General features: G+C 65.7%; 47 protein-coding genes, 1 pseudogene and 1 riboswitch (1 of these 49 running past the window's edge). Of the genes and pseudogenes, 23 read left to right on the plus strand and 25 right to left on the minus strand.

The genetic code is table 11. The features are described 5' to 3' along the window. Positions 1-94: 94 nt before the first annotated feature. On the minus strand, positions 95-703 hold the full coding sequence (locus tag CV023_RS17470; protein ID WP_230748282.1) for a mycothiol transferase: 609 nt from the start codon (positions 701-703) through the stop codon (positions 95-97). Positions 704-889: 186 nt separating this feature from the next. Here CV023_RS17470 and CV023_RS17475 point away from each other — a divergent pair, with 186 nt between their 5' ends. Both CV023_RS17475 and CV023_RS17480 read left to right on the plus strand, forming a co-directional pair. Further along, positions 890-1,900, plus strand: a complete 1,011-nt coding sequence (locus tag CV023_RS17475) for a helix-turn-helix transcriptional regulator (protein ID WP_230748284.1) — start codon at positions 890-892, stop codon at positions 1,898-1,900. Positions 1,901-1,981: 81 nt separating this feature from the next. Then, positions 1,982-2,371: a universal stress protein gene (locus tag CV023_RS17480; RefSeq protein WP_230748286.1), complete on the plus strand. Its 390-nt coding sequence runs from the start codon at positions 1,982-1,984 to the stop codon at positions 2,369-2,371. 32 nt (positions 2,372-2,403) lie between these two features. On the opposite strand, the gene CV023_RS17485 is transcribed toward CV023_RS17480, so the two are convergent. Beyond that, positions 2,404-5,439: an FAD-binding and (Fe-S)-binding domain-containing protein gene (locus tag CV023_RS17485; RefSeq protein ID WP_230748288.1), complete on the minus strand. Its 3,036-nt coding sequence runs from the start codon at positions 5,437-5,439 to the stop codon at positions 2,404-2,406. 294 nt (positions 5,440-5,733) lie between these two features. Here CV023_RS17485 and CV023_RS17490 point away from each other — a divergent pair, with 294 nt between their 5' ends. Together CV023_RS17490 and CV023_RS17495 are read left to right on the plus strand one after the other, a co-directional pair. Continuing rightward, on the plus strand, positions 5,734-5,886 hold the full coding sequence (locus CV023_RS17490; RefSeq protein ID WP_230748290.1) for a hypothetical protein: 153 nt from the start codon (positions 5,734-5,736) through the stop codon (positions 5,884-5,886). A gap of 462 nt (positions 5,887-6,348) precedes the next feature. Then, entirely contained in the window at positions 6,349-7,338 is a 990-nt protein-coding gene (locus tag CV023_RS17495; protein ID WP_230748292.1) for an inositol monophosphatase family protein, read from the plus strand. A gap of 57 nt (positions 7,339-7,395) precedes the next feature. Here the strand turns inward: CV023_RS17495 and CV023_RS17500 are convergent. Further along, positions 7,396-7,626, minus strand: a pseudogene (locus CV023_RS17500) (hypothetical protein); the annotation flags it as partial. Between the two features lie 113 nt (positions 7,627-7,739). On the opposite strand from CV023_RS17500, the gene CV023_RS17505 reads away from it, so the two are divergent. Further along, on the plus strand, positions 7,740-9,743 hold the full coding sequence (locus CV023_RS17505; RefSeq protein WP_230748293.1) for an amidohydrolase: 2,004 nt from the start codon (positions 7,740-7,742) through the stop codon (positions 9,741-9,743). A gap of 97 nt (positions 9,744-9,840) precedes the next feature. Here the strand turns inward: CV023_RS17505 and fabG are convergent, their stop codons facing one another. From fabG to CV023_RS17520, 3 genes are all read right to left on the minus strand, one after another. After that, positions 9,841-10,635, minus strand: a complete 795-nt coding sequence (gene fabG / locus CV023_RS17510) for a 3-oxoacyl-ACP reductase FabG (RefSeq protein ID WP_230748295.1) — start codon at positions 10,633-10,635, stop codon at positions 9,841-9,843. Between the two features lie 86 nt (positions 10,636-10,721). Then, on the minus strand, positions 10,722-11,885 hold the full coding sequence (locus tag CV023_RS17515; protein ID WP_230748298.1) for an acyl-CoA dehydrogenase family protein: 1,164 nt from the start codon (positions 11,883-11,885) through the stop codon (positions 10,722-10,724). A gap of 95 nt (positions 11,886-11,980) precedes the next feature. Then, positions 11,981-13,183 (minus strand): CaiB/BaiF CoA transferase family protein, encoded by a 1,203-nt coding sequence (locus tag CV023_RS17520; protein WP_230748300.1) that lies wholly within the window; start codon positions 13,181-13,183, stop codon positions 11,981-11,983. Positions 13,184-13,316: 133 nt separating this feature from the next. Here CV023_RS17520 and CV023_RS17525 point away from each other — a divergent pair, with 133 nt between their 5' ends. After that, the gene (locus CV023_RS17525) at positions 13,317-14,213 is read left to right on the plus strand and encodes a LysR substrate-binding domain-containing protein (protein ID WP_230748302.1); all 897 of its coding nucleotides are present in this window, start codon (positions 13,317-13,319) and stop codon (positions 14,211-14,213) included. Between the two features lie 59 nt (positions 14,214-14,272). Here the strand turns inward: CV023_RS17525 and CV023_RS17530 are convergent, their stop codons facing one another. Both CV023_RS17530 and CV023_RS17535 read right to left on the minus strand, forming a co-directional pair. After that, positions 14,273-15,094, minus strand: coding sequence for a phosphotransferase family protein (locus tag CV023_RS17530; protein ID WP_230748304.1), 822 nt, complete (start codon positions 15,092-15,094; stop codon positions 14,273-14,275). Then, positions 15,087-15,647: a DUF1990 family protein gene (locus tag CV023_RS17535; RefSeq protein WP_269067521.1), complete on the minus strand. Its 561-nt coding sequence runs from the start codon at positions 15,645-15,647 to the stop codon at positions 15,087-15,089. Before CV023_RS17535 ends, CV023_RS17530 begins: the two co-directional genes overlap by 8 nt. A 94-nt stretch (positions 15,648-15,741) precedes the next feature. On the opposite strand from CV023_RS17535, the gene CV023_RS17540 reads away from it, so the two are divergent. From CV023_RS17540 to CV023_RS17580, 9 genes are all read left to right on the plus strand, one after another. After that, on the plus strand, positions 15,742-16,542 hold the full coding sequence (locus CV023_RS17540) for an SDR family oxidoreductase (RefSeq protein ID WP_230748308.1): 801 nt from the start codon (positions 15,742-15,744) through the stop codon (positions 16,540-16,542). 174 nt (positions 16,543-16,716) lie between these two features. After that, positions 16,717-16,838: riboswitch (glycine riboswitch) on the plus strand. Between the two features lie 144 nt (positions 16,839-16,982). Next, positions 16,983-19,937: an aminomethyl-transferring glycine dehydrogenase gene (gene gcvP, locus CV023_RS17545; RefSeq protein WP_230748311.1), complete on the plus strand. Its 2,955-nt coding sequence runs from the start codon at positions 16,983-16,985 to the stop codon at positions 19,935-19,937. Then, a complete protein-coding gene (locus CV023_RS17550) occupies positions 19,934-21,220 on the plus strand; it encodes a glycine cleavage system aminomethyltransferase GcvT (protein WP_230748313.1) in 1,287 nt (428 codons plus the stop codon). Before gcvP ends, CV023_RS17550 begins: the two co-directional genes overlap by 4 nt. 114 nt (positions 21,221-21,334) lie before the next feature. After that, entirely contained in the window at positions 21,335-21,733 is a 399-nt protein-coding gene (gene gcvH / locus CV023_RS17555) for a glycine cleavage system protein GcvH (RefSeq protein WP_230748314.1), read from the plus strand. Between the two features lie 158 nt (positions 21,734-21,891). Continuing rightward, complete coding sequence (locus CV023_RS17560; RefSeq protein ID WP_230748316.1) at positions 21,892-23,373, plus strand: L-serine ammonia-lyase; 1,482 nt, start codon at positions 21,892-21,894, stop codon at positions 23,371-23,373. 395 nt (positions 23,374-23,768) lie between these two features. Continuing rightward, the gene (gene ectA, locus CV023_RS17565) at positions 23,769-24,263 is read left to right on the plus strand and encodes a diaminobutyrate acetyltransferase (protein WP_330166667.1); all 495 of its coding nucleotides are present in this window, start codon (positions 23,769-23,771) and stop codon (positions 24,261-24,263) included. Positions 24,264-24,530: 267 nt separating this feature from the next. Further along, positions 24,531-25,823: a diaminobutyrate--2-oxoglutarate transaminase gene (ectB, locus tag CV023_RS17570; RefSeq protein ID WP_230748320.1), complete on the plus strand. Its 1,293-nt coding sequence runs from the start codon at positions 24,531-24,533 to the stop codon at positions 25,821-25,823. 54 nt (positions 25,824-25,877) lie between these two features. Continuing rightward, complete coding sequence (locus tag CV023_RS17575; protein WP_230748321.1) at positions 25,878-26,285, plus strand: ectoine synthase; 408 nt, start codon at positions 25,878-25,880, stop codon at positions 26,283-26,285. 247 nt (positions 26,286-26,532) lie between these two features. Continuing rightward, positions 26,533-27,231: a hypothetical protein gene (locus CV023_RS17580; RefSeq protein WP_230748323.1), complete on the plus strand. Its 699-nt coding sequence runs from the start codon at positions 26,533-26,535 to the stop codon at positions 27,229-27,231. A 51-nt stretch (positions 27,232-27,282) separates the two neighbouring features. On the opposite strand, the gene CV023_RS17585 is transcribed toward CV023_RS17580, so the two are convergent. From CV023_RS17585 to CV023_RS17615, 7 genes are all read right to left on the minus strand, one after another. After that, on the minus strand, positions 27,283-28,302 hold the full coding sequence (locus CV023_RS17585) for a ketopantoate reductase family protein (protein ID WP_230748325.1): 1,020 nt from the start codon (positions 28,300-28,302) through the stop codon (positions 27,283-27,285). A 10-nt stretch (positions 28,303-28,312) separates the two neighbouring features. Further along, positions 28,313-29,161: an SDR family NAD(P)-dependent oxidoreductase gene (locus CV023_RS17590; RefSeq protein ID WP_230748327.1), complete on the minus strand. Its 849-nt coding sequence runs from the start codon at positions 29,159-29,161 to the stop codon at positions 28,313-28,315. After that, a complete protein-coding gene (locus CV023_RS17595; protein ID WP_230748329.1) occupies positions 29,158-30,471 on the minus strand; it encodes an MFS transporter in 1,314 nt (437 codons plus the stop codon). Before CV023_RS17595 ends, CV023_RS17590 begins: the two co-directional genes overlap by 4 nt. A 146-nt stretch (positions 30,472-30,617) precedes the next feature. Continuing rightward, the gene (locus CV023_RS17600) at positions 30,618-31,484 is read right to left on the minus strand and encodes a polysaccharide deacetylase family protein (protein WP_230748331.1); all 867 of its coding nucleotides are present in this window, start codon (positions 31,482-31,484) and stop codon (positions 30,618-30,620) included. A 170-nt stretch (positions 31,485-31,654) separates the two neighbouring features. Further along, a complete protein-coding gene (locus CV023_RS17605; protein WP_230748339.1) occupies positions 31,655-32,686 on the minus strand; it encodes an Lrp/AsnC family transcriptional regulator in 1,032 nt (343 codons plus the stop codon). A 132-nt stretch (positions 32,687-32,818) separates the two neighbouring features. Beyond that, positions 32,819-32,983, minus strand: a complete 165-nt coding sequence (locus tag CV023_RS17610) for a hypothetical protein (RefSeq protein WP_230748341.1) — start codon at positions 32,981-32,983, stop codon at positions 32,819-32,821. Positions 32,984-33,134: 151 nt separating this feature from the next. Continuing rightward, positions 33,135-34,628: an alanine/glycine:cation symporter family protein gene (locus CV023_RS17615; protein ID WP_230748343.1), complete on the minus strand. Its 1,494-nt coding sequence runs from the start codon at positions 34,626-34,628 to the stop codon at positions 33,135-33,137. A gap of 281 nt (positions 34,629-34,909) precedes the next feature. On the opposite strand from CV023_RS17615, the gene CV023_RS17620 reads away from it, so the two are divergent. The 3 genes from CV023_RS17620 to CV023_RS17630 all read left to right on the plus strand — a co-directional run bounded on the left by CV023_RS17620 (position 34,910) and on the right by CV023_RS17630 (position 40,266). Further along, the gene (locus CV023_RS17620) at positions 34,910-35,725 is read left to right on the plus strand and encodes a glycerophosphodiester phosphodiesterase (RefSeq protein ID WP_230748345.1); all 816 of its coding nucleotides are present in this window, start codon (positions 34,910-34,912) and stop codon (positions 35,723-35,725) included. A 325-nt stretch (positions 35,726-36,050) separates the two neighbouring features. Then, positions 36,051-37,652, plus strand: a complete 1,602-nt coding sequence (locus tag CV023_RS17625; protein ID WP_230748347.1) for an MSCRAMM family adhesin SdrC — start codon at positions 36,051-36,053, stop codon at positions 37,650-37,652. A 289-nt stretch (positions 37,653-37,941) separates the two neighbouring features. Continuing rightward, positions 37,942-40,266 (plus strand): thioredoxin domain-containing protein, encoded by a 2,325-nt coding sequence (locus tag CV023_RS17630; RefSeq protein ID WP_230748349.1) that lies wholly within the window; start codon positions 37,942-37,944, stop codon positions 40,264-40,266. 34 nt (positions 40,267-40,300) lie between these two features. Here the strand turns inward: CV023_RS17630 and CV023_RS17635 are convergent, their stop codons facing one another. Continuing rightward, the gene (locus tag CV023_RS17635; RefSeq protein WP_230748350.1) at positions 40,301-41,326 is read right to left on the minus strand and encodes a TetR/AcrR family transcriptional regulator; all 1,026 of its coding nucleotides are present in this window, start codon (positions 41,324-41,326) and stop codon (positions 40,301-40,303) included. Positions 41,327-41,528: 202 nt separating this feature from the next. On the opposite strand from CV023_RS17635, the gene CV023_RS17640 reads away from it, so the two are divergent. Next, positions 41,529-42,983: an MFS transporter gene (locus tag CV023_RS17640; RefSeq protein WP_230748352.1), complete on the plus strand. Its 1,455-nt coding sequence runs from the start codon at positions 41,529-41,531 to the stop codon at positions 42,981-42,983. Positions 42,984-42,993: 10 nt separating this feature from the next. Here CV023_RS17640 and CV023_RS17645 read toward each other — a convergent pair whose 3' ends face one another. The 3 genes from CV023_RS17645 to CV023_RS17655 form a co-directional block, all read right to left on the minus strand. After that, a complete protein-coding gene (locus tag CV023_RS17645) occupies positions 42,994-44,730 on the minus strand; it encodes an ABC-ATPase domain-containing protein (protein WP_230748354.1) in 1,737 nt (578 codons plus the stop codon). Positions 44,731-44,858: 128 nt separating this feature from the next. Then, on the minus strand, positions 44,859-45,635 hold the full coding sequence (locus CV023_RS17650; RefSeq protein WP_230748356.1) for an amidohydrolase family protein: 777 nt from the start codon (positions 45,633-45,635) through the stop codon (positions 44,859-44,861). A 338-nt stretch (positions 45,636-45,973) separates the two neighbouring features. Continuing rightward, positions 45,974-47,338: a M18 family aminopeptidase gene (locus CV023_RS17655; RefSeq protein ID WP_230748358.1), complete on the minus strand. Its 1,365-nt coding sequence runs from the start codon at positions 47,336-47,338 to the stop codon at positions 45,974-45,976. Between the two features lie 166 nt (positions 47,339-47,504). Between CV023_RS17655 and CV023_RS17660 the strand changes: the two genes are divergently transcribed. Beyond that, entirely contained in the window at positions 47,505-48,953 is a 1,449-nt protein-coding gene (locus CV023_RS17660; RefSeq protein ID WP_230748359.1) for a DUF1684 domain-containing protein, read from the plus strand. Between the two features lie 100 nt (positions 48,954-49,053). On the opposite strand, the gene CV023_RS17665 is transcribed toward CV023_RS17660, so the two are convergent. Beyond that, positions 49,054-51,018, minus strand: a complete 1,965-nt coding sequence (locus tag CV023_RS17665; RefSeq protein WP_230748361.1) for a M13 family metallopeptidase — start codon at positions 51,016-51,018, stop codon at positions 49,054-49,056. 95 nt (positions 51,019-51,113) lie between these two features. Here CV023_RS17665 and CV023_RS17670 point away from each other — a divergent pair, with 95 nt between their 5' ends. Both CV023_RS17670 and CV023_RS17675 read left to right on the plus strand, forming a co-directional pair. Next, positions 51,114-51,659 (plus strand): low molecular weight protein-tyrosine-phosphatase, encoded by a 546-nt coding sequence (locus CV023_RS17670; protein WP_230748363.1) that lies wholly within the window; start codon positions 51,114-51,116, stop codon positions 51,657-51,659. 53 nt (positions 51,660-51,712) lie between these two features. After that, entirely contained in the window at positions 51,713-52,372 is a 660-nt protein-coding gene (locus CV023_RS17675; protein WP_230748365.1) for a copper resistance CopC family protein, read from the plus strand. A gap of 184 nt (positions 52,373-52,556) precedes the next feature. Here the strand turns inward: CV023_RS17675 and CV023_RS17680 are convergent, their stop codons facing one another. The 5 genes from CV023_RS17680 to CV023_RS17700 form a co-directional block, all read right to left on the minus strand. Next, positions 52,557-53,756 (minus strand): PQQ-dependent sugar dehydrogenase, encoded by a 1,200-nt coding sequence (locus CV023_RS17680; RefSeq protein ID WP_230748367.1) that lies wholly within the window; start codon positions 53,754-53,756, stop codon positions 52,557-52,559. A gap of 57 nt (positions 53,757-53,813) precedes the next feature. Continuing rightward, complete coding sequence (locus CV023_RS17685; RefSeq protein WP_230748369.1) at positions 53,814-54,455, minus strand: hypothetical protein; 642 nt, start codon at positions 54,453-54,455, stop codon at positions 53,814-53,816. After that, on the minus strand, positions 54,456-55,019 hold the full coding sequence (locus CV023_RS17690; protein ID WP_230748371.1) for a hypothetical protein: 564 nt from the start codon (positions 55,017-55,019) through the stop codon (positions 54,456-54,458). It abuts the gene before it with no gap. A gap of 96 nt (positions 55,020-55,115) precedes the next feature. Next, on the minus strand, positions 55,116-55,829 hold the full coding sequence (locus tag CV023_RS17695; protein ID WP_230748373.1) for a GOLPH3/VPS74 family protein: 714 nt from the start codon (positions 55,827-55,829) through the stop codon (positions 55,116-55,118). Between the two features lie 76 nt (positions 55,830-55,905). Beyond that, the gene (locus CV023_RS17700; RefSeq protein WP_230748375.1) at positions 55,906-56,844 is read right to left on the minus strand and encodes a LysR family transcriptional regulator; all 939 of its coding nucleotides are present in this window, start codon (positions 56,842-56,844) and stop codon (positions 55,906-55,908) included. Between the two features lie 77 nt (positions 56,845-56,921). On the opposite strand from CV023_RS17700, the gene CV023_RS17705 reads away from it, so the two are divergent. After that, on the plus strand, positions 56,922-57,671 hold the start of the coding sequence (locus tag CV023_RS17705; RefSeq protein ID WP_230748377.1) for an L-aspartate oxidase. Its footprint extends 1,008 nt past the window's final position; the window shows 750 of its 1,758 coding nt (coding positions 1-750); it begins with the start codon at positions 56,922-56,924; its stop codon lies beyond the right edge, outside the window.

Here is a 57,671-nt window from a genome sequence, read left to right on the forward strand (position 1 = left end):
CTGACGGCGGCCCAGCACCCTCGCGCGAGGGTGCTGGGCCGCCGTCAGGTAGCAGTGGGGTGTTGTGAGAGGGGGTGGGGTGCCTGCTGGGTGGTCAGCTGGCCTGTTCGTCCCAGCCTTCGGGCGGCCAGGGCTCACCGTCGGCCTGGGCATTGAGCTGGTAGGCGATCGCACCGTCGATGGATTCGCGGATGATGTCGGCGTGGCCGACATGACGGGCGATCTCCGTGTTCAGGTGAGCGAGGATCCACCGCACCGTCATCGCGAAGTCGGTGGGCATCCACGGGTTGTGCGGCATCGGCACCTGAGTGCCGAGGTCGATGTCTTTCTCGGCGACCGCCTGCCGTGCCGCTTCGATCTGGTCCATCGCACGATCGAAGATGACCACCACCTCGGCGATGTCGAAATCGGGGAGTGTGGAGCCGTCGAACATTCCCTCGAGACCGATCTCCCGGTTCATCGCCGGATGATCCGAGAACTCGATCAGCCGGGCGGGGTCCTTGACCTGCTGGATCCAGCCGTTGACGACCTGCGCGGAGTGGGTGATGAGCCCGGAGATGCTCAGGCCGCTGACCGTCGGCGTGCTGCGCGCCTGCTCATCGGTGAGTCCGAGGGCGGTGATCTTGAGCTGAGTGCACTGTTGGGTGAGGAAGCTGAAGGCGGCGTCGGCCTCGGTGGTGACCGAAGGGGCGAAGAAGGGCATGATCTCTCCTGTGTCTCTCGTGCGATGCGCTTGTCCCGCAGCACGGTGAGCTGCTGATCCGGTGTTCCGGTTGGCTGTTCCCAGCATCCACTCACTTGAGGACATATGATGTCCGCATTGGATGATCGAATGAAGACTCCCGAATATGGGATTGAAATAGGTGGAGAAGCCGGTCGAAGAGGAGGAATGACCATGCACTCGGAGACCCGGCTTCTGTCCCTCCTCGGCATGTTCGCCTCGGGCCGCATCTTTTCGGCCGCTGAGCTGGCCGAACGCTTCGATGTGACTCCGCGGACCATTCGCCGCGACATCGCCTCCCTGCGTGAAATCGGCTATGTCATCGGTTCGGTTCCCGGCACCGAGGGCGGCTACCGTGCCGAGTCCCGAACGGTGCTGCCGCCGCTGCAGCTCGAGTCCGGGGAGGCATTGTCGACCGCGGTCGGCCTCGCCCTCCTGCGCGGGGCTGGGCTGAGCACCGCGAACGCGGATTCGGCCACCGAGAAGCTGCGCGGGATGCTGCCTGCCGACATGCAGGCGACGGTGCGCGACATCGGCACCGCTGTCAGCGTCCTGCCTGGTCATGCCCCGGGAATCGACCTCGGGGCGGTCATCGAGCTCGCCTCGGCGATCGCGTCCCGTGCAGTCGTGACCTTCGACCATCGGAAGGGCAGAGTACCCCGCGCCGAGGCGGCCGGAGCCGTGGACGCCCCGACGGACAAGGCGGCGCCTGACCGGCAGGAGACAGAGGGCCGGCGCGTCGAACCGGTCCGCCTCGTCGTCCTCGGCGCCCATTGGTATCTCTACGCCTGGGATCTCGACCGGGCCGACTGGCGGTCGTTCCGACTCGATCGGATGAGCGCCGTCCACGCCACGACGTTCACCTTCGCCCACCGGCCCCATCCCGACGCCGAGGCGGCCGTGAGTTCCGCGGTGACCACCTCGGCGTATCGGCGCACCGTCGTCCTCCGGGCCCAGGTCACGGTCGAGGAGGCGAAAGACTGGTTCCCGACGAGATCGGCGACGATCACCGAGGCGGCCGATGGCGTGCGTATCGAGTTCGGCGTCGATGATCTGCGGTGGGCGGCCGTGATGGCCACGGCCACTCCCGGAGACGTGGAAGTCATCGAGCCGGCCGAACTGCGCGAAGAGCTGAGGACGCTCGGCGAACGGGCGCGGCGAGTCGCCGAGAAGGGTTGAGACCTGCCGGGAATCGACGCGATCACACTCGGAGTGAACCCCGAATGAATGTTTCGCCTGCTTGTCAATATACTGGGAGCCATGACGATTCTCATTGGCTACCTTCCTGCTCCCGAGGGCGAGGCGGCTCTGCGGGCTGGATTCGCGGAAGCCAAGCTGCGCTCAAGCAACGCCGTTGTGATCAACTCACAGCGACGAGGTGCCAGCGGATCCCCCACGGAGATCGGCGAGGATGAGATCGAGCGGATCGTCGCTCTGGGCAAGGAGTCCGACGTCGAGGTGGAGGTGCTCCAGCCCGATCACGAGGATGACCTACCCGGCACCCTCAACGACCTCGCCATCGAGTACTCGGCGCAGCTCATCGTCATCGGACTGCGCAAGCGCTCGGCCATCGGCAAGTTCATCCTCGGTTCGCAGGCGCAGCGAATCCTGCTCGAGGCCGAAGTCCCGGTCCTCACCGCCAAGGCCTGAGCCTCAGCTCCGGCGAGAGACTGCCCGGCGACTCATCTCACCGGCTCAAGTCCCCAGCCCCAGGCGAGCAGCTCGGCCAAAGACACTCCCTGAGAGTCACTGAGGTCGGCGATCTGCGTCCGACACGAATACCCGTCAGCAAGCACGACCTGGAGCGCAGAATCGCGGTCGCCTGCAGAATCGCGGCCGTCTGCACCACCGCCCCCGTCCGCAGAATCGCCTCTGTCAGCAGAGCCTCCGCCGCCCTCCGCAACACGGGCCCTGGTCACGCTCTCACGTTCGCGCAGCGCCGGCAGCAGGGCCACCTCGGCGACGGCGACCGAGGTCTCATAGTGCCCTGCTTCGACCCCGAAGTTCCCGGCCAGGCCGCAGCAGCCGCCGAGGAACCGGGAGTCCGCACCGGCCCTGGCCAGCAGTTCCTTGTCCGCTGCAACCCCGAAGATCGCCGACTGGTGACAGTGCGGCTGCACGAGCGCCTCGACCCCGTCCAGCGACGGCAGCTCGGCACCGATGCTCAGCAGATACTGCGCCAAGGTCTGCACCCGATCCGCCACCCGCGCCGAGGCGGCATCCGCGAGAAGCTTGCGCGAATCGTCCTTGAGCGTGGCCAGACACGAGGGTTCGACCCCGAGGATCGGCACATCCCCGGTGGCATCGAGGGCTGAGATCGTCGCCCCCAGATTCGCCCGAGCCGCGTCGAGCTGGCCGGTCGAGATCAACGGCAGACCACAGCAGACGGTCTGCTCGACGACGCGCACCCTCACCCCGGCACGCTCGAGCACGGCCACCGCGGCCGCGAGGATCCGCGGGGCGAAATGATTCGACCAGGAATCCGCGAACAGGATCACCTCACGAACCGGGCTCGGTCGACTTCCGCCGAGGCGGGCCTCGTCCGACCGCCCGACCGCAGCTCCACACCCGGTGCCCGAAGACCCCGCACCCGCCTCGGTGGCGGTGTTCCACCACTTCCGGAAGGTCGTCGACGCGAACTGCGGAATCGACCGGCGAACGTCGATGCCGGCGATCCGCTTCGCCACGGTCGTCAGCCCCGGCAGCCCCGAAAGTCGGTTGACCAGGGGCGCGACCGGGGTCGTCAGCCGTGCGAGCTGGGGCAGGAACCCGAGGGCATAGTGCTTGAGCGGACGCAGCCTGCCCTTGTACGACTGGTGGAGGACCTCGGCCTTGTAGGTGGCCATGTCCGTGCCCGTCGGACACTCGGTCCCGCAGGCCTTGCACGACAGGCAGAGGTCGAGCGCCTCGGCGACCTCGGGGGAGTCCCACCGCGGCTCGAGCAGATCGCCCGAGAGCATCTCCTGGAGCACCCGCGCCCTTCCCCGAGTCGAATGCCGCTCATCCCGAGTGGCCTGAAAGGACGGACACATGGTGCCGCCGCTGCCGGCCGAATCCGCGCGGCATTTGCCGACCCCGGTACAGCGATGCACCGCGGAGGCGAAGCCGTCGGCCTCACCCTGATAGGCCATGGCGAGCTCGCCCGGCAGCACCTCCCGCAGGGGCAGCTGAGTGAGGCGAAGCGATTCGTCGAAGCCGTCGGGGTCGACGATGACCCCTGGGTTGAGCAGATGCTGCGGATCGAAGAGGTCCTTGACCTGGGAAAACAGTTCGAGCACCGCGGGCGGGTACATCAGCCGCAGCAGCTCGGAACGCGCCCTCCCGTCCCCGTGCTCACCGGAGACCGACCCGCCGTAGTGGGCGACGAGCTTCGTGGCTGCGACCATGAAATCGCGCATCAGCTGCCGCCCGTTCGGGTCCTCGAGCGGAAAGTCGACGCGCATGTGCAGGCACCCATCCCCGAAGTGCCCGTAGGGAATCCCCCACAGCCCGTGCGCGTCCAGCAGCTCCATGAGGTCACGGAGATAGTCGCCGAGGCGTTCGACCGGAACCGCCGAATCCTCCCACCCGGCGTGGGCGTCGCGCCCGTCCGGGGTGCGTGAGACCAGGCCGGCCCCGTCGGCGCGGATCGCCCACACCTCCGCGGCCGCTGCCCGGTCGAGGACCGCGGAGTCGAGCGATTTCGACTCCGTGATCAGCCGGTTCGTCTCTGCGGTCAGGTGGACCTCGTCCTCCCCGGTGAGTTCGACGACGAGCCACCCGGCGCCCTCGGGCAGGCCCGGGGCCGCCTCGGCGCCCTTGGTCTCGATGACCCGATTGAGCATGCGGGCGTCGAGTCCCTCGCAGGCGGCGACGGGGAAGTCCCCCAGCAGCGGGGCATCGTGGGCGGCTGCCACCATGTCCTCATAGCCGAGCACCACCGCTGAGGTGAAGGCGGGGTTCTGGACCAGGCGCATCTTCGCGGCGAGGACGATTCCCCAGGTGCCCTCGGTCCCGGCGAAGGCGCGGCGGAGGTCGAAGCCGTTCTCCGGCAGGAGGGACTCGAGACCGTATCCGGAGACCTGACGGGAGAAGGTGCCGAAGTTCGTGCGGATCGTGCCGAGGTGCTCGGCGACGAGTTCGTGCAGACGCGGGAAGGTCTCGGTGCAGTCGCCCTCATCGAGAGTGACCACGGTGCCGTCGATGAGCATGACGGTGAGCGCCAGGATGTTGTCGCCGGTGCGTCCGTAGCCGAGCGCGCGAGGACCGCAGGCATTGTTGCCGATCATGCCGCCGATGGTGCACCGGGTGTGGGTCGAAGGATCCGGACCGAACCGCAGGCCATGGGGTGCGGCCTGCGCCTGCAGGTGCGCATGGACGCACCCGGGCTGGACCCAGGCGGAGCCTTCGACCGGGTCGAGGTCGAGGACGCGATTCATATGGCGGGAGAAGTCGAGGATGATGCCGGTGCCGATCGCATTGCCGGCGATCGAGGTCCCGGCACCGCGGCCGGTGACGGGAATGCCGTGGCGACGAGCGACGGCCAGAGTGCGGGCGACATCGGCCTCGTCATGGGGGAAGACGATGGCCTCGGGGACGAGCCGGAACAGCGATGCGTCTGAGGAGTAGGCGGCCCTGTCGGTATCGGCGAGGCTGAAGTCGCTGATCCCGACGGCCGAGAACTCCTCGTCGAGTCGAACCTCGGAACGTGCTGCTGTTGCAGGCTGCAGTGCGGTCATACTCGCATTCTGCCACCCGCGCACCCGCCGCGGTACGTTATCGTTTCGTTATAAATAGACGCTGAATCTCCCAGGATGAAGCCACTGGTTCCATGATCCGAGAATTCTTGGCGGATTGTCATATTCGTGGTATTTAATTGGACTACATCATTTTGTGGCGTCCGGCCACATGCGAATGCAGGGGAAGAAACCATGTCGCGTCGTGCTCGTGAATTGACAGTTGATCAGACGGCATTAGTCGGTGCCGTTCGAAAGGTTTCCCGACAGCGGGCCAAAATCAACACCGACTACGTGATGGCGATTCTGCGCGCCCGCGAGGAGGGGGCGACCTTCGGTGCGATCGCTGAGGCTGCCGGCACCTCTTCGCAGGCCGTGCAGGAGATCGTGCGCAGGCACGGTCCCGTCCGCCGACCGGAGAAGGCGCAGGCGGCCGCAGAGTCCGCATAATCCCGAGAGCTCAGGGGATCCCTCGGTCACGGGCGACCGGTCGGGGATCCTCCGAGAGGTGCGATTCGGGTCGGTGGTCCGCAGACGATGCGGACCGCCGATTCCTGCTTCCCCGCGCCTTCGGGCCGGCTACCGACCGGTAGCCGGGTTGCCGGGCTTCGTCACCGTTGCATAACAAGATCGCTTTATTGTGGAATCTGCCGCCGAGGCGTGCATACTCGGTCGGAATATTGACGCCGAATCTGTTTTATCCGCAGCTTGGACCACTGGTATAGCAATTCTGAGCTGCTTGTCCCATTCTCGCCGTACGGCAATTGCGGAAATGATGAAACGAACCTGTCGTGTTCGGGCTCCGATCGGCCACAGATCCGCGCCGGGAGGGGATTAGATGCAAGAAGTACATACTCGGCCCTGTATTGCAGTGTTGTTACACGGGCGACGGCGCCGTTTAGAGTGGTCGGTATGAGCGCACAGCCCGAACAACTTCCGCCTGAGATCGCCGACCACCCCCTGATCCTCATCGCCTCCGATCTCTCGGCCATTGCCTGGGAGCAGATGCTTGCGTGGCGGGGGCGGCTTGGGTCGAGACTGGACGCCTCGGTCGTCGACACCAAGACCTCGCCGAACGATCTCGTGACACTCGCGGATGCTGAGATCGAATCCCTCGTTCGCGGATATCTCGCCGCGGTCCGACCCGATGACCTCATGGTCGGCGAGGAGGGCGCCCCGGCCATCGACCCGGTGGAGTTCTTCCCGCTCGAGTTCCTACGGGGCCTCAACTGCTTCGACGCTGCTGCCGGGTGGCTGCGGGATCCGGCAGCAGGCTCGGCGGACCGCGGCGGTGCGTCCTCGCGTTTCGAGTGGCACGTCGACCCGATCGACGGGACCGTCAACTATGTCCGCAACATCGAGCACTACGCGTTCTCGGTCGGAGTCTGCGAGGCCGGAGCCGCATCCGTGGGGGAGGGGCCCTGGTGCATCGGCCTCGTCGCCTCTCCTGGGCTCAACGTCACATGGTCGGCAGTGGCCGGACTCGGCGCCTATCGGATTTCGGGACGAATGGCCGCCCGGACCGCAGACGACAGCCGTCCAACATCTGAGATTCCCGCAAGGCGGCTGCGTGGCACACCGTCAGGTCTGTCCGGTCGCCTGCTCGCCACCGGCTTCGCCTACACCGGCGACAACCGGGACCCGCAGCTGGCCAAACTCAACTCCCTGATGACCGGCTACGACGACATCCGTCGCTGCGGTTCGGCCGCCATTGATCTGTGCATGATCGCCGAAGGTAAGGTCAACAGCTACGCCGAACGCGGGCTCGGAATCTACGACTATGCAGGTGGGGCGCTCATTGCCGAGGAATCCGGTGCTCAAGTTCGCCGTGGCGGCGCAGGCGGGCCGACGGCGGCCGCGACCGATTCCGCTGAGGTCGAGCGCCTGATCGCCACCATCTGACCGCCCACCGCGGGATGCGCGAGGCCGCTTCCGCGTCGCCGCACCGACGCCGTCCTTGAGCACCGACCACAGCAGGATCACGGCGATGACGATCTCGACCCAGTTCATGGCGGTGAAGACGAGCCGACCGATGCCCAACCCCAAGGGGATCGTGATCCCCGGGGCCTGGAACTTCAAGGGTGCCTCGATGAGCGAGATGCCGATGATCAACCCGAGCCACACGGCAGGGAGGACAACTCGTGCACCGGCGACGAGCCGGGTGTCTTGGGTGCTGATGACATTGGCCATACCTCGGATTCCACTCCCGGTAGAAAGCGGGCAGACAGCGGGCAGATAGTGGGTGGTGAAACACCCCTGAGCCGGGCCCCGCGCTCGCGAATCCGCGCCCTAGACTGGTGATCATGCGTCTGTTCTCCAACGCCATCGTGCGCACGTTCGCCCCCGCGGCGCCGACTTCCACATCGCACCCCTCCGACCCGGAGTCGACCCTCCCAGAGCACGCCGATGATCCGGCGGCCTCTGACACCCCGCCCGAGGCCATCCTCGTCGACGGTGAGACGATCGTGGCCATCGGCACGCGCGCCGAACTGCTCGACATCGCGGCCGCGGAGTCTTCCACGACGGCGGCGCTCGCCTCGGCGGGTGGGGTCGGGGCCACCACCGTCATCCCCGGGCCCACGCTCGAGGAGATCGACTGCCAGGGGCAGGTCATCCTGCCGGGATTCGTCGATGCGCACATGCATTCGATCGCCTACGCGAACTCGCTCGAAGAGCTCGACCTTTCCGGAACCCGATCCCTCGCCGAGGCGGTCGAAGCGATCCGTGAACGTGCCCAGACGCTGCCGTTGGGGGAGTGGGTCGTCGGCTCCGGCTGGGACCTCAACAAATGGGACGACCCCCGCTACCCGGACCGGGAGCTGCTCGATGAGCTCGTACCCGACCACCCGGTGGCCATGTGGTCACTCGACCTGCACACCCTGTGGGCCAACGCCCACGCGCTCGAGATCGCCGGCATCGACGCGCTCACCGCGGACCCCTGGGGCGGAGAATTCGTCCGCGACCACGACGGAGAGCTGACCGGACTCGTCCGCGAGGACGCCACCGACCTCGTCGCCAGATTCATCCCCGAACCCTCCCGCGAGGAGCAGATCGAACGCCTCGACCGGACACAGCGGCTGTTCCTGTCCCAGGGCCTGACCGGCATCCACGACTTCGACGGAATCCCCTCGACGCTGGGGTGGAACGACCTGCGCGAAGCCGACCGGCAGCACATTCGGGTGACGAAGTACCTGCGCGGCAACGAGGTTCCGTGGGCGATCGAAACCGGTTGGCACACCGGTGACGGCGATGACTGGCTGCGCCGAGGTGGCCTCAAGCTGTTCTCGGACGGGGCCCTCGGTTCACACACCTCTCATATGTCCTCACCGTTCCCCGCCCCGGAGGTGGAAACGGAGGTGGAGGCGGAGCCGACACCCGAACCGGCGGCTAAGTCGGCCACGGACCCGGCGGACACCGGCGACACCACCGCTGCCGCCGTGTCCTACTCCTACCCGGGTTCTGTCCCCGAATCCGTGCTCAGCGATGAGGCGGCCGAAGCCAACTACGGCATCGCTCAGATGTCCGAAGACGACCTGTTCGAGAATGCGCGCTGGGCCACCGAAGCCGGCATCTCAGTGGCCATCCACGCCATCGGCGACCAGGCCAACCATCATGTGCTCAACGTCTTCGAACGCCTTCGGGAGACCACCAGGGCCGCCGAGGCCCGCTACGAGCGACCGCTGCGTCATCGGGTCGAACACGCCCAGTTCATCCAGCCCGAGGATGTCGCACGGTTCCGGGAGCTCGACGTCATCGCCTCGATGCAGCCGCGCCACTGCATCTCCGATCTGCATCTTCTCCACCTCATCGACGAATCCGCGCAGCTCGCCGCCTATGCCTGGCCGGACCTGCTGGCGGCGGGTGCCCATGTGGCCTTCGGCTCCGACGGCCCGGTCGAGCACGCGAACCCCTTTGCCGCGATCTATGCGGCGATGGCCAGGGCGAACATCTCTGGTGATGCGAGCACGAGCTTCCAACCGGAACGTCGCATGTCCGCCGCCGAGGCGATCCGTCAGCACACCCAAGGCGCGGCCTATGCGGCCGGTCTTGAACAGCGCTCCGGGTATCTGGCGCCCGGGATGGATGCCGACTTCATCGTCGTCAACACCGACCCGTGTGCGGCCGAAGGCCTCGATCCCGAGTGGACACGGTCGGGTGCCGACTCGGATCCCGCCGGCCCGGGCCACACGCGCGACGGTCTCCTCGGCTACGAGTCCGAACAGGCCCTCTTCGCCCATGCCGAGGCGATCCGGGACACCCGTGTCGCCCTGACTGTCGTCGGCGGCGAGGTGAAATACCGGGCGTGATGGTCCACACTCACCTCGACGGGTGGCAGAGGTGCGCCCCGGAGCGCCGATGACCCGACGTCCCCGCGGGGACGCCGGTCCGGCAACCTGAAACGGCTCAGATGTGGCGGCCGCCGGAGATCTCGGTGACCGTGCCCGTCAGGTAGCTCGAGAGCCCGGAGGCGAGGAACAGCACCACCGAGGCGACCTCCTCGGGTTCGCCTGGGCGGCCGAGCGGGATGTCGGCGAGCTTCGAATCGATCGCGTGCTGCGGCATCGCCTGCGTCATCGCGGTGTTGATGAAGCCGGGCTGGATCGCGTTGATGCGGATGTTCTTGAACGCGACTTCCTTGGCCACGGCCTTGGTCATGCCGACGATGCCGGCCTTGGCTGCGGAGTAGTTCGACTGGCCGGGGTTGCCGACCTTGCCGCTGATCGAGGACACATTGACGATCGAGCCGCCGCGGTCCTGCTCGCGCATGAGTGCCGTGGCGACCTTGAGGCCGTTCCAGGTGCCGCGCAGGTGCACGGAGATGACGTCGTCGAACTCCTGTTCGCTCATCTTCCGGATCGTCGCATCGCGGGTGATGCCGGCGTTGTTGACCCAGATGTCGACGCCGCCGAAGGCCCGCGTGGCCGCCTCGGCGAGCTCCTGCACATTCTCCAGCGAAGACACATTGCACACGACGCCGACGGCCGCATCCGCACCGCCGAGCGATTCGACGGCGGCAGCGAGGCTCTCCTCATTCATATCCCCGAGGACGACCTTCGCCCCGGAATCGACGAGGGATCGGGCCATCGCAAGGCCGAGGCCCTGCCCGCCGCCGGTGACGACGGCGACCTTGCCGGCCAGCAGGCCGGGGACGGCGGAGACACCATGGGCGTCGGGAGTGGGTGCTGGTGAGTCGGTCATGGGTTCCTTCTTTCCGTGGAAATGTCCGTGGATTGTTTGGTCGAGGCGATAACCGGGCGATCCGGTGATGGGGCTGGTGGAGCGATCTACAGGTTGAACTGCGGTTTGTGGGCGCCCCCCAGCAGCTGCCGGGCGACGACGACGCGCTGGACTTCGGAGGTGCCTTCGTAGATGCGGAACAGGCGGGCGTGACGGTAGAAGCGCTCGACGGCCGACTCGCGCATGTAGCCCGTACCGCCCTGGATCTGCACGCCTTTGTCGGCGATGCGGGCCAAGGCCTCGGAGGCGAAGAGCTTCGCCGAGGAGGGGCCGAGCTTGCGATCGGTCTCGGCGTCCCAGCGCTGCGCGGCGGCGAGGACGATCGCCTTGGCGGCGGCCACCTCGGTGTAGATGTCGGCAAGCATGCCCTGGACCAGCTGGAACCGGGCGATGGGCTCCCCGCCCTGTTTCGCCTCGGCGGCGAACTTCACGGATTCGTCGAGGATCCGGATGCCCTGGCCCACGCAGATCGCGGCGATGTGCAGCCGCCCCTTGTTCAGGGAGGCCATGGCCGCGTAGAAGCCCTTCTCCTCCTCACCGCCGATGAGGTTGGCGGCGGGGACGCGGACGTCGTCGAAGAAGATCTCCGAGGTCCAGGCCCCGGCCTGGCCCATCTTGTGATCGTGGGGGCCGACGGTCACACCCTCGGCGGTGGTCGGGACGAGGAATACCGAGATGCCCTTCGAACCCTTGGCGCTCGGATCGGTGCGGGCGAAGACCATGAGGACGTCGGAGGACTCGGCGTTCGTGATGAAGCGTTTGCTGCCGGTGATGACGTAGTCCTCGCCGTCGCGGACAGCAAGGGTGCGCATGCCCGAGGGATCAGATCCCGCCTCGGACTCGGTCAGCGCGAAGGAAGCGACGACCTCGCCGGAGCTCAGCTTCGGCAGCCATTCACTCTTCTGCTCATCGGTGCCGTAGTTGACGAGCACCTGCCCGGCGATGCCGTTGTTCGTACCGAACACGGACCGGAAGGCCGGCGTCGTGTAGCCGAGTTCCATGGCCAGCTGCGCATCCTGTTCGGCGTTCATGCCCAGCCCGCCGTACTCCTCCGGCAGGGCCCAACCGAAGAGTCCCATCTGCGCGGATTCGTCGATGATGGACTGCGGGATGGCGTCCTCGGCCTCGATGTCGGTCTCGAGGGGGACGACCTTCTCGCGGACGAATTCGCGGACGATCGAGAGGATGTCGTCGAGTTCCGAGTTGTCCATGCTGGCTTCTCCTTGTGATTGGTGGGACGTCGGTGTCGCCGAGGTGGTTGTGCGCCGGGGCGCTCAGGTGACGATTGTGCGCCCGCCGAGGTGGGTCAGAGGGTGTCGATCCAGGCGCGTACCCGCTCGTCGTCGGCACCGAGTTCGGGCGGCGCGAGATCGTAGGCGACCTCGGACTTCGACAAGCGGATCGGATTGCGGATGGTCGGGATGACGCGCTCACCCTGTCCGGTTTCGACGATCGGGTCGAGGCCGAGGTCCTTGGCGCGTTCGACGCCCTCGGCGATGGTGTTGATGGGGGCGCAGGGCAGGCCGGCGGCGGTGAGCTTCTCGAACCATTCCTGCGCGGTGTGCTGAGCCAAGGCCTCGAGGAGTTCGGGTTCGAGCTCCGCGCGATGGGCGTTGCGGGCCTTGGCCTCGGCGAAACGGTCGTCCGAGAGCCAATCGGGTCGGCCGAGGACCTTTGCCAGGGTGGCGAACTGGCCGTCGTTGGCCGCGGCGACGATGAGCTCCCCGGACTTCGTGGACATCGGCTGGTAGGGATAGAGGCTGGGGTGGGCGTTGCCCATCCGAGTCGGGGTCACCCCGGCGGCGGCATAGGCGCCGGACTGGTTGGCCAGGCCGGACATCGCCGAGGACATGAGGTTCGTTTCGACGAGCTGACCTTCTCCGGTGGTGTTTTTGTGCTGGAGGGCCGCGAGGACGCCGATCGCCGTGTGCAGGCCGGTGATGACGTCGAAGACTGCGATGCCGGCGCGATACGGGGAGCCCTCGGGGCTGCCGGTGATCGACATGAACCCGGACATCGCCTGGACCAGCAGGTCGTAGCCGGGCAGTGCGTTGTGTGCGCCGAAGCCCGTGACCGAGGCGTAGATGACCTTGGGGTTGGGCACTGGGCTGGTCTGTGTGACGGACTCGTAGTCGAGGCCGTACTTCGCCAGTCCGCCCGGCTTGAAGTTCTCGACGATGATGTCCGCGCGGGCCGCGAGCTTCCGGGCGACCTCGAGATCCTCGGGATCGTAGAAGTCGAGGACGATGTCGTACTTGTTGCGATTGATCGACAGGAAGTAGGTGGCGTCGTCCTCGCGCACCGGTGGGGTCCAGTGCCGGGTGTCATCGCCCCTGGGGCCTTCGACCTTGATGACCGTGGCGCCGAGGTCGGCGAGCATCATCGTCGAATACGGTCCGGCGAGAACCCGCGAAAAATCGACGACGACCTGGCCGGAAAGCGGGCCGGTGCCGGCGCGGGGGAGGAGGTCGTCAATCCTGTCGCCCGCAGTGGTGTCGCCATTCGTCAATGAAAGCTCCTGTCGTCGGCCCGAAGTCTGATCCGCGTGTTCCACCCCACAATATAGCATTGTGGATAATAATGATTAAAGACTAATATCGGATTCGATATGTAAATCGAGTCATGCGGCGGAGTGATCAGCGATGGAGATACAGCAGGCCCGAGCCTTCCTCGTGGTCGCCGAAGAGCTGCACTTCGGTCGCGCCGCCGAACGTCTGGGTGTGCTCCAGCCGCCGCTGAGCCGCACCATCAGATCGCTCGAGGACAGCCTCGGCGTCTCGCTGTTCCACCGCACCACCCGCAGCGTTCGGCTCACCCCGGCCGGTGAGGCGCTGGTCGAGCCGGCGCGGAAGATGCTCGAGATCCAACACCTCGCCGTCGATTCCGTGCAGCGCGCGGCGACGGGGGAGACCGGGAGGCTGAGCTTCGGTTTCGCCCGTTCGTCCTCGCGCGCCTTGGCCGCGACCCTGGTCGCCGCCTCCCGTGGGGCCCATCCCGGGATCACGTTCGGACTCGAGTCGAATGTCTTCGCCGAGGAGGGGCTGGAGCGCCTCGTCGACGGTTCACTCGATCTGGCGCTGGTCCGGTGGGCGCAGCAGCCGCCGGGTGTGACCGGAAGGGCCGTGATGATCGAGCGACTCTGCGCGGCTCTGCCCGAGGGGCACCGGCTGGCCGGGCGGTCCTCGATCCGCGTCGAGGAGCTGGCCGAGGAGGACTTCATCACCCTGCCCGCCCACCCCAGCTCGACGCTGCGTGAGAACACGATGCGGCTGTGCCGGGAGGCCGGATTCAGTCCGCGGGTGGCACAGATCGCTCCCGATTCGCAGACCATCGGCGCGCTCATCGCGGCCGGCTTGGGCATCTCGATCACCTTCGACTCGGTGTCGGCGAATGCGCGCGAGGCCGGCACGGTGGCCGTGCCTCTCGACATCGCGGACGATCCTTCAATCCTCTACCTCGCCCACTTAAGCGATCACGGCAAGGCCTCCTTGGACGCCGTACTCATCCTCGCCGAGGCGGTCCTGCCGACGGTGGGGTGAGGCGGATTCCAGTCGACGGGGTGGTCATCATTCTCGCCGAGGAGGTGCTGCCGTCGATCTCACAGCCGCGCATTCCACTCATCCAGTCGTTCGCGGAGGACGTCGGCGGTGATCTCGGTCCGCCCGATGCCCAGGTAGTTCGGCAACCAGGTTTCGACGCGGTCGTGTGCTCGGGCCGCGGCCTGCACGTCCCAAGCGGCGATGTCGTTGATCGGGCGGCCGAGAATCCGTTCGTACTCGCGTAGGAAGACGTCGGCGGCCTCGGGAGAACCGAGGAGCGCCAGATCCTGCCGGCACCAGGCGAGGTCGACTCCGCGCGGACCGCACCCGGCACCGGACCAGTCGACGACTCCGGTGAGGCGCTCGCCCTCCCAGAGGGCGTTCCCACACCAGAAGTCCGTGTGGAGGAGCACCGGATCGTCTCTGTCGAGATCGCCCCATTCTTGTTGGGCCCGTCGGGCGATCGCGGAGTCGCCGGTGGGCGGGGTAGCTGGAATCGGTCGCAGTCCGTCGCCGTCGAGTTCGTGAATGCGGGCGAGAGCGGCGGCCATCTCTGTGGCCATCATCGAGGGCGAGAGTTCGGTGCCGGGCACCCTGCCCGGCACGCGCGAGGTGATGATGACCGGCTCGACCGTCGTAGTGCCGGCGGCCACCAGGTGAGGAACCCAGGTGCCCAGCCGGGTCAGTCGCGCGAGGACTTCGGCTTCCCTGAGGGCAGCATCGTCGTGGGCGGGGAAGGCGCGGACGACGAGTTCGTCCTCACCATCAGTGGCCAGAAGCGTGGTCGCATGCTGTCCGGCGGTGAATTCGTCGAGCAGCGTCAGCTCTCGCCCGAGCAGTCTAGAGGCCGAGCTCAGCGCCTGCCGTCGGGTGTCAAGCACGAACGTCGTCCTGTCGGCGGTCGAGCATGCGGCGCAGCCCTTCGACATAACGACGAGCCATCATCCTCTGCGCCGCGACCGCGATCGGCGCGAAGGCCTTGAGCAGGGGATGTCCCGGCACCGAATCTGAGACGATCGAGACGATGAGGCGGTCATCGGATGCGGAGAGATCGCCGAGGCGGTCATCCGCGCCGATGGAGACGAGGAACGTCTGTTCCCCGGACTCGAGATGCCCGGGCAGGGTGCGATAGACGAGACCGGCCGCACGCGGTTCGTCGATGACCTCGACGACTTCGCACGAACCCACGGGAACGTTCAGATCCCGACCGTGCCACCGCCTCGGCGAGGTTGGCCACAGCGGATTGAGCCAAAGGTCCACGATCATCCCGGCTCGGACACGACGCCTGGGTCGGGCGATGACGCCGGCACCTTCCTGCAGGTGCCAGGTCAGGATCGCCTCGCGGGCCAGCGGAAACAGCGATGCCGGACCGACATCCAGGTGGTGTTCCAGGTGGTTCATCGGCGCTGGGCCTCCCTGCCGCTTCCTTGTCATCGGAGAGTCCTTGTCATCAGGGACTTCTCCTGCCTACGATACAAACACCCTACTGAGCGAACGCTCGGTTTCTAACTCGGACGATGGAGTTCCCATGAGCGAGCAGACCACCACGGACACGACGAACCACCTCGGGCAGCGCTTCACCGGGCAGGTCGCCCTCATCACCGGCGCCAGCCGCGGCATCGGGCTCGGCATCGCCCAGCGGCTGCAGGCCGAGGGGGCGACCGTGGTCCTCACCGCTCGCAAACCCGAAGCTCTCGCCGAGGCGGTCGCGCAGTTCCCGGAAGGCACCGCGCTCGGAATCGCCGGCAAATCCGACGATCCGACCCATCGTGCCGAGGTCTTTGACACGATCTCCGAGAAGTTCGGCCGCCTCGACGTGCTCGTCACCAACGTCGGCATCAACCCGGTCTACGGACCGCTCATCGACATCGACCTCGACGCAGCCCGGAAGATCCTCGACGTCAACGTCCTCGGCACCCTCGCCTGGGTGCAGGGTGCGGTCCACCACGAGAACCTGCAGTTCAAGGAGAACAAAGGCCGAGTCGTGTCCATCTCCTCGGTCGCCGGGGAACGGCCGAGCCCGGGAATCTCCTTCTACGGCATCTCGAAGGCCGCCGTGTCCCACCTGACCCGATCGCTGGCCGTCGAACTCGGCCCCGACATTCGCGTCAATGCGGTGGCTCCTGCTGTAGTCAAGACGAACTTCGCCACCGCCCTCTACGAAGGCCGCGAGGAGGAAGTCGCCGCGTCGTACCCGGTCGGGCGCCTCGGCACCCCCGAGGACGTCGCCGGAGCTGTGGCCTACCTCGCCTCGTCCGACGCCGACTGGATCACCGCCCAGGTGCTCACTGCCGACGGCGGCGTCATCACGGCCGGCGGCTCGGCCTGAGAGTCTTCCTCGTCGGACAAGTCTGCCCAGTCGGGAGACTCGCCCGCGACCCACTCGCGGCTCCGCCTCGACCCCGTCCGCACCCTGCGATCACGGCGTTTGGCCCGCCGTGATCCCAGCCACTAGACTTGGCCCCATAAACACATAGCCACACACAATTTCATACTGCCGTTAAGACATGACGTGGGAGAGCTGCGCGGTCGCCGCAACCCTTCGGGTTGCCGGACGCACCATGCAGCGCCGTAGGTGCAATTCCCTCCCCGGGAAACTCTCAGGCCCAGTACCACCGATTGCAGGCATATCTGAAGGAGCCGACTCCGGCTCGCCGCGCGCCACGAGCGCACGACGACCAAGGAGACGTGCGCCCGACAGATCGGGGAGGACCACCACTGCTCAGTGCGTCCTCCGTAGGCGGGCGCGACACCGACCCAAGGACGGCAATGACCAGTTCACTCGCCCACACCAGTTCGCTCGCGCACACCACAGCGCCCACCGGGGACACACCGCGCCCCTTCTCCGACCGCCACATCGGTCCCCGCGCCGATGACACCCAGGCCATGCTCGCCGAACTCGGCTACGACTCCCTCGAAGCGCTCTCCGCCGCCGCGGTCCCGTCCTCCATCCAGGTCGACGGACTCGACCTGCCCACCGGCCGCTCCGAGGCCGAAGTCCTCGACGAACTCCGCGCGATCGCAGGCCAGAACATCATGCGCAAGCAGATGATCGGCCAGGGCTACTTTGACACGATCACCCCCGCCGTGATCCGCCGCAACCTCGTCGAGAACCCCGCCTGGTACACCGCCTACACCCCATACCAGCCCGAGATCTCCCAGGGCCGCCTCGAAGCCCTGCTCAACTTCCAGCAGGTCGTCCAGGACCTCACCGGCCTCGACATCGCCAACGCCTCTCTCCTCGATGAGGCCACGGCCGTCGCCGAGGCGGTCCTGCTCATGCGTCGAGCCGTGAAGAAGGGGACAACCGTCGTCCTCGACTCCGAACTCCACCCGCAGACCATCGCCGTCGTCCGCGCCCGAGCCAAGGCCATGGACTTCTCCATCGTCGTCGCCGACCTCGCCGAAGGCCTCGTCGGCGAGGACATCTTCGGCATCGTCTGCGCCCAGCCCGGCACCACCGGCGTCATCCGCGACTTCTCCGACGCCGTCACCGGAGCCCACGACCGCGGCGCACTGGTCACCTTCGACGCCGACCTGCTCGCGCTGACCCTGCTCAAGGACCCCGCCGCCCAGGGTGCGGACATCGCCGTCGGCTCCGCCCAGCGCTTCGGCGTCCCGCTCTTCTTTGGCGGACCCCACGCCGGGTTCATGGCCGTGAAGTCCGGCCTCCAGCGCCAGCTGCCCGGCCGCCTCGTCGGTGTGTCCAAGGACGCCCAGGGCAAGCCCGGCTACCGCCTGGCCCTGCAGACCCGCGAACAGCACATCCGCCGCCAGAAGGCCACATCCAACATCTGCACCGCGCAGGCACTGCTGGCCAACGTGGCCTCGATGTACGCCGTCTACCACGGCCCCGTCGGCCTGACCCGCATCGCCTCCCGCATCCACCGTCTGGCCCAGGAGTTCGCCACAGCTGCGGACACCGCCCCCGGCGCCGAGGTGGTCAGCCGCGACTTCTTCGACACCGTGGCACTGCGCGTCGCCGACGCCGAAGCCGCCCGCGTCGTCGCCGAACGCGCCGGATACAACATCCGCGTCATCGACACCACCACCGTCGGGGTCTCCTTCGGCGAACCCCACACGGTCGCCGATGCCAACGGCCTGCTCGAAGCCCTGAGCATCATCGCCCGGATCGATGAGGCGAACTTCGAAGCCGCCTCGGCGGGGACCTTCGGAGCCAACCACGTGCCCGCCCCGGCCTTCGGTGAGGACTTCCACCGCGAAACCGAATTCCTCACCCACCCGATCTTCAGCGCCCACGGCTCCGAGACCTCGATGATGCGCTACCTGCGCACCCTGGCCGACCGCGACCTGGCACTGGACCGGACGATGATCCCGCTGGGCTCGTGCACGATGAAGCTCAACGCCGCCGCCGAGATGGAACCCATCACCTGGCCCGAATTCGCCTCCATCCACCCCTTCGCCCCGGTCGAACAGACCCACGGCTGGCGCAACCTCATCACCCGCCTGGAGAACTCGCTCGTCGAGGTCACCGGCTACGACCGCGTCTCCCTCCAGCCCAACGCCGGCTCCCAGGGTGAACTGGCCGGACTGCTGGCCATCCGCAAATTCCACCTGGCCAACGGCGACACCGATCGCCGCGTCGTCCTCATCCCGCAGTCGGCGCACGGCACGAACGCCGCCTCGGCGGTGCTCGCCGGACTCACCGTCCAGGTCGTCGCCACCGCCGACGACGGATCGGTCGACATGGCCGACCTCGAGGCGAAGATCGAGAAGAACGCGGAGAAGCTCGCCGCGATCATGATCACCTACCCCTCGACCCACGGCGTCTTCGAATCCGAGGTCCGCGAAGTCTGCGAGAAGGTCCACGCTGCCGGCGGCCAGGTCTACGTCGACGGGGCGAACCTCAACGCCCTCGTCGGACTCGCCAAGCCCGGCGAATTCGGCGGCGACGTCTCCCACCTCAACCTGCACAAGACCTTCTGCATCCCCCACGGCGGTGGCGGACCCGGCGTCGGACCGGTCGCCGTGCGCGAACACCTCGCCCCGTACCTGCCCGGCGATCCCACCGAACCCGACCTCGTCGCAGGAACCGGGGAGACACACGAACTGCCGATCTCGGGATCCCTGTTCGGTTCAGCCGGCGTGCTGCCGATCAGCTTCGCCTACCTCGAGCTGATGGGCGGCGACGGCCTGCGCGAGGCCTCCCGAGCTGCCCTGCTGGGTGCGAACTACCTCGCGGCCAAGCTCGGCGACGTGTTCCCGATCCTCTACTCGGGCGAGAACGGCCTGGTCGGCCACGAGACGATCCTCGACCTGCGGGAGGCCACCGCGAAGTCCGGCGTCACCGCCGAGGATGTGGCCAAGCGCCTCATCGACTTCGGCTTCCACGCCCCGACGCTGGCTTTCCCCGTGCCCGGCACCCTCATGGTCGAACCCACCGAATCCGAGGACAAGGACGAACTCGACCGGTTCATCGAGGCGATGCGCACCATCCGCGCGGAGATCGACGCGATCGGCGACGAATACTCCTACGAAGCCTCACCCCTGGCCGGTGCCCCGCACCCGGCGACCGTGGTGATGGACGACTGGAACGGCGAATACTCCCGCGAGACCGCGGTGTTCCCGGTGTCCGGACTGCGCCACACGAAGTACTTCCCGCCGGTCAGCCGCATCGACGGAGCTTACGGCGACCGCAACCTGGTGTGCTCCTGCCCGCCGCCAGAGGCCTTCGAGATCAATGAGGAAGAGGACGCGTCATGACACAGGTCAATCAGCCGCAGAGCAACGAGACCCCGCTGCACGACATCCATGCCGAGCTCGGTGCCTCATTCACCGACTTCGGCGGCTGGGACATGCCGCTGAAGTACGGGTCGGAACTCGCCGAGCACCGTGCGGTCCGCGAAGCCGCCGGCATCTTCGACCTCTCCCACATGGGCGAGGTTCGCATCACCGGTGCCCAGGCCGCGGCCTTCCTCGACTACGCGCTGGTCGCGAAGTACTCGGCGATGAAGATCGGTCGGGCCAAGTACGGCGTCATCGTCAACGACGCCGGGTACCTCCTCGACGACCTCATCACCTACCGGGTCGGCGACGAGGAGTTCCTCATCGTCCCCAACGCCTCGAACACCCCGACGGTGGTCGACGCACTCAAGCAGCGCCTCGCGGACTTCATCCACGGGGAGGGTGCCGGTGACGATGTGCGACTCTTCGACGAGTCCGCGGACACCGCGCTCATCGCCGTGCAGGGACCGAACTCGGAAGCCATCATCGTCCGCGCCCTCGACGAAGGCGCGCATGGGGAGTTCGGGCCGAGGACCACCTCGGCGGACGGATCCGCAGCCAGCGCCGCAGCTGTCGACGCGGGTGCGGGTTCGGGTGCGGCGGAATCCGAGAGGATCACCGTCGCCGAGGCGGTCCGTGAGCTCAAGTACTACGCGTGGATGCCGCTGACGATCGCCGGCATCGATCTCGTGCTCGCGCGCACCGGCTACACCGGCGAGGACGGATTCGAGCTCTACATGCCCAACCTCGCAGCAGCCCGACTGTGGGAGACGCTGACGAGCGCCGGTGCCGACTACGGACTCGTGCCCTGCGGTCTGGCCGCGCGCGATTCGCTGCGTCTTGAAGCCGGGATGCCGCTCTACGGCAATGAGCTCAGCCTCGAGACCACGCCTTTCGATGCCGGACTCGGCCGCATGATCGGGTTCAAGACGAAGGAGAAGTTCGTCGCCCGTGAGGCACTGGCCAAGCTGGGCGAGACCGAGCCGGCGCGCGTGCTCGTCGGGCTGACGTCCGAGGGACGTCGGGCGGCGCGCTCGGGCGCGGCGATCTTCGCCTCCGAATCCGAGGTCGGCACTCCCGGCGCCGAGGTCGGCACCGTCACTTCGGGCCAGCCTTCGCCGACGCTGGGACACCCCATCGCCCTGGCCTACCTCGACCGGACTCTTGCCGAGCCCGGCACGCCCGTTTCCGTGGACATCCGCGGCAAGGCCCACGATTTCACCGTCACCGCGCTGCCGTTCTACAGGCGCGGCGAGAACTGAGGAAGCTCCTCTGGGTGTTCCTGGTGACTCGTACACTGGGGGCATCGGTGACCCGATCCAAGCCGTCACGAGGCCCGTGGCCGGCGCAAACTGCAGCGAAAGAAGGAAGAGAACATGGCTGAACTGCCCCCGCTCCCGGAGAACTTCACCTACTCGGCCGAGCACGAGTGGATCAATGCCGGAGCCGATGACATCGTCGGCAGCACCGTCAAGATCGGCATCACGGCCGTGGCCTCCGACGCCCTCGGCGAGGTCGTCTACGTCGACCTGCCCGCCGTCGGCGACACCGTCACCGCCGGTGAGACCTGCGGCGAGGTCGAGTCGACGAAGTCCGTCTCCGACCTGTACTCGCCGGTGACCGGCGAAGTCGTGTCCACCAACGAACTCGCCACGGCGAACCCCGGACTGCTCAACTCCGACCCCTACGGCGACGGCTGGCTCATCGAGGTCGCCGTCACCGAACTGGGCGAGGTGCTCGACGCCGCCGGCTACGCCGAGGCGAACTCCCTCTAGAACACTCTCCAGATCTCCCTCCGATCGACCGGATCGGACCATCCCTGATCGGCCGGATCGGCCCAGGCTCCATGTGTGTCTGAGCCCGGGAACGGTCCGGTCGGTCGCATCAGTCGACCGCATCAGCCGGTCGCATCAACAGAATCGCGGAAACCGCTATGCCACTGAGCGTCTTCGATCTCTTCACCGTGGGCATCGGCCCCTCGAGTTCCCATACCGTCGGCCCGATGCGCGCGGCATCGAGCTTCCTCACACTCCTGGGCGAGAACCTCGGATCCGTTGCGAGCATCAGAGTTGATGTCTTCGGATCCCTCGCCGCCACCGGTGCCGGACACGGCACTTTCGACGCCATCCTGCTCGGCCTCGAGGGCTGCCGGCCGGAATTCGTCGAAGCCAATGAACTCACCGCCCGCCGCACCCGTATGTCCGAGACCGGAATGATTCGCCTCGGCGATGGGGTGGCCGGTGGTGCCGGTGCCGACGCCTTCGTCGAACTCGCCTTCACCGAGGACGATATGGTCAAGCGTCCCCTCACCGTCCTGCCCCGCCACACGAACGCCATGACCCTGGCCGCCTTCGACGCCTCCGGGCAGACGCTGGCCGAGGAGACCTACTACTCGGTGGGCGGCGGATTCGTCACCTCGGAGACCGAATTCCTCGAGAAGGAGCAGGCCGCCGAGGCTGAGACCATGGACAGCGAATTCGCCGTGGCCGATGAGGTCGTCGAGGCCGAACTCCAGTCCGCCAGTCAGGAGCTGCCCTACCCCTTCCACTCGGCCGTCGAACTCCTGCAGCAGTGCCACGACAACGGCATGTCGATCTCCGAGGTGATGCTGGCCAACGAGCTCTCGATGCGCGACGAGGACGAGATCCGACACGGACTCCTGCACATCTACTCCGTGATGGAGGAGTGCGCCTCGGCGTCCCTCGACCGCTCCGGCTTCCTGCCGGGCGGGCTCAAGGTCCGCAGACGGGCCCACGACTGGTACCTCAAACTCAAGGCCGAGGACCCGGACCGCGACCCCGGCTACTATCTCGAATGGGTCAACCTCATCGCCATGGCCGTCAACGAGGAGAACGCCTCGGGCGGTCGCGTCGTCACCGCCCCGACCAACGGGGCGGCCGGGATCATCCCCGCCGTGCTCCACTACGCACTCAACTACGTGAAGTCGGTGACCGAAGGGGGCGAGGCCGCCAAGCACGCGGCCATCGTGGACTTCCTGCTCACCTCGGCGGCGGTGGGGGTCCTCTACAAGGAGCGGGCCTCGATCTCCGGCGCCGAGGTGGGCTGTCAGGGTGAGGTCGGATCCGCCTCGTCGATGGCCGCCGGGGGACTGGCCGCCGTGATGGGCGGGAGTCCCGAGCAGGTGGAGAACGCCGCCGAGATCGCCATGGAGCACAACCTCGGCCTGACCTGCGACCCGATCGCGGGACTCGTTCAGGTGCCCTGCATCGAACGCAATGCGATCGCGGCAGGCAAGGCGATCAACGCCTCCCGGATGGCACTGTGGGGCGATGGGCAGCACCGGGTCAGCCTCGACGAGGTGATCGAGACGATGCGCCAGACTGGCGCGGACATGTCCTCGAAGTACAAGGAGACAGCGCAGGGCGGCCTCGCCGTCAACGTCGTCGAGTGTTGAGGGGTGGGGGCTGCGGGCTGAGCGTCCCTGCCCGGGCAGCCTTTCGGCTTCGGTCTGCGTGGTCGGGCCGCACGGCCTACCCGATCTGCACGGGTCGTCCCTTGCGTCTGCCCGGATCGGCCACTCCGCGAACAAGCCGACTTGAGTGCCGATCTGGACGCCAAAAGACGTGGACGGCGTGGAACCGAAGTTCCAATAGGCCCCTAATGTAACGAAACAATAACGAAGCCCTGGCCCGTCATGAGCGCGATCGGCCGCCCTGGCACATCCCAGAGATGCCATGGGGAAGCCCCGGTCGATGACCGTGCGGACACGCCCGGGAATCGCGGCCGAATGGCGCCCGAATCGATGAATCTGCGGTTGACGCTCATTCTCAGGTCGTTAGGTTTGAGGGCGTGACAAACACACTCGTTGAACCGAAGACGGAAACCGAACTCCGGACTCCCACGTTGGAGGACGGACAACATCTATGGCGGCTTGCGAAAGATACGGCCGTGCTCGATCTCAACTCCTCCTATTCGTACCTGCTGTGGTGCCGCGACTTCGCGGACACCTCGGTGATCGCCTGGGTCGAAGATGAACCCGCAGGGTTCGTCACCGGCTACACACGTCCGGAATCACCGGACACCCTGATGATCTGGCAGGTCGCCGTGAACTCGAAGTTCCGCGGCCGGAAGCTGGCCTCGGCCATGCTCCACGAACTCGCCGATCGGACCGACGCGCTCCGCATGGAGACGACGATCACCGATGACAACGAAGCCTCGAACCGACTGTTCCAGGCCTTCGCCGAGCAGCGCGATGCCGGTTTCGACCGCAGGCCGCTGTTCACTCCGGACCTCTACCCGGACGGCCACGACACCGAATACCTGTACGAGATCGCTCCACTCTGAACCCCTGCCTCGGTGCTGACAGATGCACCTGGAGGCATTGCAGGTGAGGTCGTCGGGCTCGGCCGCCAACGCTGAGCCCATCCGCGACACCACCACCGCGCCCGCCGCACGGCGTCCGCAGCGTACTGGCCGATCGGTCGGACCGACCACTGGCCGGACCGGCCACCGGCCAGTCCGGAACTATCGTCCGAAACAGCGCGAGACCCGGGAACGTGCGCACCGCGTCGGAAGCCGACGCACAATCGAGAAGTCGAAAGGACTCAAACGATGACCGACACGACTAAGACCGACAAGCCCGACATCTTCGAAACCCGCGAATCCGCCGTGCGCGGCTACTCGCGCTCCTGGCCGGCGACCTTCGCCCGCGCCGAGGGTGCGCATCAGTGGGACGAAGACGGCAAGGACTACCTCGACTTCTTCTCCGGCGCAGGAGCGCTCAACTACGGGCACAACAACCCTGTCGTGATGAAGCCCCTCGTCGACTACCTCCAGTCCGGTGCGGTCCTGCACTCGCTGGACATGAAGACCCCGGCCAAGCGTGAGTTCCTCGAGACCTTCCAGGACCTCATCCTCAAGCCGCGCGGACTCGACTACACCGTGATGTTCCCCGGACCGACAGGCACGAACACCGTCGAGGCGGCGCTCAAGCTCGCCCGCAAGGTGACCGGGCGCCAGCACATGCTCTCGTTCACCAACGCGTTCCACGGCATGACCCTGGGATCGCTGTCGGTGACCGGCAACTCGATGAAGCGCGAAGGCGCAGGAATCCCGCTGACCAACAGCTCGAAGATTCCCTATGACGACTACTTCGACGGCGAGATCCCTGACTTCCTGTGGCTCGAGAAGGTCCTCGAAGACTCGGGTTCGGGCGTCGACAAGCCTGCGGCCGTCATCGTCGAGACCGTGCAGGGTGAGGGTGGTCTGCGGGCCGCTCGCGCCGAATGGCTGCGCGCGCTGTCCGAGCTGTGCAAGAAGCACGAGATCCTGCTCATCGTCGACGACGTGCAGGCCGGCTGCGGTCGCACCGGCACGTTCTTCAGCTTCGAAGAGGCCGGCATCGAACCCGACATCGTCTGTGTGTCCAAGTCGATCTCCGGCTCGGGCCTGCCGATGGCGCTGACTCTGTTCCGTCCCGAGCTCGATGCCTGGGAGCCGGGCGAGCACAACGGCACCTTCCGCGGAAACAACCCTGCGTTCGTCACCGCGACCGCCGCGATCAAGAAGTTCTGGGCCGACAACACCTTCCAGAACGAACTGGCCGACACGATCGCCGCCCTTCACCAGCGCCTCGACGAGATCGTGGCCAAGTCCGAGGGCGCCAGCGTCCGCGGACGCGGCCTGCTCGCGGGTCTGCACTTCGAAGACGACGAGGTGGCCGAGAAGGTCGCCGCGTACGCCTTCGACAACGGCCTGCTGCTCGAGACCTCCGGTCCCAAGGACGAGGTCATCAAGATCATGCCGCCGCTGACGATCTCGGCCGAGGACCTCAAGGCCGGCCTCGACATCATGGAAGCCGGAGTGCTCAAGTTCGCTCCCGCCGCCGAGCCCGCGCTGGCCTGATCAGAACTCTGCCCGGGCTCACCCGAACTTCAGAACTACCGAAAGGACTTACGAATGTACGTAGTCAACCGCGATGACCTCAACGACACCGAGCGCGACATCAAGTCCGAGACCTGGCGTAGCCGCCGCATGGTGCTCGGCCGTGAGCGTGTCGGATTCTCCTTCCACGATACCGTGATCTACGCCGGAACCACCTCGACGTTCCACTACCAGAACCACGTCGAAGCCGTGTACTGCGTGCAGGGTAAGGGCACACTGACCGACGAGGAGACCGGGAAGACCTACCCGCTCCACGATGGCGTCATGTACCTCCTCGACGGCCACGAGAAGCACACCGTTGTGGCTGAAGAAGAGCTGCGCATGGCCTGCGTGTTCAATCCGCCGGTCACCGGCCGTGAGGTCCACGACGAGAACGGCGTCTACCCGCTCATCGTCGAAGACGAAGAGGCTGCCGTGAGCTGAGAAGCATCACCTCGCCGAGGTTGCCGACAGTTGCGTCGGCGACCGCGGTCAGCTGAGAGGGCGGTTCGAGTGTTTCGGCACTCGGGCCGCTCTTTCGTATGCCCGGCTGATATCCGTCCGGATGCGACTTCAGTTGTGATAATGTTCGGTTTGACGAAACTTCAACTATCGTGACGCACTCTGCCGACATCACTCCAGTGACTCCGACTCTGGCATCCTCTGTCTACTCATTCTCATTGGAGTCACTTTGAAACTCATCAGACGCGCGCTCATTTCCGCTATTGCCGCTATTGCGTTGGCTGTTGGTCCTGCTGTTTCGGCCGAGGCCGCAAGCATCTCATTCGACGTTACGAAATTGTCGGCGAAAAGCATTGTCGTCAGCAACTCGAACTGCCGCAATGTCGACATCAACATGTCCCATAAGAAGTCGGGAGTCAGCGACTGGTACGTGGATGTCGATATCACACGACAAGGTGGTTTGGTTGACTATGCGTTCTTCCAGAACGGTGGCAACACAAAACGCGACCGCGTGATGGTCTGCCCTGATTGGACGGGCCTTGGGAAATACACGATGGGTCCGTCCGAAGTCTGGGCGAACAATTCAAGCTACTCGAAGTACGTAGACCGCACCGACTACACCAAGGGCTCGTTCTACGTCCGCGGCAAGGCTTCCGCCTCGCTCGCGACCAAACGCAGCGGCAGCACTGTGACCCTGACGTCCAAGACCAAGGTCTACAACCCGGAGCAGTACGGCAAGGTCAACTACAACCCCAAGGTGAAGTTCCAGGTCAAGTCCGGCAGCAAGTGGAAGACCATCAAGACGGTCACCGCCAAGAAGGGCAAAGCCACGTACAAGGTGAAGTCGAAGAGCAAGAAGACCTACCGTGTGACCTTCAGCCAGGTCAGCTGGGCGACCGGCGCCACCTCGAAGTCGGCGAAGAAGTAACCGCGAGCATCCCACTGGGGATGCTCGCGGCTGACTGGTGCTGCTGTGTCCTCAGGCGATGCGCTCCATCAGGTGGTCACCCATCACCGCTTCTTCACGTTCGAGTTCTCTGATCACGTCAACCATCGTTCGCAGTCGCGGTACGGAGATTCCGTGCTGTTCGGCGATGCGTAGGACCGGCTCGTAGTGGGCAGGAACTTCGGTGGGACGTCTGCGCACGTTGATGTCCCTCCAGATACCGGAGCGCGTCTTCGTCTGACCTGCCAGCCACTCACAGAGTGAGTCGAATGCATCGTCGACAGTGGTTGCCGGTGCAGTCCTTCGATATTTGTCGGGAGCGAAAGCGTCGAAGCCTTCAAGCCGGAATTCGAGGGCATCCGAGATCGCGAAGACCTCGCGGGCGAGTTCGAGCATTGAGGTACGGTTCTCGCTGATCACCGTCGACATATCTTTGTCGATGAACGAGCTGGCCGTGAGCATCGCGCCGAACGCCAGTTTGGACCACAGGAAGCCGCTGACATTGTCGCTGACGATCGGTGTTCCCCAATGTGATAGTGCCTCGGCGAGATCACATACTCGATTGCTCGTCCCGCCGGCGAATTCACCGACCGCGATAGTGCCGATTCCGCCGTCTTTGATGACCCCCGGTTCGACGAGGTCGGCGAAGAGGTCGACGAATGCGATAACGGTCCGGTTGCGGCCGATGTGATCGGCGATGGTTGCTTCATTGAGGCCGTTCTGCATCGAGGCTACATAGCCGTCGGTGCGGAGCCGAGGGCCGACCCAGTCCATGGCAGCCTCGGTCGCCTGCGACTTGACCGCGAGCAACACAGGCCCCAATTCGTCGGGAGCTTCGTCTGGAGTGAAGGCTGGAAGGCGGGTCTTGAGAGTTCCGTTAGGGCTGTCGATCTTCAACCCGTGCTGGCGGATGGCCGCGACGTGGGCAGTGTCAGTGTCGACGATCTGAACGGGATGGCCTCCCGCAGCGAGGTGCGCGGCAAGTGTGCCTCCGATGGCACCTCCTCCGACGACTGTATAGATCGATTCTTCAGGGGAAGACGTGTTTGTCATTCGATCGTGCTCACTTTCGATGCTGAGGGTGCTGAACGTTTGCTGCTGGCGAATCGGGCTCGGTGCGCGTCTCGGGCCAGTGAACCGGAAGATTGAGTGCCCCGGCGGCAGAACCGCCGTCGACTCTCAGGATCTCGCCGGTGATCCATTCTGCTTCGGGAGAAGCGAGCCAGAGGACGGCACGAGCGATGTCGTCGGGTCGACCCTTGCGCCCGAGCGGATTGGACGAGACCTTTTCCACGTAGTCGTCGTTGAGACGATTGAGCTCGCTGTTGACGACGACGAATCCGGGTGCCACGGCGTTGACCCTGATCCCCAGGGGGCCCAATTCGAGGGCGCTGGCTCGTGTGACCATCTCCACTGCCGCCTTCGACGTCGTGTAGGGAGCGGCGCCGGGGCGCGCTCGCAGCGCCGCACCCGAGGAGATGTTGACTACAGACGGGTACCCGAGTGGCAGTTCCTCGGCGAGGTGACGGATTCGGTTGGCGAATTCCACAGTCAGCAGCTGCGGCGCTCGCACATTGATCGACTGCACTGCGTCCCAGATCTCGGCGGTGATGTCGAGTAGGGGAACGGCGGGGTACACGCCCGCGGAGTTGACGAGGACATGGACATCACCGTGAGAGAAGGCTGACTCGATCACCGAGGCCGGTGCCTCGGGATCGCGCAGGTCGCACGTGATCGGATTGACGTCAGAGGCGCTTCGGCGAAGGTCATCGGCCAGCGCACTAAGTGCCTCGCCGTCGAAATCGACGATGGTGATTTGGTTGCCCCGATCGGCGTACTGACGGGCGATCTCCCTGCCGATGCCGCTTGCGGCGCCCGTGATGAGGATATGAGGAGCGAAACCTGTGCTCATGCGATCTTCTTTCCCTTGGTCTCCGGCATGGTGAGATAGACGGCCAAACCGACCGCGGCCGCGATGGCGCAGTAGATCCACACTTTGTCACCGATTCCGATGTCGTTCATCCACGTGATGATGTAGGGAGCGGTGCCGCCGAAAATGGCGACTGCCAGAGCATAGGGGAGTCCGATGCCGGTTGCGCGGATCTCCGGAGGGAATTGCTCGGCCATGATCACGGCACAGTTGGCGGAGTAGCCGAGCAGCAGCGTCATGCCGACGATCTCAACGGCCAGGAAGACCCAGAAATTGTTGTCGAGGAAGTTGAGCAGGGGGAACGCGAGGACGAGGAATCCGCCGGCGAAAGCGGACATCGTCGGTTTGCGGCCGATCTTGTCAGACAGGATGCCGACAAAGGGCAACATGCAGATGAAGTACCCGATTGCGATGAAGTTGGCGGTCAGAGCCTGATTGAGCGGGAGGCCGGTCACGACATGGGCATAGGTCGGCAGGTACGAGACCCAGATGTAATAGAGCAGAGTTCCAGCGATGGTGATGCCGAAGACCCGGGCGACGGCGCCGGGATGCTTGACGAACATCGTGAGGTAGGAGCGCTTCTGCTTCGGTTCGCCTTTGCGAGCGGCTTTGGTCGCTTCGAACGATTCGGACTCGGCGACATTCGTCCGCAGCCACAGTCCGAACAGTCCCAGGAGCGCGCCGAGTGCGAACGCCAGGCGCCAACCCCAGGAATCGAGAGCGTCGGAGTCGAGCGCGGAGGTGATGACTGCTCCGATACCGGCGGCGATGAGGCCCCCGGCTCCCACCGAGACCTGTTGCCAGGACCCGGCGAAGGCCCGGCGCTTGGGTGCAGCGGCCTCGACCATGAAGGCCGAGGAGGCTCCGAACTCGCCACCGGCGGAGAAGCCTTGGAGCATGCGGGCCAGCACCAGTACGATCGGGGCCGCGATGCCGATCATCGAATAGTCGGGGGTGACCGCGATGAGGAGCGAGGCACCGGCCATCAGACCGATGGTCAGCGCCATTCCCTTCTTGCGGCCGTGACGGTCGGCGTAGTTGCCGAGGACCGCGGCACCGATCGGACGCATGATGAAACCGACGGCGAAGACAGCGAGTGTGGCGAGCAGTGCCGCTGCCGGGTCGTCGCCAGGGAAGAAGTGAACGGCGAAGACGGACGAGAAGGTTGTATAGATGGCCCAGTCGACCCATTCGACTGTGTTCCCGACGGCACCGGCGAGCAGTGCCTTTCGACCCTTCTTCGACAGTTTCGTGTCGTGGGGCGGATGCGTGTGAGTTGCGTCAGTGGACATGATCGGTTCGTTCCTTCATGAGGCGAACGGGGTGCCAGCGACCCCGGATTCGGATGGAGAGAGCGAGAGCGCTCGCTGTGACGAGATGGTGCAGTGAGGCCCAGGGGGTGTAGAGGAGCCCCGAGAGAAGTGCCCAGGCGTGATGATCAGTTCGTGGCGGGCGGTGCGATTTGGGCATTCAGATGATCGGCGAGCTGAGCGTGCGTGCCGAGCCAGACATCGTCGAATGTTCGGATGTAGCTCAGGAGTCGGTCGACCATGGCGATCCTGGAGCGGTGCCCGCTGATGTGCGGGTGCAGAGTCAGCTCGAAGACTCCTCCGGCGGCGTGCGCTGCGTCGAATTCGTCTATCCAGATGCGCTCGACGTCACGGGGAGAGAGATGAGGGCGCAGGCCGCCGAAACGGTCCATCATGAAGTAGGGCGCATCATCCCTGATCCATTCGACTGGGATTTCGATGATCCCAGTCGGTTCGCCATCAGCATCGAGCTCGTAGGGTTCGTCATCGGCCATGAGAGAGGAGTCATACGCGAACCCGAGCTCTCTGATGACCCTCAACGTGGATTGGGAGAAGTCCCAAGAGGGAGTGCGGATACCTGTCGGCCGAGCGCCGCTAAGCTGCTCGAGCACGTCAGTGGCCCGACCGATGAGGTCGAGTTCGGCTTCGTAAGGCAAAGCGGTGTTGCGTTCATGAATCCACCCGTGCACAGCGACCTCATGTCCGCCTGCAACATATCCCTCAATGTCTTGGGGGTGCAGGAGGGCAGACACAGCCGGGACGTAGAAGCTGGTAGGCACCTCATACTTGGCGAGCATGTCGAGGATCCTCGGCACGGCGACCCGGCTGCCGTACTCGCCTTGGGCGAGGGAACCCGGTGAGGTCTGCCCATCGCGCAGGTACGGCGTCTCATGGTCGGAATCGTATGCGATGAGGACTGCACAACGAGCCTGCTCCGGCCAGCGCTGCGTGACATCGTCGTGAACGAGACTGCGTCCGGCCCGTACGCGATTCACCTCTGAGCGCCATTGCTCTTCAGGCCATTGCCATGGCTCAGCAGGGATGGAAAGCGATGAGGAATTCTGTGAGGACATGACATCTCCTGTCGGTTCGGGTTGTTCTGTGTCGTGACATCACATCGGGTCGTGGCTTCTCTGCCTCGTCGATGTCGATGAGAGTCCGTGGGTCAGGGTCGTGGTCGGAGGTATTCGATCGGGTCGAGCGGCTGTCCGTCCGTCGCGTACCTGCCGTCGATGATCGAGGTCCACACGCGTTTGTAAGTTGCCGTCTGAATCGAGAGCTCTGCACTGCGGATTCCGGGCAGTGAACCGAGCACCTCAGTCGTGTAGTGGAACAGTTCGGTGCGGTCGCGGAGGATGAACTGACCGGCGAGGCTGCAGTTGCCTGTCGTCGCGGTGAGGTACTTCGTGGACGGATGCTCCGCCAGTGTGAGTGCGGTCTGCCTGAGATGCTGCGGTTCGACCACCAGCCAGAGGTGGAACTCGGTATTGAAGCCGAGCAGTTCGGGTTCGACGAGGATCCGGAAGTCGAGCACCCCGTGCTCTTTCAGCTGTTCGATCGTGCGGGCGGCGGTGTTCTCGGACTTACCGATTGATGCAGCGAGGTCACCGAGTGAGGTTCGCCCGTCGTGCATGAGCATGCCGAGCACCTTGACCTCGGACTGTGAGAGGTCGAGATGCGGTGCCGGTTCGGTCTTGACCGGAGCGAGTCGCGTAGGCTCGTGCGATTCGAACGGAGGCGCCCAGTCCTGTCCAGAGGCGAAAGCATGCGTAAGGAGCAGGCTTTCCGCCGATGCTGAAGTCCCCTCGGTGATCTCGGCAACGAGTCGGCTGTAGTCCACGTCGGGAGGCAGAACCATCTCCGCGGCGATGTCGACGGAGCCCAAGAGAGTGTGGAACGAGCGCACTTCGATGCGCTCCCTCAGCCGGGGGATGAGCACGTCCAGGTCACCATGCGCATTCGAGATGCGCATGTAGATCGGGGTACCAAGCCCGAGTCGGACGACGTCGGTGGCACCGATGACGCGGATCAGGCCCCGGTTGTGCAGGCTCTCATAACGTCGGCGGACGGTGACGGCCGAGACGCCGACCTGCTCGGCCACCCTCGACCACGGTGCGCGGCCGTCACGATGCAGTGCATCGACGATTGCGCGGTCCACCGGGTCCAAAGCTTCGCTAGCAGGTGTGTTCTTGTTCACATGATGATCATATTCGTCATTCAAGGGAAGTCAATAGTCGGTTTGCTTCAAATATGCAGATGCAAAGCGAATTATTACCCAAATGCGGTGGCTGTGCGGCATGTGCCGGCGTGATCGCTGTGCTGAACATCATCACTCGCGGACCGTCAGATCTGCACCGTTCATATATCCGCGTGATCCTTCGAACGGTCCCAGGGCTTCGAAGATGGGAAAAGCAAGCACGCCGAGCTCGGCCGAGACCGACCATCCCGTCGCCTCGGCGAGGATATCGGCCAGCTCCGTGCGGTCGACGGCCATCAACAACTCCTCCTTACGGTCAGGTGGTGACTGAATGCGCTCGGGAGTGATTGATCATCGGGCGCCCCTTCAACGAAGGGGCGCCCGATACATCTGCGCGATCATGGAGAGTCAGGATCACGCTGCACACGCGAGCACTGCACCAGCACCATCACTCGCTGTCGGAACGCACTTTCTTGCCGCGGTCGTGCCAGAACTTCGCTGTGGTCACCTCGTCGGTGCCGTCCCAGGCTTCGACCTCGGTGTTGATGCGCTTGAACGTCGGCAGATCGCCGCGGCGGAAGATCGGCTCCTCGCCGGCTCGGCGCTGCTTCTGGTAGTTCTTCAGCAGTGAGAACACCAGTGGCGAGAGCATCAGCAGGGCGAAGAGGTTGATCAGAGCCATGATCGCCATGAAGATGTCCGCAGCGGTCCACACGAGGTCCAGAGCGGCGATCGCACCGACAAACACTGCCGCCATGACGATGACCTGATAGATGCGCAGGGCGACCTTGCTCGTCGTCAGGTGTTCGATGTTTGCCTCGCCGTAGTAATAGTTGCCGAGGATCGACGAGAACGCGAAGAGGAAGATCGCCACTGTCAGGAAGTGGATCGCCCACTGTCCGAGCTGGCCGCTCAGCGCCGTCTGCGTGAGCTGGATGCCTTCTGCCGAGGTGCCGTACTCAGGGTTCGAAAGCAGGATGATGAACGCGGTGATCGAGCAGACGAGGATCGTGTCGAAGTACACGCCGAGCGCCTGCACGAACCCCTGCTTGGCCGGATGCGAGACCGAGGCCGTCGCCGCCGCATTCGGCACCGAACCGATACCCGCCTCATTGGAGAACAGGCCGCGCTGAATGCCGAGGAGCATCACCGAACCGATGGTGCCGCCGGCGACCGACTGCACACTGAACGCCTCGGAGAAGATCGTCGCGATCATCGTGGGAACGGCGCCGATATTCATCACCACGACGATGATGCCGACGATGAGGTAGAGGCCGGCCATGAACGGCACCAGGTAGGCGGAGATGTTCGAGATGCGCTTGGCACCACCGGCGAAGATCGCGAAGGCGGCGACGGCGATGATCGCACCGGCGATCGCGGCGAATGCCCCGTTCGAGGAATCGACGTCCAGGGACGCCCCGACCGCGTCGACGATCGAATTCGACTGCACCGAGTTGAACACGATGCCGTAGGTGATCGCGACGATGACGGCGAAGACGAGACCGAGCCACTTCATGTTCAGCCCGTGCTTGATGTAATACGCGGGACCGCCGCGGAAGTTCGGGCCGTCCTTGAGCTTGTAGAGCTGCCCGAGAGCGGACTCGGCGAATGCGGTGGCTCCGCCGACGATTGCCGTCAGCCACATCCAGAACATCGCGCCGGGGCCGCCGAGCGAGATCGCCAGGGCGACTCCGGCGATGTTCGCCGTACCCACGCGTGAGGCCGCGGAGATCGAGAAGGCGCGGAACGGCGAGATGTTCCGGTTGCCTTCGGCGTCCCGTCCGCCGGGCTCCGTCAGGGTGCGGAACATCTCAGGGATCAGCCGCACCTGTACGACGCCGGTGCGGATGGTGAAGTACAGGCCCGTGGGGATGAGAACAGCCACGAGGACATATGACGAGACGGTGCTGAAACTGTCGAGCGCACCTTGGAGCATCTCCATTGAACTGCGTCTCCTTCGGCAATCGAGCTGCGGGGACGGAAGGCGAAAAGGCGAAGACTCCGTCCGTGTTTCCCTCCAGTCTGCCATCTCCGATCAGGGCGTGCGTCGGCGGCCCTCAGGGAGACGTGCGGAACCGTTGAGCGGGGCCACCGCCAGGATTCACGTCCCGTCCACTCGCACATCATCCGCCCATTGCCCTGGACGGATAGCCTCATCGGCAATGTAGTGCATCATCGGTCGCTCGCACCGCTACTGATCGGCCACCCGTAGGAGTCCCCATCATGCCCATCACCCTCAACCCCCAGACCGCCTCCCTCGGCGCTCGCACCTGTGTTCCGCCGCTCGTCATTGCGCACCGAGGCGCGTCCGAGCAATGGCCGGAGAACACGATCCCGGCGTTCTCTGCCGGTATCGATCAGGGTGCCGACATGATCGAGATCGACGTGCACCTGAGCCGCGACGGCGAACTCGTCGTCATCCACGACGCCACGCTCGAGCGCACCACCGACGCCCGCACCCTCTACCCCGACCGCACCGATCTCAGCGTCGGCGGGATGAATGCCCCCCAGATCGCCACACTCGACGCCGGCAGCTGGAAAGGCGAGCAGTTCGCAGGAGTGCGGGTGCCCCGCCTCGGCGAGGTGCTCGACTTGGTCCACACCACCCGCACCGGCCTGCTCCTCGAGGTCAAGCATCCGTTCCGGTATCCCGGAATCGCCGAGGTGCTCGCTCGGTCTCTGCAGGCCGATCCTCTCTACCTCGACCGGGCATTGGCCGCGGGCATGCTCGTCGTCCAGTCCGCCGACTGGGGCTTCGTGCGCGAATTCCACGAGCTGCTCCCGGAGATCCCGGTCGGAGTGCTCGGCCGTCCCTGCCCCGATGAGCTCTATGGCTTCGCCGATTGGGTCGACCAGGTCAACCCCGAGTACCTGGCAGCGGACATCGAATACCTCGGCTTCGTCCACCAGCTCGGGATGTCGAGCCTCGTCTGGACGATCGACTCCGACGAAGACATGGAGAAGGCCATCGATGCCGGTTCCGACGGCATCATCACGAATGTGCCCGATCGCCTGATTGCACTCATCGACATCCTCTGACGGGGGTGATGGTCTAATCATTGCTCAATGAGCGTGGGGGCGAGAATTCGAATGGAATGATTCCCCGTCTCTGACGGCGAGCAGAGTGTTCGCAAGGCTGAGTCCCTCGGGCGAATGGGGATGAACGTGTTGGCGCCCCTATGGATACGATTTAGCTGGTAAGACGACGTGCTCTCCCTTTGCTTGGCCCGGCAGTGAAGCGAAATTCGCGGTAACAACTTCTGTGTTGACGCGCCCAGCGAATGTTGATTAAGCTCGAGGTTGACCCACAGATTTCTTTCGAGCGCTTCTACTTGCCGCACTTGCACGAGTTCATAAGGAAACAATGAGAAAACGAGGATTGCGGAAAGCTGCGGCGGGACTCTCGGTCAGCGCGCTGGTGATGATGTCCGTTTCGCCTGCGAGCTCAGCGACGACTTCCACCTGGGCCGGCTGGACGGATTTGGAAGGAGAGAGCCGCGACTACACCGCAAGCATGACGCTGGCCGGACAGCCCGAACTGTCCGCGGACGTCACCTCGGATTCCCGAGCCGGAAGCGTCGGACTCATCAGCGGATCGTCGACTTGGCTGTCCGAAGGTACGCCCGTCGGTGCGAAATACGGGTCTAGTCGCAATCAGCCGTACCTCAACTTGCGTCCGTACGCGGACAGCGCCAGCAGTCCGTCGACGACTACCTACGCTTTCGATTCGCCGACACCGAAATCGGGCTGGTCTTTCGTGCTCGGCGATATCGATGCCGATCAGGTCAGCATCTCGGCGACGACCGCAGAAGGGAATCCGGCGACCTCCGAGGACCTCGGATTCAAGGATGGTTTCAACTACTGCGCCGAAGGCGTAGCTGGGAAACCCTCATGCTCCGGATCTGCCGAGGACGTGCCGCGGTGGGATGAGACCACGCTGACTCTGACAGGCAACGATCAGGCAGAGGATACGTCCGGTGCTGCTGCCTGGTTCGAGCCGAATGTGCCGTTGTCCTCGTTGACCTTCGAATTCACTCGGCGGTCGGGTTTTCCTGTTTATCAGACATGGTTTGTCTCTCAGGCGCGCGACATCACCGGGTCCGTCATCGACGAAGTCGATGGGCCGCTCGGCGGCGTAAAGGTGACGTTGACCGACGCTGATGGTGCGGTCCTCGCGACGACGACGAGTGAGGCCGACGGCAGTTTCGCTTTCCCCGAATGGTTTGCCACCGATGGTTACGTCGTGTCATTCACTGTCCCTGACGGGAAGACCGTCGTCGGCGACGACTCCCAGGCCATCGACCTGAGCGAGGAGGACGGTGTCGCAGACTTCGTCGTCCGCGATGACTCGGACGAAGACCTGGACGCGGCGTCCGATGAGGATGCTGGCTCCGATCCTGACGCGGATACCGCGGCCGACTCGGATGCGGCGTCTGATGAGGATGCGGGTACTGATCCGGATGCGGCGTCTGATGAGGATGCTAACTCCGATCCCGATGCGGCCACCGCTACTGACCCGGACGCGGACACCACGTCTGATCCCGACACCACTTCCGATCAGGAGGCCACCTCCGACGACGCTAGCGATCCGAGCGCAGACTCCGCAGTAGACGTCGCCGCCGAAGCCGATTCCGTTGCAGACAGCGATGACTCTTCTGCCGGAACCGGTTCCGAAGCCGACAGCATGGGCGGGGACGACGTCGACAGTGATTCGGCGGCGGATTCCACTCCCGATCCGACCGATGCTGCGGGTACCGACGACGGCGGAAAGTCCGCAGATGCGGCAGAGGGCACAGGCGCACACGCAGGGGGAACCTCGGGATCTGATTCCTCGTCGAGTTCAGCAGATGGCGCTCGTCTGCCGGTGACCGGCAGCACGGGCCTGCAATACAGTGTCGGTCTCGGTGCGCTTCTCGTCGCCACCGGTCTTGTACTGGTCGTGGCCGTCCGCCGACGTCGCGGCTGACAGATCGAAGACTTCGCCGATGAGTGCGGTGACCGTGCCCCTGCGGTCGCCGCACTCATTTTCGTCACTGGCATGCATCCGGAGCGTGGGGTCCTCTGATATCGGCGTCGTGGCTTCGTCAGCCAGGCCGTTGATGTGGCCAGTGCTGCGGCAGCATCTGAGTTGATTTGCCCCCTCGTCCACGGTCGCGCCGGGGAAGCAGTGCCCGGCCAGCGCCCGCGAACGTACCTCGCCTCAGTCCCCACAGACACACCTCGCGTGCGCGGCCCTGAAGTGAGACGCTGGGTCCATGGCCAACGAACTCGCGTCTTCGACCAGCCCGTACCTCCGCGCGCACGCCGACAATCCCGTGAACTGGCGGATGTGGTCGAAGCAGGCCCTCGCCGAGGCGGCCGACCGTGACGTCCCCGTCCTCATCTCGATCGGCTACTCCACCTGCCACTGGTGCCACGTCATGGCCCACGAATCCTTCGAGGATGAGGCGATCGCGGCCCTGATCAACGAGCATTTCGTCGCGATCAAAATCGACCGCGAGGAGCTGCCCGACATCGACGCCTACTATATGAACGCCCTTCAGGCGATGCGCGGGCAGGGCGGCTGGCCGATGACGATCTTCGCCACCCCCGAGGGCAGCCCCTTCTACGCCGGAACATACTTCCCGCCGGCACCGCGCGGCAATCTGCCCGCGTTCACCCAGGTGCTCTCGGCCGTGTCCCAGACCTGGACGGACAAACGCGCCGAGGTGGCCGAGATGACCCAGCGGATGGACCGCGGCCTGGCCGAAATGGCCACGGCCGTCACCGATGCCCTCCCCGCCGAGGCGACCGCCGAATCGCTCAGCGCCGACGAACTCGATGCGGCCGCCGAGGCCCTGCTCGACTCCTATGACCCCGCCTGGGGCGGATTCGGAACCGCACCGAAGTTCCCGCCGATGATGAACCTCATGCAGCTGTTGGCGGCATTCGTGCGTCTGGGTGGGACCACCTCGGCGAAGGAGTCTGCGCGGGAATCGGGGCGGCTGGACCGCCTCGGCGCGGACGGGCATCTCGAGGGCGAACTGGTCCTCGACTGCCTCATCGCCGTGCGCGGCACCTTCGCGCGCATCGCCAGCGGAGGCATGCGCGATCAGGTGCGCGGCGGGATCGCCCGCTACAGCGTCGACCGGCAGTGGTTCGTGCCGCATTTCGAGAAGATGCTCTATGACAATGCGCTGTACCTGCGCGCCGCCGTGACCTGGGCGAAGGTCGAGCGCGCGCTCAACCCGGCATCGAAATGGCTGGCCCTGGCCGAGCGTGAGATCGCCGATACCGCGGACTTCCTGCTTGAGGATATGCGTGAGGGGCAGCGGTTCATCGCCGCGCTCGACGCGGATTCGCTCAACAGCGCCGGGACGCTCGAAGAGGGTGCGGCGTATGTGCTCACCCCCGAGGGCTTCGCCGAGGTGGGCGACGCCGGCCTGCTGCAGCTCGTCGACTCCCCGGCCGGGGCGGACCTGTCCGGCCAGGTGGTTGCGGCGATCCGGATCATCGACTGGCTGGGCATGGACGACGTGCCCTTCGATGCCGATCACCCGGCGCCGTGGGCGACCGCAGAGACGGCTCGACAGCGGGCAGGCCTGCGGGAGATCTTCGACCGGCGCGATCGCCCGGCCAGAGACGAGAAGGCGATCACCGAGTGGAATTCCTTGGCGATCACTGCCCTCGCCGAGGCGGCCCTGTACTCCGGGGCTGACGCTGTGGGTGCGGATGACAGAGGTGTGGGTAGCCCTGCGGAGCCGATGCTCCCCGACTCGGACCGGTGGGGTCGTGCCGCGGCCGAGGCCTGGGAAGCCATGCATCGCAGCTTCGGTGCGGGGGAGTCCGGGGCGGCACTGGAAGTGCGGCGCAGCTTCACTGGAGAGGTGCCCGGGCCGGGCGCGGCGGGACTGGCCGACTGGGCGCAATTCGTCACTGCCGGACTCACCATTCGACAGTTGGGTGACGGTGGTGAGCCTGCGTCCGCCGAAGGCACTTCGGGGGTCGGGACCGCCTCGTTGGACGAGCTGGCGTCACTGAGCGAGCGGATGTTCGCGGAGTTCACCGCCGAGGGCGAGACCCTCGAAGTGTTCGACTCACTCAGCGACGAGATCCTCACGATCCGATCGTCTGACCCGGTCGACAACACCGTCCCCTCGGGCCGGTCGGCGGCCGCGGAGGTCGCACTGCTCCTCGCCGAGGCGGGAGTCGAGTCGAGCGGTCAGGCGGCTTCGCCGATGGCCGAGGCAGACCCGGATTCGACCGGCAGCCTCACCACCGGTCGGCTGCTCGATCTGCGCGAGCGCCTCCTCGGCGTCTATCGGGCACTCGCGGCCAGAGCTCCGCGCGGCTGCGGTCATGGCCTGTGGCAGGCGGAGCGGGCGCTCGCCCCCGTGCGCGTGGCCAGCCGAGACGCCGATCTGCGGGTGTTGGCGGCCCGCCATCCTGCCGTCACCCTCATCACCGCCTCGAACGGAGTGCCGGATGAGAACGGTCGCGACGTCGCGGTGCCCGCAGGAGCGGCGATCGTCTGCCGCGGAACCGAATGCTCACTGCCGGTGACGACGGCGGACGAGCTGCGGTCCCTGCTGGACGGCTGAAGAGCGGACAGGCATCAGGCGATGCTGTCTGGTCTCAACCCCAGCTCAGGCGCTCGATTCCGGAGAGGACGAGGTCGAGGCCGACGATGAACTCGGACTTCTCATCGAATTTCGCGAACTCGCCGAGCACCGAGTGGACGAAGGGGAACTCCTCTTCGTCGAAGCTCGCCCACCGGTCGATCTGCTCGGCGAACTCGGCCTCGGTGTCCTCCATCGACTCGCGATCGATCGCGCTCTGCGAAACCTCCGCACCCATTCCGGACGCGTAGTTGACCACAGTCAGCGAGGCGTGGAACTGGCTGGTCAGGTCGAGTTCCGTCCTCTGCAGGGCCTGGCCGATCCGTTCCCAGTAGCTGAGTGAATTGTGTTCGTCGGGGCCGGCCTTGATCAGCTGCCCCGCCAGCCAGCGGTGCTCGATCATCTGGACGAACAGACAGAGGACGAGGCGGCGGACGTCCCGCAGCGCCTCGGCGGTGGCGGTGCTCGTAGCCTCCGCCGGGACCATCTCGGGATAGGCGGCGAACACCGGCGGAGTGGCCAATCCGTCGGCAATGAGCGCATCGGCGTCATCGAGGGCGCGACCGAGCAGCTCGTCGGCGACGATCGCCATCAGCTCGTCCTTGCCCGAGGCATACCAGTAGAGGCTCGCGACACCGCTGTCGAGCTGCGCGGCCAACCCTCGCAGGGTCACCTTCTCCGCTCCCACGGCATCGAGGGTGGCGATCGCCGCCTCGATGATCTGGTCGAGCGACAGCGATGCGCGGGTGCGCGACTGCCCGCGACCGCCTCGACGACGGGGATCCTGGCGACCCGAACGACGCATCTGTTCCGACCGTTCGATCCGTTCGGCGCGAGCGGCTCGCGGGTCGAAGGCGCCCGAGCGCGGATCGCGCCCGTCACGGGGATCCCGTCCGGCGCGTGGGTCGCGGCCATCACGCGGGTCGCTTCCGTCACGCGGATTGCTTCCGGCTCGCGGATTGCGAGCTGAGCGGGGAGTGCGCCGGCCGCGCGAGCCCGGGGTTGATTCGCCGCGTGGACGACGGGGTGTGTCGGATGCCATGCCTCGAATCTACCGACCCGCTTGCAATCGATCAAACAGCGTTCTATTCTCGAACAGAGTTCGACAGATCGAACAACGTTCCATAAGCGAACGGGGTTCGATCATGTCTTCCGAAACTCAGCTCTTCCAGACACTCATCTCTTCCGAAGCTCACCTCCTCGGGACCGGATACCGGCCCCTCCCGCCACACGAAAGGCTCCCCATGTCCTCCCCAGCATCCACCACGACTGCGGTGTGCAAACCGCAGAGTCTCCGCGCGGCCTGGCCCGCACTCCTCGCCCTGTGCCTGACCATGCTCGTCGAGATGGTCGATAACTCCATCCTCAACATCGCCCTGCCCACGATCGGCAGAGACCTCGGCGCCTCGCCGACGGACCTCCAATGGATCGTCGGCGCCTACTCCCTGACCTTCGGCGGACTGCTCATGGTCGGCGGCACGATGGGCGACAAACTCGGCCGCAGGCGGACCCTCCTCGTCGGCCTCGCCCTCTTCGGACTGGCCGGCCTGGCCGTCCTCCTCGTCACCACTCCCGTGCAGCTCATCGCGGTGCGGGCGCTCTCCGGGGCCTTCGCTGCGTTCATCGAACCGCTGACGATGTCCCTGATCTTCCGCCTCTTCGACCGCGATGACCTGCGGACGAAGGCGATCGGCATCATCATGGTCGTGTCCATGATCGGCTTCGCCGTCGGCCCGACCCTGGCCGGACTCGCCATCGCCAGCTGGCCCTGGCAGGCGCTGCTCGTCATCAACGCACCCGTGGCCGCCATCGCCTGGATCGGTGTGCGCTTCGGAGTCGCCAAGGACGATCCCGCCGACCGCAGAAGCGGCGGCACCGACGTTGTCGGCGCCGCGCTCTCGGTCGCCTCGCTCGGGTTTCTCCTCTACGGCTTCACCGCCGGAGTCGAGAACGGATGGACCGCCCCTCTGACCATCGCCGTCTTCGCCGCCGGCATCCTCTCACTCGTCGGGTTCATCTGGCGGGAGAAGACTGCGACGGACCCGATGCTCGACCTCAAGCTGCTCGCCCTGCCCACCGTCAGCGGATCGGCGATCCTGCAGACGGCGACGATGATCGCCATGGTCGGCGTCATGTTCGTCTCCACCCAGCTCTACCAGTTCGCATGGGGCTGGTCGGCCCTGCAGGCCGGCCTGGCGAACCTTCCGTTCGTCGCCGGAATGCTCGTCGCCGGGCCCTTCGTCGACCGGGCCGTCGCCCACTTCGGACACCGCAAGACCTCGATCGGGGGCGTGGCGCTCGTGCTCATCAGCCTCGTGATCTGGATCTTCGCCCTCTCCCACGGATTCATCTGGTGTGCCATCGGCATGCTCGTGATGACGATGGGCATGCGCACGATCATGACCACGGGAGCCGTCGCCCTCCTCGGTGCGCTGCCCGAATCGCATACTTCGATCGGCTCGGCGCTCAACGACACCGCTCAGGAGCTCGGCAACGCCGTGGGCGTGGCGATCGTCGGCACGATCATGGCGACGGTGCTCGGCAGCACGCTTCCGCAGGGGGCCTGGGATTCGGCCATGGTCGCCGGGTTCGTCCACTCCCAGCAGATCTCGTTCACCATCCTCGCCGGCATCGTGCTCGTGATGTCGATCTTCGGCATCCGCACGCTCACCGATTCGAAGGAGACCGAAGAGCACTGAGGACCCGGCGTCACTCGACGAGGCGCAGCTCCCGATACCGGTTGAGCGCGGCCGCAATCTCCTGGGGTCGGGGCCGCGTGAGGTGGCCGGGGTGATCCCGATGCCCCGTGAGCCCATCGATTCCCTGAGTGTCGAGCATGCCCTCAATCTCGTCGACAGCCTCAGCCACCGAGGTGCGGCCGTCGAAGATCTCGGCCAGGTACTCCAGGGCCTCGGCGACTCCGGAGGTCTGTTGGGCATCGACGAGCTGCGAGACCGCGACGAGGTCGATGAAGCTCTTGCCGAACTGGATCCGGTCGATGCCTTTGGCCCGCGCGGACTTCGTCTTCGATGCCGGCCGCAGCGCCTTCGCGGTCGGGGTGCGGGGCCCGGGTGTGAGCGCGGGCCCGGCGGGGCCGGAGGGGTCCGCGGGCTGTGTCGCGGCGGTGTCGCCAGCAGACGTTGCCTCAGGAGCTCCCACCAAATCGCGGGCCTGCGCGGTGACATCCCGGGGCACGTAGGCGTCGAGGGCGATGACGTGATCGGCGACTTCGAAGAAAGCGCTCGAACCGCCGGCGACGAGCACCGTGGACACACCTCGGCCGGTGAGCAGGGGGCGGATGCGGTCGACGAACGGGGTGATCGGTTCCCGATCCGCGGGAATGAGGGCCCGCATCCGCTGATCGCGGATCATGAAATTCGTCGCCGAGGTGTCCTCATCGATGAGCAGGCTCCGCGCTCCGGCTTCGACGGCCTCGACGAGGTTGGCCGCCTGGGACGTCGAACCGCTGGCATTCGTGGTGGTGAAGGATCTCGTGTCAGTGGCGGATGGCAGATTGTTGATGAACGGTGAGATGTCGTCTCCGGTGACGGCACGACCATCCTCAGCCCGAATGGAGGTGGCGCTTGGATCGGTGATGACCCATTCGCGCCCGTCGCCGGCGATGTGCGGATACACGCCGCGTTCGAGGGCGCGTAGAATCGTCGACTTGCCGTGATACCCGCCGCCGACGATCACCGTGACCCCGCGCGGGATCGCCATGCCCGTGAGCCGACGGCCGCTGCTCAGCGTCACCGTGTGTTCGAGCTCGGGCGGGCTGGTGAATGCGACGGCATCGGCCGCCGGCATCGGGCGATCCGAATCCCCGGACCGGCGGGGCAGAATTGCACCGTTGCCGACGAAGCCGACCAGATCGGCCTCGCCGAGGTGGTTCCGCAGCTCCAGCTGATCGCGGTGGAGCTGAACATGGTCGTGCAGGCTCTGTGCCGAGGGGTCGGCATCGGCCCACTCCTCGAAGAGGAAGATTCGGCGGGCGAGTCCGGGGAGATCCCGGGTGAGGACGTCGGCGGCCTGATGGCCGAGGATGCGGCGTCCCCGGGCCGGGAGGTTGACGAGGAGTCTGGCTTCGAAGCCGCTGTCGTCGATGAGGATGTTGCTGCGCTCGAGCACTTCCTGCCCCGGGTGGCCGAGGATGATCGCGCGTTGGTCGAGCTTCGACAGTACGGCATTGCCGGCTCGAAGCAGGTAGTCGGCGGCCGCGACCCGGTCCTGCCTGTCTGTGGTGAGATCGGCGGGAAAGCCCGCATCTGCCCTGTCGACTCTGACCCGCACCTTCGAGGGCGAGGCGAAAGGGTCGACCTGCACCCGGTCGATGAACAGCTGGACCGGACCGAACTGGTAGCGACCGCGGATCTGTTTAAAGTTCCCGTAGCTGCGGCCGTCGAGATCGCGCAGGGTGGCGGCAAGATTCGTGCGTGGGGAGTTCATCCCAGAAATGCTACGGGATCGAGTGCAACACGAGCCGATCAACCGAGGCGGGCCGATCAGCCGAGGTGGACTGGGCGGCCGAAGTCGACCGATCGGCCGAGGCAGACCGAACAACCGAGGTCGACCGGTCAGCTTCGGAGATAGAATGCCACGGCGTTGTCCCAGAACACGGCGCTCGCCTCCTCCGGAGTGAGGGTCTCGCGGATGAGGTCGAAGTCGGCATCGGCGAATGGCCGGGCTGCCCGCGTCGACGGCAGATCTGTGCCAACCATCAGGGCGCTCGGGTCGGTGTCGACGATACGACGGACCACCTCGGCGGGGTCGAGGTCGACCCGTCCGAAGCCGGTGGCCTTGACCTTCACTCCGCGCTCGACGAGCCGGAGCAGCGTCGGCAGACCCTCGCTGTGCATGCCCAGATGATCGATGCTCACGGCCGGGAGTCCGGCGATGCGAGCGGCGAGATCCTCGTCGATGGTGCGGGCGTCGATGTAGAGCTCCGAGTGCCATCCCACGAGGTCATGGACGCGCTGGGCGAAGTCCTCGAGTTCGTCGAGTGTCGCCGAACCGCCGCGGGCGACGTTGAATCGCAGCGCCTTGATGCCGGCGTCGTCGAGTGACCTGATCACACCATCGCTGGTCCCCGGCGGCAGCTGGGTGACCCCGACGTAGTTGGGACCCAGCGCCTGAAGCGCCTCGACGAGGTAGCCCTGATCGAACCCCTGGAACGACCCGGAGACGACCGCACCACCGGCGATGTCGATCCCGTGGTCCTCGAGGCTGGAGATGCGGGAGCGATAGTCGCCGACGGTGAACGGGTCCGGCATGAAGCCGTTGTTCTCGATGAGCGGGTGGTTGGGGTCGACTATGTGCAGGTGCGCATCGAAGGCGCGCAGGAGGTCACTCATGCCTTCACCCTACTGCGCCGCCGAGGCGGGGCTCGATGAGCTGAACAAGTAGGGCGCTGAGGAGGCTGAGCAGGCGGCTACGGCGCGGGGAGTGCGCCTCGGTCAACGGTGACGTCGAAAAAGTCGTCTCCCACGACTGAGGCGCGGCTCAGTCAACAGTTACGGCGAAAAAGTCGTCGCACGCGACGTTGTTCTCGACGTAACTGTTGATCGGGCGCCCGGACCGGTCGTCGAAGTAGTTTCCGGTTCCGCCCCATCGGTACCGAACCAAGGTCGGTACCCCGTTGGGGACCCCGGGCCGGCTCACTCCTATAGCGGGAATGCCCGCGCTCTCGCGCTCAGGCTCCCTGCAGGAACGCCTTCGCCGCGGCGCCCAAGGCGACGACGTCGCTGATCGCGACCATCTCACGGGCCGAGTGCATTGAATACAGGGCCGGTCCGACATCGACGGTGGTCATGCCCAGCCGGGTCGCGGTCAGTGGGCCGATCGTCGAACCGCACGGCATCGCATTGTTCGACACGAAATCCTGGTACTCGACCCCGACGGCCGTGCACGCCCGTGACCAGGCGGCCGTGCCCACGGCGTCCGTGGCGTAGCGCTGCTGAGCATTGAGCTTGAGCAGAGGGCCCGCGCCGAGGCGGGGGCGGACATGCGGATCGTGGCGTTCCGGATAGTTCGGGTGGGCGGCATGCCCGGCGTCCGAGGACACGCAGACCGAGCCGGCCAGGGCGGCGAGATAGTCGCTGCGGGTCGATTCGGGGTAGAGGGCTGCGATGATGCGTTCGGTGGCATCGGCGAGGAACGGTCCGCACGCACCGGAGCGTGAGCTCGAACCGATCTCCTCGTGATCGAAGCCGGCGAAGAGCGCAATGCTGTCGAGAGACTCGGCATCGACTGAGGTCAGGGCGGTGATGCCGGCGTGGACGGAGAGCAGGTTGTCCAGCCTCGGCGAGGCGAAGAACTCCTCGGCGGCTCCGAAGAGTCCCGGCGCCTGGACGGGGATCGTGTAGACGTCGTGGCCGACGACGAGCTCGGGATCCACCTCGGCGGAGGCGGCGAGCAGCTCGATGACATCGGCCTCGGCGAGGTCGGCCAGGCCGATGATCGGGGTGGTGTGACGTTGCTTATCCAAGGTCAGGCCCTCGTTGACCTGCCGGTCGAGGTGGATGGCCAGCTGCGGGATGCGCGCGATCGGCCCGGTCCGGGTGAGGACCACACTGCCATCGGCGAGGCTGAGCCTGCCGGTGAAGGCGAGTTCACGGTCGAGCCAGGAGTTGAGCAGAGGGCCGCCGTAGATCTCGACGCCGACCTGCCGGGTGCCCTCGGCGGTGAATTCCTCGCCGGGCTTGAGCTTGAACGCGGGGGAGTCGGTGTGGGAGCCGAAGACGCGGAAGGCAGGGACGGTGCCGTCCGTGGGGTTCGCGGTCGTCACGGAGCCCGGCGCCGAGGCGGCTGTCCCGCCCGTGGGGTTCGACGTCGGGGTGATCCAGGCGATGATCGCGCCGTCGCGGACGACGTAGCTGCGCTGACCCGCCGCAAGCGACCATTTCTCGGATTCCTCGAGCCGGACGAAGCCTGCGGCCTCGAGTCGGGCGGCCGCCGTGGCGACGGCATGATAGGAGCTCGGGGAGGAGCTGATGAAATCGCTCAGATCGTCTGCGACCTGTGCATTCGTCTGGAGTCTTACGTGCGATTCACTCATTTCCACAGCCTATCCTTTGCGGTAGCTTTGACCACAAGGGGTTTGTTCTCTCTTGGCGGCGAACACCGTCGGGGAATACCTCGCCGAACGGCTCGGTTGACCAACACCCGGGTCGTCGGCACCGCACCACCCGCGACAGGTACATCAAGTGCAAGGAGTGTTCGAAGTGAACCAGTTCGTGACCGAATGGAACACGTGGCGGGATTCTCGGAACTCTGCACTGGCGACCCCCTTCGGATGGCTGAGCGTGGTCGGCCTGCACTGGCTCGACGAATCATTGACCTGGCCCGAGGCGCCGGGGACCTTCGCCGTCGAGGACGGCTGGGTGACCGTGACCCTCGAGTCCGGAATCAAGGCCGGACCCGCCGCCGCCACTTTCGACCTGATGGGCCGGGCCGATGCCTCTGAAGAGAGCGACGTCGATGCCCCCGAGGTGCAGGTGCGAGTGACGGACAACGGCTTCAGCGCCAGACTGCCGGCTGGTGGTTCGCTCAACTGGTTCACCATCGGCAGCGTGCTCTACGAACTCATCGACCGCGGCGGTCGCCTGGGCATCCGGGTCCGTGACTCGAAGTCCCCGCTGCTGGGCAAGTTCTTCGAAGTCCCGGTCTTCGACCCCGACCCGTCGTTCGTCTTCCTCGGCAAGTTCACCCGCTTCGACCCTTTCGAGACACACACCATCGAATCCGCCCAAGAGGACCTTACCCTGCAGGCCACCGCCGCCGGCGTCGTCAGCTTCGAGACCGAGGACGGCGAGGTCCGACTCCTGGCCACGGGATGTCCCGCCACCGGACTCCAGCTCGACTTCCACGATTCGACGAACGGTCGGACCACCTCGGCGTGGAGGACGATCGACCTGGGCGTGCCGAATCAGGACGGATCGCTGGTCATCGACTTCAACCGGGCGGTGAACTACCCGTTCGCTTTCACAGCCTTCGCCACCTGCCCCGCCCCGATCGCGGGCAACGTCGTGCCCTTCGACGTCACGGCCGGTGAGCGGCGGCCCCCGTTCTTCTACTCGGATGCCGGGATCAACGTGCCGTTCCTGTTCTACGTCTGGTGGGACGAGGAGAGCGCCGAGGTGACCCGGCCCTGGTATTCCCGCTTCGGCCTCGACATCACCGTGCTCAACCCGAACCTCGACGACGGCGAGGTCTCGCTCGTCGGCTTCGACGGGGTCGCGATGTCCGGGGGCGACCTCAGCCCGCTCGGACGCAAGGCCAGGTCACGCCTGGTCAAGGTGGCCACGGAGGCGCTGACATCGCGCATTCCGGTCATCGGCATCGGCGCCTACGCGGAGTTCGTCATCCGCGCCCAGCGAGAACTGCGCGAACAGGAGGGCTACAGGGACGGCATCGAATCCGAATACGAGCCCTCGGCCGACCGGCTGCTCATCGTGATGAACAACGAACTCGACCCGCGCAGGGCCGGATTCGACATCGTGCACACCGATGCCAGCGGCCTCATCTACGTCGAGATGCCCTTCGACATCCCGCTCGAATCCGAGCGCACGGAGATCGAGGACCTCGAGTCGGCGATGCGGGACAACGCCCCGATCACCAGCTGGCAGGAATTCGACTTCCGCATGGTTTCCCTCATCCGCCAGCATCGCTGACACCACTCCCCACTGCTACCTGACGGGAGCCCAGCCACCTTGCGCGAGGTAGCTGGGCCCCCGTCAGGTAGCAGTGGGAGGGTGAGAGACCTGGGCAGTCCTACCAGATGGTCACGCGCTGCTCGGGGGCGAGGTACATGTCGTCGGCCTCGGTGACTCCGTAGGTGTCGTGGAAGGCGGTCATGTTCTTCACGACCTGGTTGCAGCGGAATTCCTCGGGGGCATGCGGGTCGATCGAGAGCCGGCGCACGCGCTCCTCGGTGCGCATCTTCGACCGCCATGCCTTCGCCCAGGCTTCGAAGAAGGTTCGTGCCTGTTCCCGACTCGGCGTCACGCCCAGTTCGAGTTCGAGGGCCTTCCAGCCGATGGAGAGTCCACCCAGGTCGCCGATGTTCTCACCGACGGTCAGCGCCCCGTTGACGTGCTGCGAAGCCTCGAGCCCGGCGGGCACCAGTGCCTCGTACTGGGCGATGAGGGCATTCGTGCGCTGCTCGAAGAGTTCCCGGTCCGACTCGGTCCACCAGTCGACGAGGTTGCCGTCGCCGTCATAGCGTGAGCCCTGATCGTCGAAGCCGTGCCCGATCTCGTGGCCGATGACCGCCCCGATCGCTCCGAAGTTCGCCGCCACATCGCCGGAAGCGTCGAAGAACGGGGGCTGGAGGATCGCGGCGGGGAAGACGATCTCGTTCATCACCGGGTGGTAGTAGGCGTTGACGGTCTGCGGGGTCATCAGCCATTCGGTGCGGTCGATCGGTCCGCCGATCCGGCGCACCTGCCGCTCGTGTTCGGCACGTGCGCAGCGGCGCACATTGCCGACGAGGTCGCCCCCATCGATGGCCGCCGGGTACTCGCGCCACACCTCGGGGTAGCCGACCTTCGGGGTGAATTTCGAGAGCTTGACCAGGGCGCGTTCCTTGGTCTCCGCGCTCATCCAGTCGAGTTCGGTGATCGACTTCTCGTAGGCCTCGATGAGCCTGGCCACGAGGTGGTCGATGGCGTCCTTGGCCGCCGGTGGGAACTCGGCTGCGACGTAGAGTTTGCCCACAGCCTCACCGAGGAGGCCCTGCACGAGCCCGACCCCGCGCTTCCAGCGTTCCCGCAGCTCAGGGGTGCCGGAGAGGGTGCGGGAGTTGAAGTCGAAGTTCTCTTCGACGAACTCGTCGGCCAGCAGTGAGGCAGTGTCGGAGACGACGACGAAGCGCAGCCAGGTCTTGATCGTCTCGAGGTCGGTCTCGGCCCACACCTTGGCGATGCCGGTGACGAACGAGGGCTGTCCGATGACGAGGTAGCGCAGATCCGCAGCCTCGGCGGTGAGCACCCCGAGCCATGAGTCGAAGTCGAATTCGGGGCCGAGGTCGCTCAGTTCGGAGATCGAGACCTTGTTGTAGGTCTTCTCCGCGTCCCGGCAGGCGACCCGGTCCCAATGGTGGCGGGCCAGGGCGGTTTCGAACGCCATCACCTTGGCGGCCACCTCGTCGTCGGAGATTCCGCTCTTCTCACCGAGGCCTGCCAGGGCGGACATCTTCTGCACGTGCGCGAGGAACTTCGCGCGCACCTCGGCGTGGTCGTCGTTGAAGTAGTAGTCCTCGTCGGGCAGGGAGATGCCGGCCTGGTCGAGGTAGAGGGCGTAGACGTCGGAGTCTTTCGCGTCGGCGGTGACATAGCCACCGAGCACCCCGCCGATGCCTTCGATCTCGAAACGGGCGAGCAGTGCGGCGAGTTCGGACTTGTCCTCGGCGGCGTCGATCGCCGCGAACGAGGAGTCCAGGGGGTGCACGCCGAGTTCGTTGATCCGGTCGACGTCCATGAAGGAGGTGAAGAGGTCGGCGACCTTCTGGCCTTCGCTGCCGGGTTCCTGCACGGAGTCGGACACGGAGGTGATGATGTCGCGGACCTTGGTCTCCGCGGTGTCGAAGAGCTCCCGCATGGCCCCGTCACCGGCGCGGTCGCCGGGGATGGTGAAGGAGTCGATCCACTCGCCGTTGATGTGCCGGTACAGGTCGTCCTGCGGGCGCGCGGCCGACGTTTCGGGACGCGCCGAGGCGTTCGGAGTTTCAGAAGTCATGGTGCAACAGTATCGTGATCATGAGGGCGAATGTGCCGAAAGAACCGGGCCGGTCCGCGCACCGAAGGACCTTCGCAGGCGATGAGGAGGAACATATGAGTATGGCATCTGTGGTGTTCGTATGCACGGGCAACATCTGCCGCTCGGTCACGGCCGAACGCGTGCTCGAGCATCATCTCGAGATCAACGGTGCCACGGCAGTCGTCGACTCCGCCGGCATCAGCGACGAGGAGGCCGGCAACCCCATCGACCCACGTCAGGCGCGTGTGCTCGAGGCTGCCGGGTACCGCACGGATGATCATGCGGCGCGGCAGATCACGCCCGAATGGCTGGCCGAGCGTGACGTCGCGATTGCGATGACGGCCCGCCACTACCGTGCCCTGCAGGAGATCATTCGGGACCTGCCCGCCGAGGCGGTTCCGGAGCTGCGGATGCTGCGTGAGTTCGATCCGCGGGTGAGCGGAGCCCGCGCCGAGGCGAGTGGAGGTGCCGAGGCGGGTGCCGCAGGTGCCCCCGCGACCGACGTGCCGGACCCGTGGGGCGGGGAATTGCAGGATTTCGAAGAAACTCTTGAGACAATAGAGGTGTCCGTGCCAGGAATCACAGATCATCTGCTCTCGTTGGCGACGCAGTCTCGGTGATACTGAAGGCAGGATGGCAGAAGATGAAGATTTTCGTTGAAGGAGAATATGACATGACTCGATCACGGTGGACGGCTTTCAGGTTGGGCTTCGCGGCCCTGCTGGTGGCTGCCTTGAGTGTCTTCGCCTTTGCTCCTGCCAGTGCCCACGACCAGCTGGTGTCCTCGAATCCCGAGGACGGTGCCGAGCTCGACCAGCAGCCCGAATGGCTCGAGATGACCTTCTCCGGAAACATTCAGGAGGTCGGCTCCGAGGTGCAGGTCGTCGTCGACGGCACCGACGTCTCTGCCGGTGAGCTCACCGTCGACGGCAAGAAGCTGTCCGTGGCTCTGCCCGACAATCTCAAGCCCGGTGACTACAAGGTGACCTGGCGCGTCGTGTCCCAGGACGGCCATCCGATCTCCGGCGACTATGACTTCAACATCAAGGACTCCGAGGGTGCCGGCGGTTCCGTCGAGGAGACCACGCAGGCCGGACTCGGCGGCGGGGTCGTCGACGAGCCGGGCAAGGACACCGAGGAGCGCGGTGAGATCGGCGAGTCCGCCGATTCCGACTCGGGCATGTCGACCCCGATGATCGTGCTGCTCGCCGTGGGCGGTCTGGCGATCATCGTCATCGTCGTCCTCCTCATGCGCCGCAAGGCCCAGGGCCTGCCCGGCACCAAGGGCGACGACTCCGGTTCGGGCCCCGGGGGAGACCCCAAAAACGGCTGATCTGACGGACGACCCCTGATCCCACAGAGGATCTCCACCGATGCCGAGGCCTCGGTCATTTTGTGGGGTCGGTTGGGCGGGCGAGCGACGTGGCCGGGTTCGGTCGCCGGTTCCGGCGGGCGGACGACGGCGGCCGATCCCGGCGGATCATGGTCGCTGACGATCCGATGGTGTGCCCGAACGCTCAGGACTCCGGGTCGAAGCTGAGCAGTCGGTCATCGCCGTCCCCGGGGTCGCCACGGCCGTCGGTGTTGTTCGTCAGCACTTGCAGCGACCCGTCGGGAGCAACGGCGATGTCGCGCAGGCGTCCGTGTTCGCCGGCCCAGTCCTCGGTCGAGTCTGCGAGATCGTCGAGCGGAATCTCGCGCAGGCGTTCGCCGCGGAGGTTGGCGATGAAGATGCTGTCCTCGGTGATGGCCATGCCGCTGGGGCTCGCCTCATCGGGCGACCACTGCTGGACCGGGTCGATGAAGTCGCCCGAGCCGCTGTTGCCGGAATCCCCGCCGTTCTCCCCGGCGATGCCTTCGACCTCGGGCCAGCCGTAGTTGCCGCCGGCTTCGATGACGTTGAGTTCGTCCCAGGTGTCCTGCCCGAATTCCGAGGCGTACATGGTGCCTTCGGAGTCCCAGGCGATGCCCTGCGGGTTCCGGTGACCGTAGCTGTAGACGAGTGAGTCGTCGAAGGGATTGTCCTCGGGGGCATCCCCATCTGTGGTCATGCGCAGAATCTTGCCCGACAGGGCTTCGCGGTCCTGCGCGCTGTCTCGGTCGCCGGTGTCGCCGAGGGTGGCGTAGAGCATGTCGTCGGGCCCGAAGGCGAGCCGTCCGCCGTTGTGGAAGTTCGCCGTCGGGAGTCCGTCGAGAACGGTCTCGGGTTCTCCCAGCGAGAGGCTTCCGGGGTCGCCGGATATTGCGAACCTTTCGATGCGGTTCTCTCCGTCGGCGGCGTAGTAGGCGAAGAGTTCGTCATCTTGGACGGCCAGGCCGTGGAGGCCCGATTCGCCCTGTGCCGAGACGTCGTCGAGGCGAGTGATCTCGCGGGCCTCGCCATTCGCGCTCAGTTCGAGGATGCGCCCGGAGTCGCGTTCGCTGATCAGCGGTGTGTCTCCGACATAGGCGATCGACCATGGTGCCTCGAGCCCGGAGGCGATAGCTTCGCCCGAGGCGACTTCAGCCCCGGAGGCCGTGCCTCCGGTTGAGTCCGTGCCCGTCCCGGTTCCGGAATCCGCCGCCGAGGTGGTGCCCGAGTCCTGCTCGCCCGTGCCCTGATCGTCGCCCCCGGACCCCGAGGAACACGCAGCCAGCAGGCTCGCCAACATGGCCGCGGCCCCGGTGCGGAACAGGTCGATTCGTGTCTGTCTGTTCTGTCTGCCTGGATGAGTCACGATCTGCGGTGTCCTTTCGTGAGTTGCGACAGCTGCCGCTTGGGAAGCTAACTGTTGTCAGCTCATCAGCGTGATTTCCGTGCTGGTCGGGGAGTTGACGATGACATATCCCATCTCGCCTAGAGCGGTGCTGATTGCCAGCTCCTGTCCAGCGGGGAAATTCTGTGGTCCAGATTCGCCAAAGATGTAGTAGCCGTCTTGCCGAAACGCGGATCCGAAGCGCAACGGTGCCGCAAGTCCAACTCGTTGGGAACTGTGAACGACTGCGGCAAGGGACTGCGTCCGTATGTAACTGCCGTATCCGCCGGTAAGTTCCCCCGGTACGACACCTGCCATCAAAGCGCTTCCCGACCGCAGATCGGTCAGTTCTGCAGCGGTCGGAATTTCCAGGGCAACTAGCGTCCTGCTGGCCACCTCTTCTCGCCTCACCCAGCTTCTACCGACAAGCAGACTGCTGAATGATTCGAGAACGGCGCCGAATCGATCTTCTGCCGTATTGAGAGTGCCCTCTGGAGCTGAAAGATCAAAGCGCCCAGAACTGCTGGAGAAGTACCAAGATCCTTGTGGCGTTCCATCCTGCAGGAAGCGGCTGTGACAGCGGAATACCGTGTCTCCTTTTCGCAGAGTCTTGGGCTCGATCGCCAGCGCCGATCCATCAGAGAGATTCCATTTGGTGTAGGAGCGACTTCTCTTGTTCACTCACGCCGCCCATGCCGAAGCGTCTGCCCTGGCCGCAGCGAGAACTGATTCCGCATCACCTGAGCGGAGACTGTCGATCGGACGCTGACTGTACAACTCGGGGTGGGGGTGAACAAGCCAGTCCAATACGGTCCATTCGGTGGCGACATGAGGGAGCATTAGCTGGAGGATGGGCTTCAGCGCCGGGAGGACGTCTCCGGACTCGAACTGCAGTTCCGGGTAGGCGTTCCGGCCATCTGCGGTCTTCACACGCAGGATGGTGTTTCGACCCACGCGGCCGGTCAATGCCTGACGGTTCTCCAGGCCCAGCAGACGCATCGTTCGTTCGGTCGTATAGAACGGCCCGTACAGTCGATCATGGGCCTCCTTGGCTGCGTCGTCCTGGAGCTCTTCCTCCAGCTCGACCAGAAAAGGACCGAGCTTCTGCGCCGCGATCTCCTTCTGCCTTGGCGTATCCAGGCCGCTCACCATGGAAGCCAACTGCTGCGCCATCTCTCCAGCCCCGACCGCTTTGCGCCGCCGTGTCGCTTGGCGAGGCTGCTCGTAACCGTGTGCAGATGTCATGATCAGGACCTCCGTTTACAGTCTACTTGCAATGTAAACGTTTGAGAAGATCTGGCTTCCAACTCTCCGGGCGCCTGACGCCTAGACGACCCACCCTCAGCTGTTGATGACCCCGGTGGCGGTGGTGGCGATGAAGACCGCGGTGACGGCCGCCGTGACCGCGTAGGTCACCGACTCCACGGCCGCAGAGACGGCGACCGACCCCCAATTCGAGTTCTGGATCTCGGTCGCTCGCTTCTTGATCTCCTTGCTCCACGGCAGCGGCGGTTTGAGATTGTCGAGTACGCCGGCCGCGGACAGCAGTGCGATGATCGCACCGGTGTGCTCGTCGGGATCCTTCTGCCCCTCGAGAACCTCGGTGATGGTCGAACGCAGAGCCGACTCGGGGCGGGGATCCTTCTCCGGCCATTGCGTGGTCGTGAAGACCCAGAGCGACTTCGTCTTCTCCTTCTCGGTGATCCCGCGCTCGACCAGCCGTTCGAGGACGGTCTCGGCGATCTTCGGGAACTCGTTCTCGACGAACTTCGACACCTTCTGCTCGTCATCACCGAGAGCGGCGAGAGCCTCGGCGAGCAGGCCTTCGTCGGGTGCAGTACCCCCACGACTTCCGGTCGCTTTCACCCACGAGGTCTTCTTCTCCTGCCGGACATCGAGGTATCCGCCGGTCGCGAGTTCGATGAGGAGTGCACCGACGAGCGGGTAGCGTGCGTTTTCGAGTTCGAAGGCGACCTTGCCGCTGTCGGGGAGCATGAGCAGCATGACCTCCTCGGCGATGAGCAGTCTGTTGTTCAGGGGAGCGGTCGTGGACATGGCGGGCCTTTCGACGGGCTACGGCTGACGATCACCACTGTAGTCGGGCGCCGCCTGCGAACAACAGGGGCAGAAGTCACCCCACCAGCCGCACGTGCGCGGCGAGGCCGGTGTCCTCGGCGGTGAGCGCCCGCGCCGTGTCGAGGATCGTCGAGCGCATCGCCGCCGCGGCCATCGTCGGGCGCACATCGGCACGGGTGGCGAGGCTGACGGTGCGGGTCAGACGCGGCTCGACCAACTCCGCCGAAGCCAGCTGGGGCCGGTCGACGAGGACCATGGCCGGGACCACGGCGACGCCGAGCCCGCGCTCGACGAAACGGAGCACCGCATCCATCTCCGCCCCCTCAACGAGGATGTTCGGTGCCAACCCGGCCGAATCGAAGGCCGCCGAGGTGGCCTCCCTGAGGTCGTATCCGTGATGGAACAGCACCTGGGGAAGATCGGCCACCTCGGCGAGGGTGACCGTGTCACTGGTCAGCAGCTCGCCCCCGGCCGCGGCGATGACCACAAGGTCCTCCCCGAGCACCCCCTGCAGGCGCAGTCGGGGCATCTGCGCCGCCGGACCTAAAGTCCGGGTGATGAGCGCGAGGTCGAGCTCGCCGGCGCCGAGGGCCTCGATGACCTCGCGGGAGCCCTTCTCCATGAGTTCGAGCTCGATGCCCGGGTGTTCGGCGTGGAACCGACTGATCGCCTCGGCGACGAGGCTGACACACAGCGTCGGGGTCGCGCCGAGGCGGATGCGCCCCTTCCGCAGACCAGCGAGCTCATCCATGTCACGCCGGACCGCCTCGGCGTCGGCGAGCATCCGACGAGCCGTCGGCAGCAGCGTCTCGCCCGCCGCGGTCAGGGAGATGTGCCCGTGGGCACGGTGGAAGAGCTCGGCGCCGAGCTCCTTCTCCAGGGTGGAGATCTGCCTCGACAGCGAGGGCTGAGCGAGGTGGAGGTTGGTAGCTGCCCTCGTGAAATGGCCGGTGGCGGCGACCTCGACGAAACTCGCGAGTTGGTCCAGATTCATGGCAATAGCATATCGCTATCAACTCCAGTCAAACAATGCATTGGACGTATGCAGTAGGCGAACCTAACGTGGAAAACATGAACACCACACAGGGCAATGCCCGCCGCAAAGAACACGCAATCTCCACCTCGGTGCTGGTCATCGGAACCGGCGGATCGGGACTCCGCGCCGCGATCGAGGTCGCCGAGGCCGGGGTCGATGTCCTCGCCGTGGGCAAGCGCCCGAAGGAAGACGCCCACACCTCCCTGGCCGCCGGCGGCATCAACGCCGCCCTGGCCACGGTCGACCCGGAGGACACCTGGCAGCAGCACGCCGCCGACACGATCAAGGAATCCTATGGCCTCGCCAACCCCCGCACCGTCGAGATCGTCACCCAGGGTGCCGCCCAAGGCATCGCCGACCTGGAGCGATATGGAATGGACTTCGCGAAGGAGGACGACGGTCGGATCTCACAGCGCTTCTTCGGCGCCCACACCTGGCGTCGCACCGCTTTCGCCGGAGACTACACGGGCCTGGAAATCCAGCGCGCCCTCATTCATCGTGCCGAAGCCCTGAACGTCCCCATCCTCGACCGCGTCTACATCACGAAGATCCTCGTCGCCGACGGCCGCGTCTTCGGCGCCTACGGCTTCGACGTCATCGACGGCACCGGCTACCGGATCCACGCCGACGCGGTCATCCTCGCCGCCGGCGGACACAACCGGATCTGGCGCCGGACCTCCTCGCGTCGGGACGAGAACACCGGCGACTCGTTCCGTCTGGCCGTCGAGGCCGGGGCGCGCCTGCGCGACGCCGAACTCGTCCAGTTCCACCCCTCGGGCATCATC

Source organism: Brevibacterium sp. CCUG 69071, from assembly GCF_021023135.1.
GTDB lineage: Bacteria > Actinomycetota > Actinomycetes > Actinomycetales > Brevibacteriaceae > Brevibacterium.

Excerpts from the sequence above, each read along its gene's own strand:
- CV023_RS17470 (WP_230748282.1), bottom strand. The coding sequence starts at position 703 with ATGCCCTTCTTCGCCCCTTCGGTCACCACCGAGGCCGACGCCGCCTTC.
- CV023_RS17475 (WP_230748284.1), top strand. The coding sequence starts at position 890 with ATGACCATGCACTCGGAGACCCGGCTTCTGTCCCTCCTCGGCATGTTC.
- CV023_RS17480 (WP_230748286.1), top strand. The coding sequence starts at position 1,982 with ATGACGATTCTCATTGGCTACCTTCCTGCTCCCGAGGGCGAGGCGGCT.
- CV023_RS17485 (WP_230748288.1), bottom strand. The coding sequence starts at position 5,439 with ATGACCGCACTGCAGCCTGCAACAGCAGCACGTTCCGAGGTTCGACTC.
- CV023_RS17490 (WP_230748290.1), top strand. The coding sequence starts at position 5,734 with ATGGCGATTCTGCGCGCCCGCGAGGAGGGGGCGACCTTCGGTGCGATC.
- CV023_RS17495 (WP_230748292.1), top strand. The coding sequence starts at position 6,349 with ATGAGCGCACAGCCCGAACAACTTCCGCCTGAGATCGCCGACCACCCC.
- CV023_RS17505 (WP_230748293.1), top strand. The coding sequence starts at position 7,740 with ATGCGTCTGTTCTCCAACGCCATCGTGCGCACGTTCGCCCCCGCGGCG.
- fabG (WP_230748295.1), bottom strand. The coding sequence starts at position 10,635 with ATGACCGACTCACCAGCACCCACTCCCGACGCCCATGGTGTCTCCGCC.
- CV023_RS17515 (WP_230748298.1), bottom strand. The coding sequence starts at position 11,885 with ATGGACAACTCGGAACTCGACGACATCCTCTCGATCGTCCGCGAATTC.
- CV023_RS17525 (WP_230748302.1), top strand. The coding sequence starts at position 13,317 with ATGGAGATACAGCAGGCCCGAGCCTTCCTCGTGGTCGCCGAAGAGCTG.
- CV023_RS17535 (WP_269067521.1), bottom strand. The coding sequence starts at position 15,647 with ATGACAAGGAAGCGGCAGGGAGGCCCAGCGCCGATGAACCACCTGGAA.
- CV023_RS17540 (WP_230748308.1), top strand. The coding sequence starts at position 15,742 with ATGAGCGAGCAGACCACCACGGACACGACGAACCACCTCGGGCAGCGC.
- gcvP (WP_230748311.1), top strand. The coding sequence starts at position 16,983 with ATGACCAGTTCACTCGCCCACACCAGTTCGCTCGCGCACACCACAGCG.
- CV023_RS17550 (WP_230748313.1), top strand. The coding sequence starts at position 19,934 with ATGACACAGGTCAATCAGCCGCAGAGCAACGAGACCCCGCTGCACGAC.
- gcvH (WP_230748314.1), top strand. The coding sequence starts at position 21,335 with ATGGCTGAACTGCCCCCGCTCCCGGAGAACTTCACCTACTCGGCCGAG.
- CV023_RS17560 (WP_230748316.1), top strand. The coding sequence starts at position 21,892 with ATGCCACTGAGCGTCTTCGATCTCTTCACCGTGGGCATCGGCCCCTCG.
- ectB (WP_230748320.1), top strand. The coding sequence starts at position 24,531 with ATGACCGACACGACTAAGACCGACAAGCCCGACATCTTCGAAACCCGC.
- CV023_RS17575 (WP_230748321.1), top strand. The coding sequence starts at position 25,878 with ATGTACGTAGTCAACCGCGATGACCTCAACGACACCGAGCGCGACATC.
- CV023_RS17585 (WP_230748325.1), bottom strand. The coding sequence starts at position 28,302 with ATGACAAACACGTCTTCCCCTGAAGAATCGATCTATACAGTCGTCGGA.
- CV023_RS17590 (WP_230748327.1), bottom strand. The coding sequence starts at position 29,161 with ATGAGCACAGGTTTCGCTCCTCATATCCTCATCACGGGCGCCGCAAGC.
- CV023_RS17595 (WP_230748329.1), bottom strand. The coding sequence starts at position 30,471 with ATGTCCACTGACGCAACTCACACGCATCCGCCCCACGACACGAAACTG.
- CV023_RS17610 (WP_230748341.1), bottom strand. The coding sequence starts at position 32,983 with ATGGCCGTCGACCGCACGGAGCTGGCCGATATCCTCGCCGAGGCGACG.
- CV023_RS17615 (WP_230748343.1), bottom strand. The coding sequence starts at position 34,628 with ATGGAGATGCTCCAAGGTGCGCTCGACAGTTTCAGCACCGTCTCGTCA.
- CV023_RS17620 (WP_230748345.1), top strand. The coding sequence starts at position 34,910 with ATGCCCATCACCCTCAACCCCCAGACCGCCTCCCTCGGCGCTCGCACC.
- CV023_RS17625 (WP_230748347.1), top strand. The coding sequence starts at position 36,051 with ATGAGAAAACGAGGATTGCGGAAAGCTGCGGCGGGACTCTCGGTCAGC.
- CV023_RS17630 (WP_230748349.1), top strand. The coding sequence starts at position 37,942 with ATGGCCAACGAACTCGCGTCTTCGACCAGCCCGTACCTCCGCGCGCAC.
- CV023_RS17635 (WP_230748350.1), bottom strand. The coding sequence starts at position 41,326 with ATGGCATCCGACACACCCCGTCGTCCACGCGGCGAATCAACCCCGGGC.
- CV023_RS17640 (WP_230748352.1), top strand. The coding sequence starts at position 41,529 with ATGTCCTCCCCAGCATCCACCACGACTGCGGTGTGCAAACCGCAGAGT.
- CV023_RS17645 (WP_230748354.1), bottom strand. The coding sequence starts at position 44,730 with ATGAACTCCCCACGCACGAATCTTGCCGCCACCCTGCGCGATCTCGAC.
- CV023_RS17650 (WP_230748356.1), bottom strand. The coding sequence starts at position 45,635 with ATGAGTGACCTCCTGCGCGCCTTCGATGCGCACCTGCACATAGTCGAC.
- CV023_RS17655 (WP_230748358.1), bottom strand. The coding sequence starts at position 47,338 with ATGAGTGAATCGCACGTAAGACTCCAGACGAATGCACAGGTCGCAGAC.
- CV023_RS17665 (WP_230748361.1), bottom strand. The coding sequence starts at position 51,018 with ATGACTTCTGAAACTCCGAACGCCTCGGCGCGTCCCGAAACGTCGGCC.
- CV023_RS17670 (WP_230748363.1), top strand. The coding sequence starts at position 51,114 with ATGAGTATGGCATCTGTGGTGTTCGTATGCACGGGCAACATCTGCCGC.
- CV023_RS17675 (WP_230748365.1), top strand. The coding sequence starts at position 51,713 with ATGACTCGATCACGGTGGACGGCTTTCAGGTTGGGCTTCGCGGCCCTG.
- CV023_RS17690 (WP_230748371.1), bottom strand. The coding sequence starts at position 55,019 with ATGACATCTGCACACGGTTACGAGCAGCCTCGCCAAGCGACACGGCGG.
- CV023_RS17695 (WP_230748373.1), bottom strand. The coding sequence starts at position 55,829 with ATGTCCACGACCGCTCCCCTGAACAACAGACTGCTCATCGCCGAGGAG.
- CV023_RS17700 (WP_230748375.1), bottom strand. The coding sequence starts at position 56,844 with ATGAATCTGGACCAACTCGCGAGTTTCGTCGAGGTCGCCGCCACCGGC.